Source organism: Actinomyces sp. oral taxon 181, from assembly GCF_018370895.1.
Classification (GTDB): Bacteria; Actinomycetota; Actinomycetes; order Actinomycetales; family Actinomycetaceae; genus Pauljensenia.
In genome coordinates this window covers 1-50,712 of the sequence record NZ_JAGYZL010000013.1, presented here as the reverse complement: position 1 = coordinate 50,712, position 50,712 = coordinate 1, and the positions used below count along the sequence as shown (strand labels likewise).

General features: G+C 54.1%; 50 protein-coding genes and 1 tRNA gene. 16 read left to right on the top strand and 35 right to left on the bottom strand.

Going from position 1 to position 50,712, the window contains the following annotated elements:
- The 3 genes from KHW85_RS06940 to KHW85_RS06930 form a co-directional block, all read right to left on the bottom strand.
- Window positions 1–779 (bottom strand): GNAT family N-acetyltransferase (locus tag KHW85_RS06940; RefSeq protein WP_291459328.1); only part of this gene is annotated, 779 nt, incomplete at its 3' end.
- Between the two features lie 15 nt (window positions 780–794).
- Complete coding sequence (locus KHW85_RS06935; protein WP_156335455.1) at window positions 795–1,814, bottom strand: GNAT family N-acetyltransferase; 1,020 nt, start codon at window positions 1,812–1,814, stop codon at window positions 795–797.
- 55 nt (window positions 1,815–1,869) lie between these two features.
- Window positions 1,870–3,978, bottom strand: a complete 2,109-nt coding sequence (locus tag KHW85_RS06930) for a DNA topoisomerase IV subunit B (RefSeq protein WP_291459327.1) — start codon at window positions 3,976–3,978, stop codon at window positions 1,870–1,872.
- A 150-nt stretch (window positions 3,979–4,128) separates the two neighbouring features.
- On the opposite strand from KHW85_RS06930, the gene KHW85_RS06925 reads away from it, so the two are divergent.
- Genes KHW85_RS06925 through KHW85_RS06915 form a run of 3 tightly spaced genes read left to right on the top strand, consistent with a single transcriptional unit; the run spans window position 4,129 to window position 5,350 of the window.
- Entirely contained in the window at window positions 4,129–4,350 is a 222-nt protein-coding gene (locus KHW85_RS06925) for a hypothetical protein (RefSeq protein ID WP_034251889.1), read from the top strand.
- Window positions 4,351–4,410: 60 nt separating this feature from the next.
- A complete protein-coding gene (locus KHW85_RS06920; RefSeq protein WP_009409333.1) occupies window positions 4,411–4,866 on the top strand; it encodes a YbjN domain-containing protein in 456 nt (151 codons plus the stop codon).
- 16 nt (window positions 4,867–4,882) lie between these two features.
- Window positions 4,883–5,350, top strand: coding sequence for a YbjN domain-containing protein (locus KHW85_RS06915; protein ID WP_009409332.1), 468 nt, complete (start codon window positions 4,883–4,885; stop codon window positions 5,348–5,350).
- A gap of 79 nt (window positions 5,351–5,429) precedes the next feature.
- Here KHW85_RS06915 and KHW85_RS06910 read toward each other — a convergent pair whose 3' ends face one another.
- A complete protein-coding gene (locus KHW85_RS06910; RefSeq protein WP_291459326.1) occupies window positions 5,430–7,058 on the bottom strand; it encodes an RNA polymerase sigma factor in 1,629 nt (542 codons plus the stop codon).
- A gap of 107 nt (window positions 7,059–7,165) precedes the next feature.
- On the bottom strand, window positions 7,166–7,567 hold the full coding sequence (locus KHW85_RS06905) for a universal stress protein (RefSeq protein ID WP_291459325.1): 402 nt from the start codon (window positions 7,565–7,567) through the stop codon (window positions 7,166–7,168).
- A 74-nt stretch (window positions 7,568–7,641) separates the two neighbouring features.
- On the opposite strand from KHW85_RS06905, the gene KHW85_RS06900 reads away from it, so the two are divergent.
- Entirely contained in the window at window positions 7,642–8,733 is a 1,092-nt protein-coding gene (locus tag KHW85_RS06900) for a polyprenyl synthetase family protein (RefSeq protein WP_291459324.1), read from the top strand.
- 52 nt (window positions 8,734–8,785) lie between these two features.
- Here the strand turns inward: KHW85_RS06900 and KHW85_RS06895 are convergent, their stop codons facing one another.
- Entirely contained in the window at window positions 8,786–9,136 is a 351-nt protein-coding gene (locus KHW85_RS06895) for an Rv2175c family DNA-binding protein (protein WP_026066551.1), read from the bottom strand.
- Between the two features lie 96 nt (window positions 9,137–9,232).
- Between KHW85_RS06895 and pknB the strand changes: the two genes are divergently transcribed.
- Complete coding sequence (gene pknB / locus KHW85_RS06890; RefSeq protein ID WP_009409327.1) at window positions 9,233–11,215, top strand: Stk1 family PASTA domain-containing Ser/Thr kinase; 1,983 nt, start codon at window positions 9,233–9,235, stop codon at window positions 11,213–11,215.
- Window positions 11,216–11,342: 127 nt separating this feature from the next.
- On the opposite strand, the gene KHW85_RS06885 is transcribed toward pknB, so the two are convergent.
- The 3 genes from KHW85_RS06885 to KHW85_RS06875 all read right to left on the bottom strand — a co-directional run bounded on the left by KHW85_RS06885 (window position 11,343) and on the right by KHW85_RS06875 (window position 14,922).
- Window positions 11,343–12,758, bottom strand: coding sequence for a class II 3-deoxy-7-phosphoheptulonate synthase (locus KHW85_RS06885; protein WP_291459323.1), 1,416 nt, complete (start codon window positions 12,756–12,758; stop codon window positions 11,343–11,345).
- 2 nt (window positions 12,759–12,760) lie between these two features.
- Window positions 12,761–13,975, bottom strand: a complete 1,215-nt coding sequence (locus KHW85_RS06880) for a pyrophosphate--fructose-6-phosphate 1-phosphotransferase (protein ID WP_156335449.1) — start codon at window positions 13,973–13,975, stop codon at window positions 12,761–12,763.
- 119 nt (window positions 13,976–14,094) lie between these two features.
- Entirely contained in the window at window positions 14,095–14,922 is an 828-nt protein-coding gene (locus KHW85_RS06875; RefSeq protein ID WP_291459322.1) for a lysophospholipid acyltransferase family protein, read from the bottom strand.
- 37 nt (window positions 14,923–14,959) lie between these two features.
- On the opposite strand from KHW85_RS06875, the gene KHW85_RS06870 reads away from it, so the two are divergent.
- Window positions 14,960–15,601 carry a 3'-5' exonuclease gene (locus tag KHW85_RS06870; RefSeq protein ID WP_291459321.1) on the top strand — a complete coding sequence of 214 codons (642 nt, stop codon included), beginning with the start codon at window positions 14,960–14,962 and terminating at the stop codon, window positions 15,599–15,601.
- 42 nt (window positions 15,602–15,643) lie between these two features.
- On the opposite strand, the gene KHW85_RS06865 is transcribed toward KHW85_RS06870, so the two are convergent.
- From KHW85_RS06865 to KHW85_RS06845, 5 genes are all read right to left on the bottom strand, one after another.
- Window positions 15,644–16,039, bottom strand: a complete 396-nt coding sequence (locus tag KHW85_RS06865) for a hypothetical protein (RefSeq protein WP_291459320.1) — start codon at window positions 16,037–16,039, stop codon at window positions 15,644–15,646.
- Between the two features lie 131 nt (window positions 16,040–16,170).
- Window positions 16,171–17,142 (bottom strand): FKBP-type peptidyl-prolyl cis-trans isomerase, encoded by a 972-nt coding sequence (locus KHW85_RS06860; protein WP_291459319.1) that lies wholly within the window; start codon window positions 17,140–17,142, stop codon window positions 16,171–16,173.
- A gap of 10 nt (window positions 17,143–17,152) precedes the next feature.
- Window positions 17,153–17,506: an iron-sulfur cluster insertion protein ErpA gene (erpA, locus tag KHW85_RS06855; RefSeq protein ID WP_291459318.1), complete on the bottom strand. Its 354-nt coding sequence runs from the start codon at window positions 17,504–17,506 to the stop codon at window positions 17,153–17,155.
- 90 nt (window positions 17,507–17,596) lie between these two features.
- Window positions 17,597–18,553: a glycerate kinase gene (locus KHW85_RS06850; RefSeq protein WP_291459317.1), complete on the bottom strand. Its 957-nt coding sequence runs from the start codon at window positions 18,551–18,553 to the stop codon at window positions 17,597–17,599.
- Window positions 18,554–19,906, bottom strand: a complete 1,353-nt coding sequence (locus KHW85_RS06845; RefSeq protein ID WP_291459316.1) for a M20/M25/M40 family metallo-hydrolase — start codon at window positions 19,904–19,906, stop codon at window positions 18,554–18,556. It abuts the gene before it with no gap.
- A gap of 100 nt (window positions 19,907–20,006) precedes the next feature.
- Between KHW85_RS06845 and KHW85_RS06840 the strand changes: the two genes are divergently transcribed.
- The 3 genes from KHW85_RS06840 to KHW85_RS06830 all read left to right on the top strand — a co-directional run bounded on the left by KHW85_RS06840 (window position 20,007) and on the right by KHW85_RS06830 (window position 22,198).
- Window positions 20,007–20,624, top strand: a complete 618-nt coding sequence (locus KHW85_RS06840; RefSeq protein WP_291459315.1) for a DUF3043 domain-containing protein — start codon at window positions 20,007–20,009, stop codon at window positions 20,622–20,624.
- A 169-nt stretch (window positions 20,625–20,793) separates the two neighbouring features.
- The gene (locus KHW85_RS06835; RefSeq protein WP_291459314.1) at window positions 20,794–21,306 is read left to right on the top strand and encodes a hypothetical protein; all 513 of its coding nucleotides are present in this window, start codon (window positions 20,794–20,796) and stop codon (window positions 21,304–21,306) included.
- Between the two features lie 31 nt (window positions 21,307–21,337).
- Entirely contained in the window at window positions 21,338–22,198 is an 861-nt protein-coding gene (locus KHW85_RS06830) for an RNA methyltransferase (protein WP_291459313.1), read from the top strand.
- Here the strand turns inward: KHW85_RS06830 and KHW85_RS06825 are convergent.
- The 9 genes from KHW85_RS06825 to KHW85_RS06785 all read right to left on the bottom strand — a co-directional run bounded on the left by KHW85_RS06825 (window position 22,184) and on the right by KHW85_RS06785 (window position 32,388).
- The gene (locus tag KHW85_RS06825) at window positions 22,184–22,942 is read right to left on the bottom strand and encodes an HAD-IIB family hydrolase (protein ID WP_291459312.1); all 759 of its coding nucleotides are present in this window, start codon (window positions 22,940–22,942) and stop codon (window positions 22,184–22,186) included. The genes KHW85_RS06830 and KHW85_RS06825 overlap by 15 nt on opposite strands.
- 8 nt (window positions 22,943–22,950) lie before the next feature.
- The gene (locus KHW85_RS06820; protein WP_291459311.1) at window positions 22,951–23,109 is read right to left on the bottom strand and encodes a methionine/alanine import family NSS transporter small subunit; all 159 of its coding nucleotides are present in this window, start codon (window positions 23,107–23,109) and stop codon (window positions 22,951–22,953) included.
- A complete protein-coding gene (locus KHW85_RS06815) occupies window positions 23,106–24,650 on the bottom strand; it encodes a sodium-dependent transporter (protein WP_291459310.1) in 1,545 nt (514 codons plus the stop codon). Before KHW85_RS06815 ends, KHW85_RS06820 begins: the two co-directional genes overlap by 4 nt.
- Window positions 24,651–24,717: 67 nt before the next feature.
- Entirely contained in the window at window positions 24,718–25,557 is an 840-nt protein-coding gene (locus tag KHW85_RS06810) for an anchored repeat-type ABC transporter permease subunit (RefSeq protein ID WP_291459309.1), read from the bottom strand.
- Window positions 25,558–26,313, bottom strand: coding sequence for an anchored repeat-type ABC transporter ATP-binding subunit (locus tag KHW85_RS06805; RefSeq protein WP_291459308.1), 756 nt, complete (start codon window positions 26,311–26,313; stop codon window positions 25,558–25,560). It abuts the gene before it with no gap.
- Complete coding sequence (locus tag KHW85_RS06800; protein ID WP_291459307.1) at window positions 26,313–27,281, bottom strand: choice-of-anchor M domain-containing protein; 969 nt, start codon at window positions 27,279–27,281, stop codon at window positions 26,313–26,315. Before KHW85_RS06800 ends, KHW85_RS06805 begins: the two co-directional genes overlap by 1 nt.
- Window positions 27,278–28,903, bottom strand: a complete 1,626-nt coding sequence (locus KHW85_RS06795; RefSeq protein ID WP_291459306.1) for an anchored repeat ABC transporter, substrate-binding protein — start codon at window positions 28,901–28,903, stop codon at window positions 27,278–27,280. The genes KHW85_RS06800 and KHW85_RS06795 overlap by 4 nt, the downstream gene beginning before the upstream one ends.
- Window positions 28,900–31,236, bottom strand: coding sequence for a TIGR03773 family transporter-associated surface protein (locus tag KHW85_RS06790; protein ID WP_291459305.1), 2,337 nt, complete (start codon window positions 31,234–31,236; stop codon window positions 28,900–28,902). The genes KHW85_RS06795 and KHW85_RS06790 overlap by 4 nt, the downstream gene beginning before the upstream one ends.
- Window positions 31,237–31,380: 144 nt before the next feature.
- Window positions 31,381–32,388, bottom strand: coding sequence for a glycosyltransferase family 2 protein (locus KHW85_RS06785; protein ID WP_291459330.1), 1,008 nt, complete (start codon window positions 32,386–32,388; stop codon window positions 31,381–31,383).
- Window positions 32,389–32,513: 125 nt separating this feature from the next.
- Between KHW85_RS06785 and KHW85_RS06780 the strand changes: the two genes are divergently transcribed.
- Both KHW85_RS06780 and KHW85_RS06775 read left to right on the top strand, forming a co-directional pair.
- Window positions 32,514–32,744, top strand: coding sequence for a PTS glucose/sucrose transporter subunit IIB (locus KHW85_RS06780; protein ID WP_291459304.1), 231 nt, complete (start codon window positions 32,514–32,516; stop codon window positions 32,742–32,744).
- Window positions 32,741–33,217, top strand: coding sequence for a PTS glucose transporter subunit IIA (locus KHW85_RS06775; protein ID WP_291459303.1), 477 nt, complete (start codon window positions 32,741–32,743; stop codon window positions 33,215–33,217). Before KHW85_RS06780 ends, KHW85_RS06775 begins: the two co-directional genes overlap by 4 nt.
- A 2-nt stretch (window positions 33,218–33,219) precedes the next feature.
- On the opposite strand, the gene malQ is transcribed toward KHW85_RS06775, so the two are convergent.
- Together malQ and KHW85_RS06765 are read right to left on the bottom strand one after the other, a co-directional pair.
- A complete protein-coding gene (gene malQ / locus KHW85_RS06770) occupies window positions 33,220–35,343 on the bottom strand; it encodes a 4-alpha-glucanotransferase (protein ID WP_291459302.1) in 2,124 nt (707 codons plus the stop codon).
- A gap of 43 nt (window positions 35,344–35,386) precedes the next feature.
- Window positions 35,387–35,671: a PTS transporter subunit EIIB gene (locus KHW85_RS06765; protein WP_291459301.1), complete on the bottom strand. Its 285-nt coding sequence runs from the start codon at window positions 35,669–35,671 to the stop codon at window positions 35,387–35,389.
- A gap of 141 nt (window positions 35,672–35,812) precedes the next feature.
- Between KHW85_RS06765 and KHW85_RS06760 the strand changes: the two genes are divergently transcribed.
- Window positions 35,813–36,769 carry an acyl-CoA thioesterase domain-containing protein gene (locus KHW85_RS06760; protein WP_291459300.1) on the top strand — a complete coding sequence of 319 codons (957 nt, stop codon included), beginning with the start codon at window positions 35,813–35,815 and terminating at the stop codon, window positions 36,767–36,769.
- 141 nt (window positions 36,770–36,910) lie between these two features.
- Here the strand turns inward: KHW85_RS06760 and ettA are convergent, their stop codons facing one another.
- From ettA to orn, 3 genes are all read right to left on the bottom strand, one after another.
- Window positions 36,911–38,593: an energy-dependent translational throttle protein EttA gene (ettA, locus tag KHW85_RS06755; protein WP_291459299.1), complete on the bottom strand. Its 1,683-nt coding sequence runs from the start codon at window positions 38,591–38,593 to the stop codon at window positions 36,911–36,913.
- Between the two features lie 94 nt (window positions 38,594–38,687).
- Complete coding sequence (locus KHW85_RS06750; RefSeq protein ID WP_291459298.1) at window positions 38,688–39,224, bottom strand: single-stranded DNA-binding protein; 537 nt, start codon at window positions 39,222–39,224, stop codon at window positions 38,688–38,690.
- 133 nt (window positions 39,225–39,357) lie between these two features.
- A complete protein-coding gene (gene orn, locus KHW85_RS06745; protein ID WP_291459297.1) occupies window positions 39,358–39,990 on the bottom strand; it encodes an oligoribonuclease in 633 nt (210 codons plus the stop codon).
- A 105-nt stretch (window positions 39,991–40,095) separates the two neighbouring features.
- On the opposite strand from orn, the gene ilvA reads away from it, so the two are divergent.
- Window positions 40,096–41,382 carry a threonine ammonia-lyase IlvA gene (ilvA, locus tag KHW85_RS06740; protein WP_291459296.1) on the top strand — a complete coding sequence of 429 codons (1,287 nt, stop codon included), beginning with the start codon at window positions 40,096–40,098 and terminating at the stop codon, window positions 41,380–41,382.
- A gap of 59 nt (window positions 41,383–41,441) precedes the next feature.
- Here the strand turns inward: ilvA and KHW85_RS06735 are convergent, their stop codons facing one another.
- From KHW85_RS06735 to KHW85_RS06725, 3 genes are all read right to left on the bottom strand, one after another.
- Window positions 41,442–41,861 (bottom strand): winged helix-turn-helix domain-containing protein, encoded by a 420-nt coding sequence (locus KHW85_RS06735; RefSeq protein WP_291459295.1) that lies wholly within the window; start codon window positions 41,859–41,861, stop codon window positions 41,442–41,444.
- Window positions 41,862–42,121: 260 nt separating this feature from the next.
- The gene (metE, locus tag KHW85_RS06730) at window positions 42,122–44,431 is read right to left on the bottom strand and encodes a 5-methyltetrahydropteroyltriglutamate--homocysteine S-methyltransferase (protein ID WP_291459294.1); all 2,310 of its coding nucleotides are present in this window, start codon (window positions 44,429–44,431) and stop codon (window positions 42,122–42,124) included.
- A gap of 33 nt (window positions 44,432–44,464) precedes the next feature.
- Window positions 44,465–45,397 carry a methylenetetrahydrofolate reductase gene (locus tag KHW85_RS06725; RefSeq protein WP_291459293.1) on the bottom strand — a complete coding sequence of 311 codons (933 nt, stop codon included), beginning with the start codon at window positions 45,395–45,397 and terminating at the stop codon, window positions 44,465–44,467.
- A 230-nt stretch (window positions 45,398–45,627) separates the two neighbouring features.
- Here KHW85_RS06725 and KHW85_RS06720 point away from each other — a divergent pair.
- Window positions 45,628–45,700 (top strand) — tRNA-Arg (locus tag KHW85_RS06720).
- Here the strand turns inward: KHW85_RS06720 and KHW85_RS06715 are convergent.
- The 4 genes from KHW85_RS06715 to KHW85_RS06700 all read right to left on the bottom strand — a co-directional run bounded on the left by KHW85_RS06715 (window position 45,662) and on the right by KHW85_RS06700 (window position 48,065).
- On the bottom strand, window positions 45,662–45,955 hold the full coding sequence (locus KHW85_RS06715; RefSeq protein WP_291459329.1) for a helix-turn-helix transcriptional regulator: 294 nt from the start codon (window positions 45,953–45,955) through the stop codon (window positions 45,662–45,664). The two genes, KHW85_RS06720 and KHW85_RS06715, sit on opposite strands and share 39 nt — an antisense overlap.
- Window positions 45,956–46,324: 369 nt before the next feature.
- A complete protein-coding gene (locus tag KHW85_RS06710; protein WP_291459292.1) occupies window positions 46,325–46,915 on the bottom strand; it encodes a hypothetical protein in 591 nt (196 codons plus the stop codon).
- Between the two features lie 218 nt (window positions 46,916–47,133).
- The gene (locus KHW85_RS06705; protein WP_291459291.1) at window positions 47,134–47,358 is read right to left on the bottom strand and encodes a MerR family DNA-binding transcriptional regulator; all 225 of its coding nucleotides are present in this window, start codon (window positions 47,356–47,358) and stop codon (window positions 47,134–47,136) included.
- Between the two features lie 473 nt (window positions 47,359–47,831).
- Window positions 47,832–48,065 (bottom strand): hypothetical protein, encoded by a 234-nt coding sequence (locus KHW85_RS06700; RefSeq protein ID WP_291459290.1) that lies wholly within the window; start codon window positions 48,063–48,065, stop codon window positions 47,832–47,834.
- 161 nt (window positions 48,066–48,226) lie between these two features.
- Here KHW85_RS06700 and KHW85_RS06695 point away from each other — a divergent pair, with 161 nt between their 5' ends.
- On the top strand, window positions 48,227–49,897 hold the full coding sequence (locus KHW85_RS06695) for an L-lactate permease (protein WP_291459289.1): 1,671 nt from the start codon (window positions 48,227–48,229) through the stop codon (window positions 49,895–49,897).
- The gene (locus KHW85_RS06690; protein ID WP_291459288.1) at window positions 49,890–50,513 is read left to right on the top strand and encodes a hypothetical protein; all 624 of its coding nucleotides are present in this window, start codon (window positions 49,890–49,892) and stop codon (window positions 50,511–50,513) included. The genes KHW85_RS06695 and KHW85_RS06690 overlap by 8 nt, the downstream gene beginning before the upstream one ends.
- The last annotated feature ends 199 nt before the right edge of the window (window positions 50,514–50,712 follow it).

The window sequence follows — 50,712 nt, the reverse complement described above, 5'->3', positions numbered from 1 at the left end:
CAATCTTGCTCGTACTTTGAAACAAGCGTAAAACCTGCAATCCGAGGGCGATCGGAACGTCGATCCACCGCGATATAGGACCAATCGGGAGCGAAAGAACTACGTCCCATCGTCCATTGTTCTTCGGTAAGAGCGGCTCGGCCTTGCTGTTGCGCAATAAGGTTTGCTGCGCGTCGCAGCTCATCATCCCATGAAGGGCTCCACTGCTCGATCGTCATATACGAACCGAGGGAAGGCGCTTGCGGAAGTGGGTCGAGTTTCGCACGTAGGTCGTAATAGGTGCGTTCCCAATGGAAGCCTCGAGCCTTAAGGGCGTTTTCAAGTTCGTCCTGCCAATTTTCGACGAAGCTCACAATCGCGCGCTGGCCATTATCTTTATTTCGCTCAAGCATTGAACGAGCAGCTGCAATTTGCCATTCAAGCAGCGAACTACCTAAACCGATCCTACGAAAATCGGGGTCAACTCCGCCTTGACAGACACATTCAATACGCTCTGAAAAGCGCAATCGCGTCTGAGCGAAAGCGACCATTCTCCCCTGCGCGATTCCTTTCGTCGCAAAAGCCGCAATCCCCCACCATAACGAGGCCGGGGAAAGCATTTCCTCTACTTCCGCAAAGGCTGTGCGATAGGGAGGATTATCCCTTGCCTCCATTCGCGCAAAAAGAGCGCTCAGGGCATGCAGGTCACGAGCGTCCAGCTGACGCCAGACGATTCCGTGGTGTTCCTGGGGGAAAGGAGGATATGCCTCGACTCCCCTATCTACTTGATATGAAGCCATTGACGAGTACGCGCCCTACTGATCGATACTGTAAAAGACACGTGTACGGTCATTGAGGAAGCCCAGATGTTCATATACGGCTTGCGCATGTGTTGGGCTCTTAATATCCGCATCAATCCCAATACGGCTCATCCCGTCTTGAGTAGCAGCGTGCGTCGCGGCAGAGACCATTGCCGAGGCGACGCCCTTTCCGCGATATGCCGGCGCAACACCAATGGTGTTGATATAAGCCTCAAGACGACCGTGGGCAATCCAGCTCTCTGCTGGGCGACCAGACATGCAGTAGCCAGCTATTTCACCATCATCACTCAGGGCAACAAAAGACCAGCGATCCTCGTAATCTTCGAGTGCACGCTCCCACCAAAAATCTCGAGCCTCGGTGAGAGGATGATCCGCAAAAACTTCGGAATGTACGTGATGAAGCTTAGAGAAAGAAACCTCACTCATAGGCACAACATGCAGTCCCTCAGGTACCGGTCCGCGGCTCTCTGAGCCCTCTAGATCGCGATACATCACTTGGAACATATGCTTAGCGTAAAAACCTGCAGCAATATACAGACGACGACGATCTGTCATATGACCGTCAACCCAGTTAGCAATAGAGGCTGGGAGTTCACAGTCGGCACCGAAATACTCAACGAGCATTTGGCGTGCACGCCCGTCCTGCCAGTGGAGCAGAGAACGGCCAACACCACGGCCTCGCCATGATGGGTGGATCACCGCGTTAACGATCGCTACCGCGGCCTCGGTTAGGCTGGCCAGAATCTTCACAGAACCAAGAGCGACAATACCTTGGTCCTGGGCAATCCCCACGATTACTTCGAGGGGTGCAGCACCGCACTGTCCTAATGCCAGGTCAGCGATTTCTTTCGACGATGTCCTGAAAATCGCGTCATCTTCTTTCTCAACCTGACGAATCAGCTCTGCGACAGCCCCAAGATCCGAAGGGATCAGAGAGCGCCAACGCAGACCAAGGTGAGAACCTGGAAAAGAGACGAGCGCGGGCGGTTTTAAACGCTCCGCAAGTCCAGTCATGCACATATTCTACGGGATTACGGGCCTTCAGTCCCACTTGAGCGGGAAGCCGCCCCTATGCGTCAATGCGCTCGCGATCAATTCCTGCTGCTTCCTCAACAATAAAGTCGCGTCGAGGACCAACGACTTGTCCCATGAGGAGCTCAAAAACATCTTCAGCCTGACGCAAAGCAGCCTCATCAGCCAAAGTGATTCGACGAAGTGCACGATGGGCTCGATCCATTGTTGTCTCAGCTAGCTGATCGGCATCCATTTCACCGAGGCCCTTGTAGCGCTGGATAGGTTCTTTCCAGGTTCGACCAGCCTTGCGAAGAGCGGCAAGCTGACGGTGAAGTTCCTCTTCTGAATACGTATAAATAAACTCGCGAGATTTGCGTCCTTTACCCGCTACCTCAATGCGGTGCAAAGGAGGGACCGCAGCATAGACCCGGCCGGCTTCAACCATCGGTCGCATATAGCGGAAGAACAAGGTGAGGAGCAGTGTGCGAATGTGCGCCCCATCGACGTCAGCATCAGTCATCAAGATCACCTTGCCGTACCGCGCCTGTTCAATATCGAAGGTCCGCCCAGAGCCCGCTCCAATCACCTGGATAATATTCGCGCATTCAGCGTTCGCCAACATATCCGCAGTTGAAGCCTTCTGGACATTCAAAATCTTTCCTCGAATGGGGAAAAGAGCCTGATATTGCGAGTTTCTGGCAGCTTTCGCGGTGCCAAGGGCAGAATCGCCCTCCACGATAAAGAGCTCGGTCTGTTCAACGTCCTCAGAACGGCAATCCGCGAGTTTTGCAGGAAGAGAAGACGTCTCAAGTGCATTCTTCCGCCGGGAAATTTCTTTGTGCATGCGCGCAGAGACGCGCGCCTTCATCTCACCGACAACCTTCTCGAGGAGTGCGCTGGTCTGCTGCTTATCGTCACGCTTGGACGAAGCAAACTTACTCTCGAGCCAATCCCCGACAACGCGTGCAACAACCGTACGAATCTGCGGTGTTCCCAAGATTTCCTTGGTTTGTCCTTCGAACTGTGGTTCTGGGAAACGAACTGTCACAACCGCTGTCATCCCAGCAAGAACATCGTCCTTTTCTGGGCGTCCATCTTTTGCGCTAACCTTGAGCTTTCGCGTGTTCTTATCAACTTGGCTTCTCAGAACCTTCAAAACGGCCTGTTCAAAGCCCGCGACATGCGTTCCACCCTTCGGGGTAGCGATGATATTAACGAAGGATTCCAGCTGCGCATCGTAGCCAATCCCCCAGCGAAGGGCACAATCAACTTCGCAGATACGCTCGGTTTCAACAGCACGAAGATGCCCGCTTTCAGGATCCAACGCTTGAACAGTCTCAGTGAATGATCCTTCACCCTGGATATGCCAGGTGTCAGTGACAGCACCGTCGTTAGAGAGCCAATCAACGAAGTCAACCACGCCACCATCAAAGCGGAAGGATTCGTGGACAACTTCTTCCCCGCGCTCATCGAAGCAATTAATCGTTAGGCCGGGCACCAAGAAGGCCGTCTGACGCGCACGTGCCAGCAAGGTTTCCCAGGTAAAACCCTCATCGGATGGGAAAATTTGGAAATCTGCCCAGAAACGTACGCGAGTACCCGTCTTCTTCTTGGCAACTTTTCCGACGGTCTTCAAACGAGATTCATCGGTAAAGGGAGTGAATGGGGAATTTGGAGTGCGCTGGCGAGAATCGTCGAATTCGCCTGGTTCACCACGCCTGAAACACATCTGCCAGGTCTTCCCACCACGATCAACCTCGACATCCATTCGGGCAGAAAGAGCGTTGACAACAGACGCGCCAACACCATGAAGGCCACCTGAAGCAGCATACGAGCCGCTACCGAATTTTCCACCAGCATGCAGCTTCGTGAAGACAACCTCGACACCCGACAGTCCAACCCCCGGCACCTCATCGACGGGAATGCCTCGACCATTATCGGCGACCGAAGCCGAATGATCCGGGTGTAGTCGAACATCAATTGTGTCGCAGAAACCCTCAAGGGCCTCATCAACGGCATTATCAATAATTTCCCACAGGCAGTGCATAAGACCACGGTGGTCCGTCGAACCGATGTACATGCCGGGGCGCTTGCGGACAGCTTCCAGACCTTCGAGGACTGAAAGGTGGCGCGCAGAATAGTCTGAGGCTGGGGTTTCACTCACCCCGATAGTGTACGAAGGACAATCAATTTATCGCGTATTTACGCACCGAAAGCGCAAAATTGTGACCCTTTCCAGAGAAATTTTCGGCCATTGGCGGAAAAGACGGAAAAGCTCGGCAAAATACAGCACCGGCATGGTCTTATAGATTCTATGAATACCGTAACTACTGAGAATTCACGCCAGACCCTTCCCCCTATCCTTACCGCTCAAGACCGTTGTGATCAATGCGGTGCTCGTGCGTGGGTTCGCGTGACCTTAGCTACGGGGACGCTCAACTTCTGCGCTCATCATGCGAACCAGCACCTCGAGGCAATTACCCCGAAGGCTCTGGACATCATCGATGAGCGAGAGTTCGCCAATCAGCAGAGCTGACTTTTAGATCACATTCGTCTACCATTGTGGTGATATTTCCCTTCCAAGGAGGACATACACATGGGTCTGTTTTCACGGCCAAAACCGGAAGAGAGCGCTCCGCTGACTCCGGCGATCTCTCAGGAAAGGCTCATCGCTCTTTTCAAAGAACGCGGATGGCACTACTTCGTCGATTCTGATAATGATCTCGGCGGCACCTGGGATGACGATACCTACTACTTCATGCTTCGTGGCAAGGACCAGGAGATTCTCCACATTCAGTCCATGTGGCACCTCTCGATTCCGATCGAGCGCCTTGAAGAGGTCCGCGCGTTCATTCGCGAATGGCACCGCCAAAAGCTCTGGCCGAAGGCTTACCATCGCATCAACGACGAGGGCGAGATTCGCATTTTCTGCGAGAACTCGGTCGATTGGGAACACGGCGCAACTGACGCACAGCTGAACCAACAGATCGCGTGCGCACTGGGAACTGGCCAAGAGTTCTATAACGAACTTGCCAAGGCACTGGGACTCTGAGAGGAAGGACGTCACTATGGGTTGGTTTGATTCCGCTGAAACGGGCGACTCAGTACGCCCCATCTCCAAGGAACGCATCGAAAAGATCTTTGACGGCCAGGGTTGGTACTACGGCCGCGATGATGATGACGACGTTTGCGGCCGCTGGGACGGCGCGCCTTTCTTCTTCCTCTTCATGGGGCAGGATCAGGAAATCTTGCAGGTCACCGCACGTATGGCCGAAGAGGTTCCCGCTGAACGTGAAGATGAACTCGCAAGCGTCATCGAAGATTGGCACCGTGACCGCATCTGGCCGAAGGCATTCTATGCCCCCAGCGAGGCAGGGCCTCTTCGTATCATGACCGAGGTCAATGTCGATTACGAGCACGGCGCAACCGATGCGCAGCTTCTCCAGCATGTCAATTGCGCAATCGCAACATCGCTGTCGCTCTTCGATCACATTCGTGAAACCCTTGGTATTCCGAAGGAAAGCGACGAAGACTGATATTTAACATCAGTTGATATACATGTGAGTGGGGCCGGAGACCTGAAGGTTTCCGGCCCCACTCACATGTATCTAGTTCTCAGTCGAGATAGTCACGCAGGACTTGCGAACGAGAGGGATGGCGAAGCTTCGACATTGTCTTAGATTCAATCTGACGGATACGCTCTCGCGTCACTCCGTAGACCTTGCCAATTTCATCAAGAGTCTTAGGCTGTCCATCTCCAAGACCGAAACGCATCGAAACGACGCCTGCTTCGCGTTCGGAGAGGGTGTCGAGAACTCGGTGCAACTGCTCTTGAAGCAGAGTGAAAGACACAGCATCTGCAGGAACAATAGCTTCAGAATCCTCGATCAGATCTCCGAACTCGCTATCGCCATCCTCACCAAGAGGAGTGTGCAGAGAAATCGGCTCACGTCCGTACTTTTGAACCTCGACAACCTTTTCAGGAGTCATATCCAGTTCTTTAGCGAGCTCTTCAGGAGTGGGTTCACGACCGAGATCTTGAAGCATTTGACGCTGAACACGCGCAAGCTTATTAATGACTTCGACCATGTGGACGGGGATACGGATAGTACGCGCTTGGTCTGCCATCGCACGCGTGATCGCCTGACGAATCCACCAGGTCGCGTAGGTCGAGAACTTATAGCCCTTCGTGTAGTCGAACTTTTCAACCGCACGAATAAGGCCAAGGTTGCCTTCCTGAATCAAATCCAGGAATTGCATTCCACGTCCGGTGTAGCGCTTTGCCAGCGAGACAACAAGACGGAGGTTCGCCTCGAGAAGGTGGTTCTTTGCCTGCTGACCATCCTGGGCAAGGATATGAAGCTCACGGCGCTGGCGAGAACTCAAATCGTTGGAAGTAGTCTTCAGCAATTCTTCGGCATACAGACCAGCTTCGATTCGACGGGCAAGGTCAACTTCTTGCTCTGCGTTAAGAAGCGAGACCTTACCGATCTGCTTGAGATAGTCCTTAACAGGGTCAGCTGTTGCACCCGCGACAGTAACCTGTTGAACAGGTTCATCGGTTTCATCAGAATCAGAAACGACAAAACCGCCCTTTGAACGGACAGCTGCTACCGCCTGAGGCTTTGAATCTTGGTCCTGCGACGAAGCCTCATCTTCGGAGTCCTTGTCCTCTGAGTCATCTTCATCCTCGTCATCGGCATCTACTTCAATGTCGTTGACATCGGCATCAATATCTTCAACATCTTCAAGTTGTGCTTCTTCGACGATGTCCTCTTCGAGATCCTCGACCTCTTCAGACTGAGAATCTTGAGGAACCTCTTCGACCTTTTCAGCCTTCTTCTTCCGCGTCCGCTTCGCAGGCTTTGCGGCAGCTTCCTGAGCGGAAGTACTTTCTTCAGCCTTCTTTGCCGTCTTACGTGTCCGCGGCTTCTTTTCAGGTTCTGCCTCTGCAGCGCCCTCATCCTTTGCGCTCTTTGAAGCAGTGGTCTTCTTGGCCGCGCGCTTTTTAGCAGGAGCCTTCTCTTCCGTTGCGGCGGCAGAATCGGTGGCGGTAGATGCGGTCTTCTTAGTCTTCTTCGCCTTCCCAGCCTTCTTTGGCGCTTCGGCCTCTTCCGCTTGGGCTTCTACCGATGTAGTCTTTGACGAGCGACGCGTACGCGTCGCCTTCTTGACCTCAGGGGCTTCATCTTCAGTATCGCGGGCGCTGGTAGCGCGAGATGGAGACACTCGAATCCCTTTCATGGGTTGGCAAATGAGCCGCCAATCCACTGGACGGCGACAGACTGCCTACAATTATAACTATCCCTTTGTCACTCGCGCAGCTTGAAGCTGCGCAAATAAGGGTGAAACTAGGCGTTCACATCCTCAAAACGCCACGAAGATGTCATCACCGGACAGGGCGCATCAAGCAAAATCTGAGTCGCTGTATTTCCGATCGTTGCGTTCTTCGAACCACCAGGTCGCAAACCGATCACGATCATATCCGCGTCGATCCTACGTGCCCAATCAAGCACGGTTTCCGCCATTGACATATCACGTCGGCAACGCATGACCTCAAAAGAGACTTCGCTTCCATCTAGACGGTCCCATAAATGCGCCTCAGCCGAATTCTCGTCAGCAAAGGTGCCCCCACACTCGTGAGATGCGACAACAATCATCAATGATGTCCGCATCCAGGACGCCACACGTATTGCCTGATCCAGCGCGGCATCAGACTCGCGATTCCCGTAGTAGCTCAAAACAATTGCCACGAAACCTCCTTGATTGCATTTTCATCATAAGAGCAGGGACTTAAAGACGTGTAATTGTTTTATAGACTGGTCACATGACTTCATTGAGCGAGCAGCTTCAGGCCTTAGCACCACGGATCGAGGAGCGTGCCCACACCGTTCTCCAAGACCTTGCTGACACAATCGCGCCAGCCGCTCAGATCTCCTCACTTCTTCAGGTAGCCCATTCAAGTCTTGAGGAAGGCAAACGTTTCCGGGCGTTCCTCGCTTTTGTCGGCGGCAGCATCGCGAATCATTCACCTCTGCAGAGCCTCAATCTAGACGATCTTGGCGCAGCATTGGAGCTCTACCAAGCCAGCGCTCTGGTCCATGACGACATCATTGATCACGCACCCACGCGTCGTGGTCGCCCCTCCGCGCATGCGGCGTTCACGGCGCATCACCGTTCTACTTTGTCCCGAGGCGATAGCGAAGATTTCGGGGTTAGTTCCGCAATCCTGGCTGGCGATTTCCTATTCTCCGCAGCTGAACTGGCAATGATTCGCCAATGCGAGGCAATCCCCCACTACCGCGATGGTGTTATGGAGCTCTATGCGCAGATGCACGCCGAAGTCGCAATTGGGCAATTCCTCGATATCGCCGCTGAACAACGACCACTGGATGTTAATGACCCGCAGGCAATTAACGCACAGACTGCACTGACAATCGTCTCTCACAAAGCCGCTAACTACTCGGTCGTCATCCCGGCAACCCTTGGGGCCCTCGCATTGGGCGCATCCCGATCAGATACCGATTCACTGCGAATGATCCTTAGCCCCTGGGGTCATGCCTTCCAGCTGCGTGATGATGACCTTGGAATCTTTGGAGATCCACGAGTTACGGGTAAGAGCGCAGGAGATGACTTACGCGAAGGAAAACGTACCTATCTCCTTGCCCTCACCTGGCAAGAAGCAAATGCGAGCGAGCGGGCAAAGCTTGCCCACGGCCTCGGCAATCCTGAGCTCGACGAGGAGGAACTCGAAGAACTTCGCGCGATTGTGAAGCGTCGGGGTCGTCGTCGCCACGAAGAAGTCATTTCGACTTTCGAGGCCGAGGGCTTCCTTGCGTTGGAATCCAGCAATTTCAATGCCGATCAGCGCCAGCTGTTGAGCGAGGTCGCGGCAATGCTCATCAAGCGCTCGAAGTAAGCACGAGTTCCAAGAGAAACTCAGCACCTCAAATCGAGATCACCCGTAAAGATCAGAATCCCAGAACAGAAGCAATGCGATTCACGCGGTGGTGGCGCCCGCCTAGAAGAGCAGACATTGGTGTCTCCCCTAGTTCTTCATGCTCGGTGTAGAGCCAGCGAGCAGCCTCTTCGGGGCTAAAACCACCGTCTGCAAGCAAAGTGAGCGTTCCGGGAAGATTGAAAAGGGGTTCGTATCCGTTATCAGTCTTGACCAGAATTTCTTCGGGAATCCCAGAGTTTCCTGCTCCATCGGTATAGGTAAAGAGGATATGGTCGCGGACCAACTGCTTAACTCGGCGAGGCTCGATACCAAGCCTGCGTGCAACCTCTTGAACGGACAGAAGGGAAACAGCTTCACTCATGGGACAATGATATAGCGTGGGAAGGGATTCGCGCCCCAGCACGGCTCGCGGGCTTTCCTGCGCGCATCACCTGAAATCTCCAGTAAAATCCTAACGATGACTTCTGAGACAGAATTTGACCCCGAGGACCGCAGCGACGCCGAAAATGGCACTGCCGGCCAGGGGTCATCTGCGCCTTCTGACCCATTGATCGGCCTGCTCGTCGATGAGCGATATCGGATCCAAGCCCGCCTTGCGCGCGGTGGTATGGCTACCGTCTACGTCGCGCACGATGAGCGCTTGGACCGTCCAGTTGCGCTCAAGGTCATGCACCCACACTTGGCAGAATCTGCTGATTTCGTTGCGCGTTTTAGGCGCGAGGCCCGCGCAGCCGCGCGAATCGTTTCACCGGGAGTCGTTTCGGTTTTTGATCAGGGAGTAATTCACGGCCAAGGCTTCCTGGTGATGGAACTTATCGACGGAACCAACCTCCGTGCGCTCTTGCAGGCACAGGGTGCCTTCACCCTCGCTCAGGCCCTTCAGTACACGCAAGATGTTCTTGAAGCACTTCGTTCTGCGCATCGAGTTGGCGTGATCCACCGCGATATCAAGCCCGAAAATGTTTTAGTGCCCAGTGAAGGCCCTGTTCGCGTTACCGATTTCGGTCTTGCACGTGCAGCCTCAGAAGTATCAATGTCAACGACCGGTTCGATGCTTGGAACGGTCGCATACATGGCGCCAGAGATCGCGACTACTGGAACCTGCGATGCGCGAAGTGACATCTACGCCGTTGGGATCATGCTCTATGAAATGCTCACGGGCTCAGTTCCCTGGCAGGGCGAAAATCCCATGCAAATGGCCTATCACCATGTGAACGACTCTGTCCCGCTTCCTTCTGAAGTTGAGCCGTGGATCCCACGCGAAATTGATGATCTTGTTGCATCGCTTGCCGCTAAGGACCCCGAGGATCGCCCCGTTGATGCTCAAGAGGCCCTTGATTTGGTGATGCGTGCACGCACCTCACTGCCAGCAGAGCTAATGAATCGGCGTGCAGCTATTGATGCCACTGAGGACAACGAACAGCGCACGACCGCGCTGGGGCTTGTCGAGTTGACTTCTCCCCTTCCGGCACAAAAGCTCCCAGCGACCTCGCAAGCTATCGTTCATGTCTCTGGCGGCATTGCCCACGCTGCGCCACAGGCACGCACCCGGAAGCGCTTTGGCAAAGTTCTCGCCCTGATTGTTTCCCTGCTCATTGTTGGTGTCATCGGAGGCTTTTGGTGGTGGCATGAATACGGGCCGGGTTCCTACCTGACCATGCCCGTCACCGATGGACGCGCTGTTTCTGATGTCGAGAATGATCTACGGTCGCTTCACCTGAATTTCCAAGAACGTGAAGATTTCTCAGATACCGTTTCTCAAGGAAATGTCATCTCATCGACACCGGGAAGCGGCGAAGCTGTCCACAAACGCGCTGAGGTTCTTTTGGTCGTCTCAAAGGGCGTTGACATGCGTAACGCACCAAACCTCAGTGGCATGGAAACAGACGCAGCGAAGAATGCGCTGACGACCGCGGGACTGGCAGTCGGCGATGTTCGCGAAGACTGGTCCGAAGATGTCGAGAAGGGCAAGGTCATCTCACAATCTGTCCCAGCGGGAGCATCGGTTCGCCACGATACAAAGGTTGATATTGTCGTCTCCAAGGGCCGTGAGCCCTTAACGGTTCCCGATATTAAAGGTAAGAGTGCCGGTGAAGTCCGCCAAACACTTGAATCGATGGGACTGAGCGCAGAGGAAACTGAGGCATTCTCATCGACAGTTGCTCAGGGAACCGTCATTTCCCAAGAAACTGCTGCGGGCACAACTCTTCATCGCGGAGATAAAGTCCAGTACACGGTCTCCAAGGGCCCTGAAACGGTAGAGATCCCCACTGTTCAAGGACTTCAAGAAAGTCAGGCTCGTGCGGCCCTCGAGCGCGTCGGCCTTCAGGTCCGTGTTGAACGCTTTATGGGTGGACTATTCGGAACTGTGCGTTCTTCCGATCCCGCCGCTGGAACTGTGGTTCCTCGAGGAACCACAGTGACACTGACGATTGTCTAGTCTGTTCACGGCCGGGAAGTTTTAAAGCCTAGTTTTGCCTATGGGTGAGGGGTGAAGAACATTCGTTCTTCACCCCTCACCCATAATCTCTTTGCAGAAACTCAAGCGAAATACCGATCGGATTCAGCTACTCTTTCTTTAAGTATTCCGCGACTTGGAATGCCATCTCCAAAGACTGCTGGTGGTTCAAGCGCGGATCTACTAGTGTCTCATAGCGATCACGCAAAGCCTCTTCATCAAGCTGCTCGGAGCCGCCAAGAACCTCTGTAACGTCATCCCCCGTGAGCTCGACATGAATCCCACCGGGAACCGTTCCAGCTTCGCGATGGGCCTCAAAGAAACCGGTGACCTCATCCATGATCGTCTCGAAGCGTCGAGTCTTGTAACCCGTCGATGAGGTGATCGTATTTCCATGCATCGGGTCGGTCACCCAGGTGACGGGGCGTCCGTCGCGCGCTTGTGCCTCCAAGAGAGGAGGTAATGCATGGCGAATTTTATCCGCCCCCATACGCGTGATGAAGGTCAAGCGCCCTTCTTCGCCCTCAGGATTCAAACGGTCAACCAGACGGCGCATATCATCAATCGATGTCGTCGGTCCAAGTTTGACGCCGATCGGATTACGCACATGCGCAAGCAATTCAACATGCGCATCGTCTACGCCACGAGTACGTTCACCAATCCACAAGAAGTGACCGGAAGTGTTGTAAGGATCCCCGGTGCGTGAATCGATTCGGGTCATCGCGGACTCATAATCCAGAAGCAAAGCTTCATGCGAGGAGAAGAGGTCAACGCTACGCATCTGGGCCACACTGGACACACCGGCTGCCTCAAGGAACTTCACCGCACGGTGAATCTCCTCAGCAAGAGACTCATAACGCGCATAAGCCGGATTAGCAGTAAAACCACGATTCCAGTGATGCACCAGCCGCAAGTCAGCATAGCCACCACGAGTGAAGGCACGAATCAAATTCAGCGTCGATGCGGCATGATGATACAGATCCAACAAGCGCGTGGGATCTGGAATGCGCGACTCGGGAGTGAATTCAAACGAATTGACAGCATCACCGCGGTATGAGGGAAGCGTGACGTCTCCACGGGTCTCCATATCTGAAGAGCGCGGCTTCGCATACTGGCCCGCAATGCGCCCAATCTTGATCACAGGCAAAGACGCACCATAGGTCAAGACGACGGCCATCTGAAGAAGAGTTTGGATCTTCAAACGCAGATGGTCAGCTGTTGCCTCGGAAAAAGTCTCAGCGCAATCGCCACCCGTGAGGACGAAGGCCTCACCGCGAGAGGCGGCAGCGAGATTCGTTCGCAGATCGTCTACCTCGCCGGCGAAAACCAAGGGGGGTTGACGACGCAACTCAGCCAATACGGAGTCGAGGGCCTCGGGATCTGGGTAGCTCGGCTGTTGAAGCGCGCGCTTGGAACGCCAAGATTCCCAGGGAGCAGATTCTTCAGTAGCGGCAGGGGCGAAGAGTTCAGGTGAGCCGGGGCGCAGCGAAAAATCGCCACGCCCCGGGAAAGAAGATGAAGCCATCGTCACTGCGCTGCAGACACAGGCTGGCCAATCTGCGAGAGCAGATCGGTGAACCACGGCTGCGTAATGTCGAAAGGCTTGCCACCGGCGATGCGCGGGAAGGCAATCGCAGAAAGCTGGTCGCCATTCTCTTCATCCTGACCGATGACACCGCTTTCACCGCGAAGTGCACACTCGACGGCAAGATCACACATCTGCTTGATCAGTGCAAGATCTTCCTCGTGTGCTGCTGCCGCGCGTGAGTAGTAACCGGACTTCTGAACCATCACCTTTTCGGCGCCAATAAGCGCTGCAAACTTGCGCGCAAACCACTGGCCGGGGTTGATGGTGTCAAGCTTGACGTGGCCGAAGGGATCACGCTGAACCTCTTCGCCATTGGCTTCCATCTCGGCGATAATTTCGGGAAGGCCTGCACCTTCTGACAGGAAGATGTTGACGTTACCCTGCTCGTCCATGATCGCCTTGAGGCGCTCAGCTTCACCGGCAATGTCAAGAGCGGCCTCGGGAACGTAAACGCCGTGGACATCCCAACGCTCACGGGTCAAGCCCAAGGAAGGCGCCCAGTTCTTGGTGTCGAGCAGCTCGTGGTAGCGGCGAGCGGTCTCTGCCGTCAGGTAGCCACAGTTACGTCCCATGCACTCATGAACAATGAGCATGCGGGGGTTCGAGCGGTGTTCGCCGATCACATTAAATGCGAAACGTGCACCCTCGTCCGCCGCGGTCCATGCGCCCAGAGACTGACGGATCGGAACAACGTCATTATCGATGGTCTTAGGAAGGCCAACCACGGTGAGTTCGTAGTTGTGCTCGTGCAGGTAAGCTGCAAGATCTGCTGCGGTCGTATTTGTGTCGTCACCGCCGATGGTGTGCAGAACATCAACGCCATCCTTGCGCAGCTGCTCGGCAGCAAATGCAAGCGGGTCGACGCCTTCTTCAACCAAGCCTCGGTCGACAAGGTTCTTTGCATTGGTCAGCTTGACGCGAGAGTTACCGATGGGCGAACCACCAAACTCGCGAAGAATACCTGCGTTACGGCGTCCTTCTTCGTCAACGACAACATAGTTGCCGGTCAGAAGGCCGTGGTAGCCGTACTGGTAAAGGATGATTTCTACCTCGGGAGCAACCTGGGTGTAGCGCTCGATGAGATCACCAACAGCAGCCGAAAGACAGGGGGCAAAGCCACCAGCGGTCAAGAGAGCAACACGACGAACCGTCATGAGTCAACCTTTCAGTTTTCTTCACGCGCAGCAAGAGAAGCGCGCCAGATACTTATCTTATCGAGAGTGTAGGTCCTTCGCCGCCCCGGACCTTGTTCTGGGACACGGCGGTGTCGCTATCAGTCTTGATCCCCAGAGTCGTCTGTTTCTTCTTCGGGGATCTGTTCAACGTCTTCCTCAGGTGCAGTCGGAACCTGAACCTCAGGGGCCTCACGCCCACCGGGCGCACTCTTCCCGTTCGAGGGAACCGGGCCGTCAAAAGCGCCTTCCTGGGCAAGCTGAGCTTTTACATCAGCAGCATAGAGATCGACGTACTCCTGACCAGAAAGGAGCATCAGGTTGTACATAATCTCATCGGTGATCGCACGAAGAACGTAGCGATCTTTATCCAGCCCCTTATAGCGGCTGAAATCCAAAGGCTCTCCGATGACCATTCCGATATTGGTTCTCGAAGGAATTTTCTGCCCGATTGGCTGAGCCGCATGAGTGCCGATCATCGCCACAGGAATGACAGGAGCGCCCGATAAGAGCGCTAAGCGTGCAACACCCGTCTTCCCACGATATAAGCGCCCATCGGGACTACGCGTGCCCTCGGGGTAGATTCCAAAAAGTTCACCTTCACTGAGGCGCTTGAGTCCAGCCTTCAATGCGGCTTCAGATGCGCGGCCGCCACTGCGATCAACGGGAATAGTGCCAACAGCACGCATGAATTCCTTCGTTGCCCACCCCTTAAGGCCGGTACCCGTGAAGTAATCGGCTTTACCCATGAACACAACCTCACGGTCAATCATCATGGGTAGAAAAACAGAGTCCCAGACAGCGTTGTGGTTAGAAGCGAGGATCGCCGGACCGCTCTTAGGGATGTTTTCTTTCCCGCGGATCCACGGACGATACGCAGCCTTAAGAATCGGAGTGCCCGTCAGCTTCAGTGCTTGATACAGACCCATGTTTCCTCCACCCGGATCAACCGCTAGCATCGTGGTTATGACCAATGGTTCTACTGTACAGCCCGATCGGCGAAAAACCGCAATGATCCCAGCTTGGGACCACGCTCAATGGCTGGTAGTAGATCTAGAAACAACTGGACTTAGCTCCAACGATACCATCATTGAAATCGGGGCAGCAGTCTACGAAAACCGCGAGCTTGTCGATAGCTTTTCAGCACTCATCAACCCCGGAAGCCCGTTGCCTTCATTCATTACTGCTTTGACGGGACTTAACGATGAAACACTTGCCCACGCCCCGGATCTTCACACTGTTTTTTCGCATTTTTGCCAGTGGGCAGAGCATCTATGCGATCAGAAAAAAATTTCAGGCCTTATCGCACACAATGTCACCTTCGATTGGGGGTTCCTTGAGCGAGCTCAACGGACCAGCGGTATCCGACTCCCCCATTTTCAGCCTATTGACACACTGTCAATGGCTCGTGCCTTGCTCCCATCCGAGGTCGCCAATCACAAGCTCACGACGCTGCGTGAACACTTTAAATTAGGTGGCGGCCAGCATCGCGCACTGGACGATGCCCTGGCCACGGGCATGTTGTTCTATAAGTTGTGTGAATGCGCAGAAAGTCTTGGAAAAGATCCCCTTGCTTACTGCTCGCCTGCGTACCCTTTGTCCTCATAATTTCCCGAGGCCGCGCGTACTTTACGTTGAAAAGGACGAGTTTCAGCGACGCTGACGCAGAAGCTCCGCGAGGGCTTCTTGAAGCTCCTGTGAGTCAAATGGTGCGCTGACAATACGGCTTGCACCTGCCCATGTTGCCAGCCAGTCATCTTGGGGACGAGCGGTGAGCATCAGGACTGGAGGAACATCCTGGCGGGTACCGGCGAGCTCCTTCGCGACCGACATGCCACCTTCCTTTTGAGTTTCTCCGTCAAGAACAAGGGCTGCAATATCCGAGTTATTGTCCACAAGCTCGAGGACACCGAACTTCGTGGCGGCTTGAAGCCATTCAATAGGAGCCGTATCTTTCGATGCTTTGAAACCGACACCTGTGATCACTGCCTGGCGAGTGGACGAGTTATCACTGAAGACCAGAACTTTCACGGGTGTTTCACTCACGATGCGCTCCTCAACGTTAAGAGATCGTTACTCTGGGTATTCTAACCGCTTTTTCATACACGTGTGGGGAGCTGGAACTCCAGCTCCCCACACGTGTTGTTTGCTCTACCGCAGTAGTTCAGATGAACAAACTACTTTTCAGGGATAACAGCAAGAATGTCAACGACAATCGCTTGCGGAGACTGCCCTTGAGCCCCATTGCTAGCAGATACGAGGAGTACCCGCGAGCCCGCGGTGAAGCCGATAAGCTGATTACCGTCCTTCACGCTGACAACCTGGGCACCTTGTTGTCCCCATGTCGACTGTGTTTGAGCATCGTTACCAAAAACGGTTCCGACACCCTGATAAATAATTGTCGAGCCAACAGCAACCTTGTCACCGTGTCCCTCAGCGATGACGACCTTAGAGGCCTGTGTGGGCGCGCTCTGTCCCCAAGTGACCGTGGGCTGGCTACCGAGATCACCACTAACAGTAATGCCCGCTGGAAGTTCATTTCCGGTCGGCGTTGCGCTTGTCAGCTGAGAGGTATCGTTCGGGTTAACAGTTCCCAAAATATCGACGACGAAGACGAGGTCAGCATTTGCGGGAATTGAAGAACCCGAACCTTGAGCGCCGTAACCCCACTTTGATGGGATGACGAGTTCAACACGATCGCCAACATGAGCGTCCGCCAGACCGTACTTCCATCCCTTAATCACCTGGTTGAGGCTGAAAGCGATAGGGGTGCGACCATCTTGGAAAGAAGAATCAAAAACCTTGGCATCGCTGAAGAGCGCACCTGCGTAGTTGACCTGAACAATATCATCGAGGCCGACGGTTGCGCCATCACCCTTGTGGAGGGTTTTTACCAAAATCGCGTCACCCACACTGCCCGATCCGGCTTTAATTTCGGGCTTCTGCCCGAAATCACCGCTTACCTCCGGGAAATTACCCTGGCCGCTTCGATCAACCTGAGGTGACCCCTCAGAGCTTGAAGCCGACCGGGTTGCACTTGCCGAGGCCGAAGGTGATGCCGATTGAGAGTCCTTTGACTGGCCTGAGCAGGCACCAAGGGCAAGAGAGCAGGTCAGTAGGATGGCACCAATAGCAGGTAGCTTCTTCACAATTCTCCGATCAGGCGAAAGACTCACCGCATGCACAAGTGTTCTGCGCATTGGGGTTATCGATCGTGAATCCCTGGCGCTCAATGGTGTCAGAGAAGTCGATGGTTGCGCCTGCAAGATAGGGAACACTCATACGGTCAACAACAACCTCAACACCATCGAAATCACGGACAGCGTCGCCATCGAGCAAACGATCGTCGAAGAAGAGCTGGTAAATCAGGCCAGAGCAGCCTCCGGGCTGAACGGCGACACGCAGACGGAGATCGTCGCGGCCTTCCTGCTCAAGAAGGCTCTTGACCTTCTGTGCTGCGACATCAGTCAGGATGACGTCGTGGGTTGCAGTCTCAGTCGTGTTCTCAGACATGCTGCTCCTTTAATTCTTTTCTTATAGGAATAACCTCTAGCCTAAGGCTACTCAGGCACGAGCGCCATCTTCAAAGCTGAGAGCGAATTGTCACTGCCTAGCCCACGTACGAGCAGCGCGGTATCCCAGAGCATCAAGGTTTCCAGTTTCATCAACGAGAATCCCATGAATCCCCCACTGGGCCCGCTCATGTGCCGATAGAGTGGAATGCGCGCCAATAGCAAGAACGGGTATAGCTGATCTCGACGCGATTTCAGTTAATAGATCAAGGCTAGATTCAGCCAAAGCCGGTGAATGTAGCTCTGGTTCACAAATGATCACAAGGTCAGATGCCTCAATTGAGCTTTCGCAGTCGGTGTGGTGGAGTAAGAAGTCACCATCGGAGACCAAACGGCCACCGAGAAGCCCAACAATCGCTGCAGCACCCCCACTAGCCCCCGAACCGGGAAGCCTTCCGGGTTCCACTACCGAGGCCGATTGCCCACTGACTGCAAGTTGCGGGCGCATAGTTTTGTGAAGCAGCTCCGCCCATCGTCGATCGAAGGCTGTATCTCCGCTGACTCGAAGACTAAGGTCTGGTTCGAGAGCCAATGTCGAGGATGGGCCAAAGAGCGGGCGTGACGTCGAGTAGGCGGCATAAAACTCCTGACCCGATACAGCGTTTTGTGCGTGCTCAATTGCGCGCGCAAACCATGCCTCGAGCGATTCCTTCGCCCTTCGCTTCGCTCCGGAAATACTTTCAAGAAAGCTCACCCCACCATCAGTTGCTGTGAGGTGACCACCCTCAAGGACGGGGACTTTCCCTTCTGCAAGCACCTCACGAAAGCGCTGCCCGGCCTCGTGAAGGCAGTCCCCATCCCCCACGCTAAGGACACAAAAACGTTGATCGTCCTCCATGGCCTCGGCAAAGGCCTGACCGGGTCCAAAGGGTAAAAAGGAAACTTCCCACGAAGGCGCACCTGCCGAGAAGCTCTGAGCAAGTGCACGAAGCACGGGGGCAGGATCATTTTCCTGCCCCCAATGCCCCGTAATAAACGCGCGTCCCACTTACTTCTCAGCCAGGCGAGACAAGACCAGCGCCTCTGCGAGGACAGCGTTCTTCAGATCGGGAAGTGACTGAGACTCGTCCTCAGAGTGAGCATTCGTCAGCGGATCTTCAACGCCGGTGACGACGACCTGTGCGTGAGGGAAGGTCTCTTGGAACTCGGAAATGAACGGAATAGAACCGCCGACACCGATATTGACTGCTTGAACACCCCATGCGTCAGTAAGCGCCTGCTTGACCACGTGTGAGACTGGGGAATCGACATCAGCAAGGTATCCGGGCCCTAGGTCGACATCAGAAAACTCGATACGTGCACCGAAGGGCACGTGCTCACGAAGATGCTTCTCAATCGCATCCATTGCTTGACGCGGGTCAACACCGGGAACCGTGCGCATCGACAGACGGAAACGAACGTGGGGAATGATCGTATTCGATGAATTCGCAACGCTGGTCGTATCAAAGCCAATCAGTGATACGGAGGGCTTCGTCCAGGTACGGGCCGCAAGATCTCCGCTGCCAGCAAGTCGAACCTCATCAAGCATTCCGCTTGCCGCGCGGAACTCGTCTTCGGGCCAATCAACCTCTGCGCGGTCATCTCCACCCAAACCTTCAACGACGATGTTGCCATCTTGATCGTAAAGCGAGGCAATCAAAAGAGCAGCGCAGCTGGGAGCGTCAATCATCGGGCCGCCAAACATTCCTGAGTGAACAGCGTGGTCGGCGACGGTGAGATCAACTGTGAAAGCGCAGTTGCCGCGCAAGCTTGTCGTAAGCGCAGGCTCCCCCGGCTTCCAGTTATCCGAGTCAGTCACGATAATGACATCGGCTTCGAGCTGGTCACGGTAGGTCTCAAGGAAGTGAGTAAAAGAGGGCGAGCCGATTTCTTCTTCGCCTTCGATGTAGACAACAACGTTCGCACCTAGATCCTTACCAAGGAGGCTCAAAGACCCGAGGTGAACAATGACACCCGCACCATCGTCAGAAGTTCCGCGTCCATAGATGCGATCAGCCTTAACAACGGTTGTCCAGGGGTCTGAGTGCCAACGTGCGACATCTCCAGTTGGCTGGACATCGTGGTGAGCATAAAGAAGGACCGTCGGCGCACCCTCAATATGAGGGGAACGAGCAAGGATTGCCGGCTTACCTTGAACTCCTTCAGGAGTCGTCACTGAGTGAATCTGAGCGTCTAGGCCAAGGGCCTCAAAACGCGAACGAATATGCTCAGCGGAACGGTCAACATCCGCAGCGTGAGCCGGATCCGAAGAGACGGAGGGAATGGCCACAAGCTGAGAAAGCTCATCAACCAATTGCGGGAAAAGAGCGTCAAGGCGCTCACGAAGTTCATCGATATTCATAAGGCAAGAGTATCTCTTCTACAAGTTTCTGCTCGCATGATTCCATTCTTAGCGGACAAGAATGTGCCGATCGCACTATCGATCTATTACCCTTAGAGACGTGTTGAGCTCAAAGAAGTCAGAATCCGAAGAAACTCTTCAGCCTCAGACTGCGAACGATCGTTCGAAGAGCGGTCCGACGCCTTCGCGTAAGCAAGCCCAAGCACGCAATGATCATTCCTTGATTGTTGCGGATCGTAAGGCTGCCAAGAAAGCCGCACGTGAGCGCGCTCGCGCGATGCGTCTTGAACAAGACCGCCTCCAGCAAGAAGCGCTGATCACCGGAGACGAGCGCCATATGCCGCTACGCGACAAGGGCAAGGTGAAGCGCTTTACTCGCGACTGGCTCGATGCTCGCTGGTCCCTCTCAGAGTTCGTCTTCCCAGTGATGATTCTGTTTTTCGTCGTTTTCTTCAGCGTGTCTTTCTTCGCCTCCACCTCAGCTGCCGGTCAGCGCGCGCTCTTCATTGTCATGCTGATTATGTACGGCCTGTTCTTCGTTGCGATAGTCGAAACCAGCATTGTATGGCGGCGCATCAAGCGTCAGGTCCGCGAGGTTTACCCGCGCGAGTCCATGCCTCGCCGCATGTGGTTCTACGCATTTTCGCGCGCAATCATGCTGCGTCCGTGGCGTTCACCTCGTCCGCAGGTCGAGCGCGGACAGTTCCCAAAGAGATAGTCCCGCGATCTCATTTTGGAGGGGTAAAGGTTATTCGCCTGCACCCCTCTTTTTTTATCCACAGGGTAGCCATCTATTCGGCGTTTTCCACAGATTTCTTGAGGGGCCCCACTACAACTTCAGCGCAGAGGGAGACTCGTGATGCAAAAAGCTTATGAAAGGAACAATCATGGCGCATCACTCTTCGGCCCTTGAAAGTATTCCTCCGCTCTACGGAGAAACTGGATGGGTTGAAAACTGCGGACTAGTTAAAATTCTCCGGTCGCTCACAGATACTCAGGTCACTTCTGATTTCTTCAGATTCTCTGGTTTAGACAGCTCGCGAATCGAAAAGATCCGTCCCCTTCTTCCTCCGGATAACCTGCAGGATCGGCAGAATAACGCACCCCCGCTGGACCTCTTTTTTACCGCGGCGCTTCGTAATCCGCGCGTTTCTTTGGGTGGTTACCTCGTTCTTGCACCGCGATGGGATGAGAGGATGAGCATCGATTCACTCTTCATTGAAGACGCATCAGCACTGAACTACCGCGAAAGCCCGTGGGCGCTCATCCATGAAGACGGTGTGTGGGAACGCCTTCAGGAGCAACTGGGATTCGACGGCTATTGCAGGCCGGACGAATGCGAACCGATTGCGTGTATGGATGAGACTCACGGCCCCGGCTGGTGGCTTTGGTGGGACTGAGCGCACAACGCGTCAGTGGCACAATAAAGGAATGCTCATTCATCTGACATCCGCCTCGCTCGACGAGGATCCACGCCTAGCCGACTACACCTCAATGACCGATGTTCATCTTCGTAAGAGTCTGGAAGTCGAACGCGGCCTATACATGGCAGAGTCAACGAATGTCATCATCCGTGCTCTCGAGGCCGGACATCACCCACGCTCGCTCATCATGGCTCCGCGGTGGCTCCCTGACCTCGAACCACTCCTCGAGCGCTTCCTAGGAGCCACGGACGGCGGCGAGGTACCTGTCTTCATTGCTCCTGAACCGATTCTGGAGAGCATCACCGGCTTCCATCTTCACCGTGGCGCACTCGCTTCCATGCAACGCCCTGTTCTACCTTCGGTGGCAGATCTTCTCTCCTCTTTAGGAGAAGGACCAAAGCGTATTCTGATCCTTGAAAATCTGGTCGACCATACGAATGTGGGTGCCGCCTTTAGAAGCGCTGCCGCACTCGGTGCGGATGCAGTTCTTGTCACTCCAGAATGTGCAGACCCTCTCTATCGGCGCTCCGTTCGTGTTTCAATGGGAACGGTCTTCCAAGTCCCGTGGACCAGATTGGACGACTGGCCGGCAAACGATGACCTGCACGCTGCAGGATTTTCTCTGGCAGCTCTGGCTCTCAGTCATGATTCCGTTAGCCTTGATGAGTTCGTAACGATGCCCGTGATGACAGATAAAGATTCACGCATTGCCTTGGTCATGGGAACGGAGGGCGATGGCCTGAGGAAGAGCACCCTGTCACGCACCGATTACGTCGTTCGTATCCCGATGATGGGCGGTGTTGATTCGCTCAATGTTGCTGCAGCAAGTGCGGTTGCCCTGTGGGCAACGCGACTACCTCGCGCGTAATTCCTTCACAATATCCGCGATCACACCAACGCATTCTTCCCAACCACTCACAGCGAGGGTCGGGTATCCTGCAACCTTCACTGGATAATCGTTGCCGGCCTCGTCTAGCCGATCCCCAATGAAGAGCATGTCTTCTGGTGCGATTCCAGTGATTTCAACAAGCTTGCCCATCCCGTAGGCCTTATCGATTCCGTGACGCGTGATATCAACTGAAGTTGATCCTCCCCCACGGACCTCAAGGTCTGGAAGATCCCCTGCAACCGCATCGCGAAGAGCCCGCTTCTTGTCACCTGTCGGGTCCCACGCGCGCTTTGCCTCTAGAGGAGCTTTCTGCCCCAGCGCTGAGAAGGTAATCTGCGAACCTCGGTCCTCAATGATTTCTCCCCAAGGATGGGATTCCCATACCCCTTGCTCACGCGCATGGCGTTCGAGCGACGCGATTGCGCGCTCACGCTGCTCTGTAGTCAGGTCATTGGCATAGACCTGTTCCCACTGAGCATCCCGCTCATCCCAACGGTAGTAGCGCGTCCCGCAGGTGGGCATGAGATGCAAGTTCTTTAATTGAGAAGAAGAAGCGCCGAGGTTGTCCAGTAGCTGGGTGCGAAACTGTCCAAACTCTCCGCCAGAGATCACGCACACTGGGACACAGTCGAGCAGTGCACGAAGTTGATTGGCCATCGGCTCCGGAAGTGCAGACTTCGACGGTGCCAGGGTGTCATCAAGATCAAAGGCGACGAGGCGCACATCTTCCCCTATCGTGTCGGAACTTCGGCCTTTTGCGAAGCAAGAGTTTCATGCTCCTCATCGCCATCCGGAGTTGGCAGGATTCTGAGCATAACCATGGATGCAACAAGCCCTCCCCATACCAGAAGGATCGTCACAATCATCATGATGATAGCAGCGGGGTTCATGCGATCTCCTTAGATGTTGACGAGGTGCTTGAGCGCTGAGGATGCGACCAGGGCATCAGAGTAACGATTGCGGATGCGAGGAGAGCGAAACCGACAGATCCCCACCCGAAGATGTTCACAAGATACCCGGCATAGCCGCCGTATCCTTCACTGATGCTTGAAATCACTGAGGTCACCATCATGAATGCCAGTACCAGGGGAATGACGATACCAACGAGGTAGTCCCATACGGGAGGAATCGACGGCGCTGAAACAGAGTTAAGGTGCGTACGCAGACCCCGAAGCCTGGGGCGTACGAGTGCGCTGTAGAGCGCCATGGCAATCGCGCACCCAACAACTCCCACATTGTTGATGAAGTTATCAACGATATCCAAGGTATTCAGACCAGAACGTGTCGCAAAAAGCGCCAAAGAAATAATCGTTGTTGGAATCCCCATGACGAGCGAAGCCTTCGCGGGGGTCAAGGCAAACTTATCTTGAATTGCACCAGAAACCACTTGCAAGAGCGAGAGCAAAGAGGTCACGCCTGCGAGGACAAGCGAAGAGAAGAACAGGACTCCGAAAAGCGGACCGCCCGGCATCATCGAAATAATCTTCGGGAAGGTCACGAAGGAAAGAATCGGACCGGTCAGTCCCTTCAACTCAGAAACAGCGATTCCTTGCGAATGCGCCATGAACCCCAGCGCTGAGAACACACCAATACCAGCAAGAATTTCGAAGGACGAGTTAGCAAAGCCAGCGACCAAAGCAGTTCCGGTAACGTTCGATTTCTTGTGGAGGTACGAGGCGTAGGTCAGCATGATTCCAAAGCCAACAGAGAGCGAGAAGAAGATCTGAGCGAACGCGGCGAGCCACACCTTGGGTTGAGCGAGGGAACTCCAATTAGGTGTGAAGAAAGCGCTCAGGCCTTCCAACGCACCGGGCAGAAAGAGCGCACGCACAACAAGAGCGAGGAAGAGGACAACCAGAAGAGGAAGAAAAATCTTATTGGCCTTTTCGACCCCTCGTGAGATGCCAAAAGAGGCAATGAGCAAAATGCAGGCCCATACCAAGACAAGCGGGATAGCAACTGCCGCTACCGGAGTCCACGAGAATTCATCAGAACCGACGGTTCCCAGGAAAGAAGAAAGGAAGAATGTCTTTGAATCCTCACCCCAGGCCTCGGTAATCGAATAGACGACGTAGCTTCCCGACCACGCAACAACTGCGGCGTAGTAGGTAATAATCACGAAGCAAATGAAGACGCACAACCAACCAAGGAACTCTCCCTTGGCGTTCATACGGCGGAAGGCCCAGGGAGGGGTTCCACGGAACTTATGGCCGACGGCGTACTCGAGCCAAAGGATCGGGATACCGGCGAAAAGCAGAGCAACGAGATAGGGAACAAGGAACGCTCCCCCGCCATTGGTGTATGCAACACCTGGGAATCGCCAGATATTACCCAATCCGATCGCGGAACCGATAGCCGCCACTAAAAAGCCAGTTTGGCTGGTCCATGTGTCGCGCGTGCGACGTTTCGCAGGAGATGCTGCCGTGCTCATGTAAACGTTCCTTCCTAATACAGGCCCAAACCTAGTAACGTCTCAGGAGACGAGCAATACTTTTCCACTATGCGAAACGGACTCGCCAGGATCGATACACCCACGCACCAATAAAAACGAGCGTAACAACGCAGACAATTGATGCCCCTGCCGGAAGATCCAAAGACCAGGAGAGGTAAATACCACACAGCGAACTCAGCACACCGATGACGAGCGCACTTGCGATCATCGCTCCCAGCGAATTTGTCAGAAGCCGAGCACTTGCGGCGGGGGTAATAAGCAGGGCAAGAACCAAGATGTTGCCAATGATCTGGACGGAGATCACGACAGCACCGGCAACACTGATATAGACCAAAAGATCCAGAGCCATCACCGGCAATCCAGCGACTCGAGCGCTTTCTCGATCAAGACTCACCGCAACGACCTCTTTGTGAAAGAAGGCAAAAACCCCAACGATCACTGCAGATGCAAGCAACACGAAAGGCACTTCAGAAGCAGGGATGCCTGTCAGCGAGCCAAAGAGGAAGTCTTGAAGAGAACCCGCATATCCCGGCGCCCAAGAGATGATGACCAATCCCAAACCAAAGGCCCCAACGAAAAGAACACCAATGATTGAGTCTTCCTTCAAACGCCTATTTTGGGAAAGAAGTGCAACGAGCACGGCAGTACCCACACCGGCAAGCGTTCCTCCCAATACCAGGGAACCTGAACATACAAAAGCGATTGCAAGACCGGGGAAAACCGAATGAGCGACAGCATCTCCAATGAAAGACATCCCGCGCAGGACAACATGACAGCCAACAACCGCGCATACGCAGGCTGCAACGCAGGTGACAAGAATCGCACGGGGTAAGAATGCCAATGCTGGATTCATCAGATCATGAAGAAGATCAATGATACTCAGCACTTAGATCACCCCAAGGACCTTGAGCAGCGGATTCGACGGGCGAATATCAAAGGTGCGCATCCACACCTGAGGATCGCGAAGTTCTTCCGGCTTCCCCGAGGCGACAACAGTCGAGTTCAGCAAGAACAGTTGATCACAGGCATCAATGGCCCCAAGAATGTCGTGGGTTGTCATGAGGATGGCACAACCACTGAGAGCGAGCCTTCGGAAGACGTCCATCAGGCTTTCTTGAGTCGGCATATCCAGTCCGGTAAAGGGTTCATCCAATAGAAGCAATCGTGGACGTAAAGCAAGAGCCCTTGCCACCAGCACACGCTGACGTTGGCCACCCGAGAGCTCCCCGATCACTCGATCTCCTAGCTGGGCTAGGCCAACCTGATGCAGTGCCTCTTCGACGGCGCGATGGTCGTCGATCTTAGCCCGACGCCCCCATCCGATCCGGCGAGCTCGCGCGCTAAGGACTGCTTGACGGATGCTGATAGGAAAATCCCAGGCGAACTCATGACGCTGCGGAACATAACCGACTGATCGAGGCTGAAGCGGGAGGCCCATTGACGTAATGTGAGTCGAGCGAGAGGGAATCACGCCGAGTATTGCGCTCAAGAGAGTCGTCTTTCCAGCACCATTGGGGCCAATGAGCGCACAGAACTCACCGGGAGCAACAGAGAGCGAGACCGATTTAAGTACCTCACGCCCAGGGTAGGACACGTCCAAGCCACTGATATCGAGTGCTGAAACCGAATTCTCAGTATCCATCAGACATCACTTTCCGCGCCGAAGTCACGAAGAACATCCTCGCGTGCTTGCTCAATCTGCTTTTTTGACTTCTTTGTTCGATGGGAAACGACGATAAAGGCAAGCACACTCAAAGCCAGACAGATCACTCCATAGATCAAATACTCACTATTTCCGCCTTGTTCACGCGGTGCCTGCGGCTTGGCAGTGTCCGTCTCCTCTTTCAACGAGGCAGCGAGCGCGTTTGGCGTGAGCGCGCGGGCTTCTTCAACCTTTGCCCCATCGCCAACAACGAATCGGAGAGTATCCGAAACACATTGCGGTGTCTCTTTGTCCCCAAAGCACCAGCGCACGCTCAGTGCGTAAGCTCCAGGAGCAGAAAATGCCCAATTTGCGTGAACGTGTGTATTAGCTTCGACCCAGATATCTGATTGGGAGGAAGTGGATGAGTCATACAAGACTGTCGGCGCACCGAAAGCCCCGTCTTGCAGGAAAAGCCAGGCTTTACCGGGTCCCTGAAGGTTCCCCAGAGTCATCGTTGCGCCACTGCCCATGACCTTAATGAGTTCCGGGTCTTGAGTGTTCCATCCCAGCCAAACAACACGAGGGTTTTGAGTCTGGGGAATAACCCAGTATGGCTCTCCCTCGTGTGCGTGCAGGAATGAATAGCTGGGGTCTGAGGGAACCTGAAGCTTGCCAGAATCGCTCACACGAAAGACAAGAGTGTGCAAAGGGCGCCAGATCGGTGTCTCTCCTGAGTCATCACGTGCCAGAATTTCCGGTTTCGAATCAACAATCTTTGGACCCAAGTCAACGTGACCGCGTTCAATTGTGGTTTCTTCGCGCACCACCTGTTCTGAGGAGTCTACGTGCTGAGTGAGAGGATCATCCGCGAATGCTGGCAGTAGAACAGCGACACTCACAGCAATACCGACAAAAAGCGCTGAGAGAGCCCGCGCCATATTGAACGCACTCATCCTCTTCATCATGTGTGATCCTTTCCCAAACACTGCGACAGTGAGCGAGCATTCGCTTTCATCATGTCGACATACGTCGACGCGTCATCATCCAAAGTGTCGCCATACAACCCGCAGACTCGAACACCGTTTTCTTCTGCAACCTGTGCGATCACAGGGTGACGGTTACGCTTTTGCGGTTCCAAGAAAACCGCGGAAATTTTCATATTCTTCAGGGTTTCAGCGATGCGTTTACGATCTGCAATCGAAGCCTCGCTTCCGTCCTGAGCACTCAGGTAACCAGCGATTTCAAAGTCATAGGCGCGCGCAAGATAGGCATAGGCATCGTGCGTAGTGACTAGCTTCCGGTCAAGTGGATTAATTTCCGCGATCGTCTGCGAAACCTCGCGATCAGTCTCATCGAGTTTCGCGATATAGGCCGAGGCATTGGCCGCGTATTGGGCACTATGCTCGGGATCGCGTGTTGATAACGCGTTCTCAATAACTCGCACATAGGCCTGCGCATTATGAATGTCATGCCATGCATGTGGATCAATATCACCGTGGACATGTTTACCAAGCACAGCCTGGGGCAGAACATAGGCCTGCCCGTCACCTGAGCCTATAAACTCCCATCCCCGGCCTTTAGGAATCTCACGCAAAGTACGTGATGGAACATCAATGAGCACTCGCTCAATATTCAAAGAGGCAAGAGTCGAAGGTAGGCCGTTGCTCTCCTCCACACCTTCGCGTAGTGGTGCCCCCTCAGGTACTCCACCGTCTTTTTCGCGGTCAACCATCAGGGTTAATGCATTAGACTTCAAGTCCACGGTGATGTCGCTGTGGCCTCGGCGCAAAAGAAAGAGACCACGTTCCCCGGCAGCTTTCTCTGAATCAATTCCGACTGCAAAAGTTACCTGCGAGGGAGGAAGTTCTATAGGTTCAGATTCGGGAGCGATACGCAGGCGGGCACGTAGATGCAGCGTGTAGACACCGGGCTGAGTAAAGACCCAGCTCATATGTTGGTGCACTCCAACAGGCAGAATCGAAGTATCTGTCTGCCAATTATTACCGGCGTTAAAACCATCTCGAGAGGCAAAAGCAATCTCGGGACTTCCGAAACTTGTTGTGATGTAGGCACATGCGTACCCTGGCCCCTCAACATCAGTGACAGAGACTTCTACTTGGGACGACCGCTTTGCTCCACTCTGGCCACCATCGCCGTAGACTCGCATTCCAAGCCAGGGCGTGTCCAGGGAGCGATCTTCGACAAGAGGAATCAAGCTGCCGCCAAACTTTGCACTTTCTTCCGCCAGTGACAGTGAAATCGCATCCTTGGGAAGATTCGCATCGAGCGCGCGAATCACCGAGTGGTCTTCGAGCATCAGGTAGTTTGTAACAGCGATATCCGCATAGGCAATATCGCGAATTCCCCTGAGGCTCAGCTCCCAAGAATGCGGATCTGCACCGTTGGGAATCAGCTGGTGAACATCAACATATTCACCACCGACATTTCGTGCTAAATCAGCCAAGATCCCCGTTGTCGCGACAATACTCAGGCGCTGTGATGCGGCATCGAGATGTGGTGCGCAGCCTCCAGATACTGCAGCAAGTAGGCATGTAAGGGCTACTCCTGCAATTCGTGCAATCTTCACTGCCTCACCCGCATGCGAGTCGAGGCAAGGATGCACCCACATCCCATGAGGAGGGCCGCAAGGATTATGGGAGCAAGCTCTGTTGTGCCCGCACCCGTTGATGCCAGGTTGCACGGTTGTCCCGAGGCCGTGCGGCCGACGATTGCGTATACCAGAGGACGGCCGTGTTCCCCTGTGCCACCGGCCGCGATCAAGGATCCAGCCGTTCCACTCCCACTTCCACGCAAGTCCTCGCCACGAGGCGAGACATTCATAGCGATCGTCAGTTGGTAGGAGCCTGGCTCAGTAAAGACCCAGTTTTGGTGGGCATGAGTGTTGGCAGACAGGGTATAGCTCGTTCCTGCGCCGTCAAAAACGTGAGTGCCGATTCCCGCACCTAGGCTTCCCGACTCAAATACTGCGACATTTCCGGGGCCTTGAACATCAAGGAGAGAAAAACGGACCTGCCCGCTGGTTTCAGTGACGATTTCTTCGCGTTGCGAATTCATTCCAAGCCACGGGACACCTCGAATCTGGGTAGCGGGAATCATCCACACATCTTGCCCGGTAGCCGCTGCATAGCTCAGAGCTTCGGGAGCCTTGATCTTTGCCTTATCTCCCAGCGCAAAGGTCATTGATGCGGGATCTTTCCACACCGCGGGCACAGATCGGTCATCTTTAATTCGAGCAACTAACTGGCCGTTTTCGATCGCGGGTCCCAGATCAAAGTGACCGTCAGTAATTCCATCTTCGCTACCAACTTGAACGTTCAGGGTCGTGATTGCCTGATTTGGAGTTTCGCTATCGCTGCGGATACGTGAGACTTCATCCTCGTTTGCTTCGCGAGTAATCCGGGTGGGGATACAGCGCTCAGCACCTACGCGCTGGGGCGCATCACGCGTGAGCGATTCTTCTTCGTCACCTGCTGGGCTTTCTTCAACCGCTGGGGGAAGCACCCCGCCGCTTAGGACAGCTGAGTTTTGCGTCCCCGACACCCCTTGGGAGCCTCCTACCTCAATGAGGTACGTGGCTTTACGTGTTGTTTCAAAAGAACCGTCATTTCGATACGCACGCGCTTGAACGCTCAACTCGTAGCTTCCTGCTTGAGAAAACACCCAATTCGCATGCGTGTGCGAAAGATAATCTTGAGTAATTGTTGAGCCATGCGGATCTAGCTCAAATCCCCCCGAACGCAGTCGCGAACTACGACCCGAAAGGAAGTCTTCGGTCCACAGTGAAATACGTCCTCCGTTGGGATGGGTATAGGTGACATCAAATTCAACGCGTTCAAATCCTGCTGGTGCTAGAGAGAGAACATCCCATCCGGGCCACGGCAAAGTTGGATCTTGAGTTTGCGGAAGGAAATACCCGCTGCCACCGGCAACAATGTCTCGAGGAAGCGAGTGCGTAAGAGCCGAGGAAGGAATGACCAGGCGAAGTTCCTCAGCTTCGTGTTGGACTCCCGATCCGGTGACATCTTCCATCACCTTCAATACGGGGAGTCCAGAATCATCAAGCGTCATGTAGAAGAGGTCAATGTGCCCGTGGTCAAGAACAAGACGGCGCTCGCCAAAGTTCGCGCGCGGAGCCGCTTGAGTGTGCGCACCCATCGACGAGGCCACTGAAGCTTCGTGAGCTTCTTTGGCGTCTGGGAGCAACGCTGACCCCTCACTTTGTGCGGATTCTCGATTGTGGTCGTTCTTTTGGGGCGAGAGATCAGCGCTCTGCGTGGACTCGTGCATCTGGGTCTGGGGAGCTTCAATGCTCGCGCTAAACTCAGCCTCGGCAACAAGACGAGGCTCCTGCCCCGGGATTACTTCCTGAAGGCGAAGGCGCAGTGAGCGAATACCTAGCTCAGCGAAACGCGCATGCAGGGGGTGAGCTGCAAAGTCCTCTCCCCTGGCCTCGAGGACAAATCCCCGGAAGAAATCCTCGGTTCCGTCGACCTCTTCTTCAAATGCAGTTCCACGGACGAGATGTTCATGAGATTTAAAGCCAAGTGAGTGCGGAGCAATTTTTTCCAGATCTGCAGCGCTTGCTCGTGCGCTTAATTCAACGGAATACCGCGAATCCTGCGTAAACACAGAAGGGCTGAGATTAATATCGAGCTCATATCCCCCATCAATATCGCGATCAGTGTCACGAGCGACCGGGGTCGTTCGAAGTCGAAGCGCGCCATCATGAAGGGGAAATTCTTCCCCATTTTCTCCAGTAGTACACAAAGACTTCAGCGTCTCGCCCTTATCCCCAAGGCACGTCGAGACTTGAAGACTATCGCTTAACAGGTGCTTGTCTTGGGAGGAGGAAAGAGCCTCCGCTTGAGTCGGGGCTGGAAGAAGAATCCACGCACTCATCACTGCAATAGTGATCAATAGCGAAAACAGGGCACGTGTAGTCCTGCGGCACAAAAATGACATGACCATCTCTCTAGAATGATAATCGTTCTCATTCCCATTAAAGAGGGTGGTCATACCTCAAGTCAAATGGACCGCCTGGCTCTAGTTAAATCCCAACACCCACTGAGAAATGCGATAACCAGCCATAATCACCCCACGTCCTGCCTTTGAGTGCATCGCAATCAGGCGCCCAAGCAGATCCTTACGCACTGCGTCGTAGGCTTCCGGCTTCTTCGTTTGAAGCTGTGCCCAGAGCTCATCCTTACGGGCGACATTCTCCTCAGTTCCCGAGCGCAAAAGCATCACTGTGCAGATGACACAGTTGATACGCAGATAGTGGACGAGATAGCGGTACAGATGAGGAGGAACCTCATCAGGAGCCGGAATGGCATCAACCATCGCCGCGTTCACCCGCAGCAATTGATCAACACGCGAAATCATGACCTGCTCGTTGACCGACTGATCATCACGCCCAATGAAATAGCGGTAAAGATCAACATCGAGATACTCAAAAGTACGGACATCAATAACCGGAACAAAAGAGTAAATAAAATCAACATAGAAGGTGTGCTCAGGAAGCACCAGACCAGAGCGACGCACCAAATCTGTTCGCAAGATTAAGGCATGCATCATCAGATACTGGTCGTAGCGACAACGACGAATCTCATCCCAAGAGACCACGCGATCCCTAGGCATCACATTCCCGTAGCGGATGACTGCTTTACGACTCTTCCCCTGCTTCTCATACACATAATTGGCAACCAAAAGATCCAAGGGTTCACCCTGAGCTTCGCGAAGCTCCAAGCGCTCAAGGGCACGCTTAAGTGCTAAGCGATCCAACCAGTCATCTGCATCGAGAATTTTGAGGTAGCGCCCACGAGCACCCGAAATACCTGCATTAACAGCACCACCGTGGCCAGCATTCTCCTGATGAATGACACGGATATGATCTGGATCGGACTGGGCCATTCCATCAGCAATCGCAGCCGTGGCGTCGGTTGATCCATCATCAACGATGAGCACCTCAACCTGGTCAAATCCACGCACTGAAGAAACAGCACGATCCAGGTATTCCTGAGCGTTATACGAAGGAATAACAACGGTGAGCACAAAACTTGGTTCCACCTGTTGAATGATAGTGCATGAAGCACTCTTTCTTAGCGAAAGAGCATGAAAACATGGTCATTTTCGGGCTATCCTTGACGCAAGGGCTAATTCGCAATGGGGAGGCAATTATGAGCCAAGCACAAGAAATCCTGAATGCACTGGGTGGCTGGGATAACCTGACCGACCTTGAGCATTGCATCACCCGAATCCGCGTTGATTTTAAAGATGATTCGAAGATCGACGAGGCCGCGTTGCGCAAGGCCGGCGCCTTCGGTGTCGTGGTCGTCGGCTCGCACGCACAGATCGTCATGGGTCCGCAGGCAGAGGAAATCGCAGAGGAAATCAACACGCTGAAGTGAGTCTTCAGCTCCTCTCCCCCGTCCCTGGAATCCTGCGAAACCTAGTCGAGCTCCCAGATCCAGTTTTTGCCCAAGAGATAATGGGGCCGGGTTTTGCGATTTCCCCCGATGAGGTTAACACTCTTAACATACTCGCGCCCATAGATGGGACGCTCACCCATCAGCTTCCTCATGCCTGCGCTTTGACGGCGCCTGATGGCCTGAGCATTTTGATACATGCGGGGATCGACACAGTGCTGCTCAAAGGCGAAGGCTTCTCAGCCCCCCATCAACTAGGGCAGCACCTTCATGCTGGAGACCCGCTCATTACATGGGATCTTCGTCCAGCACGCCAAGCAGGATACGACCTTGACGTTGTTGTGATAGCTATGCAACCGCCACAAACACTTTGCGAGCTCTTAACCGCGCCCGGTTCACGCCTAGATGCTTTGGTGCCCTGCGCAGTTGTACGCAGGGCACCAAAAAGTAGCTAATTCTAGCGAATATAGCGATCCACACTGGTCAAGAATCGCTTGACGCGCTCACAATGCGCCATGTCATCAATCAAAACTTCTTTGCCATTAAACGCATGAAGTGGCACGCACCAATTCGGATACTCAGCGTTCGTACCCGGTAGGTTCTGCGGCAATTTTTCACCAACAACGTCCACCAAAGAAACAGCCAAAAGAAGTGCAGGAGATGCAGCAAGGTAGGCATGCATCGCAAGAAGTAGTTCTTCATCACTGGGGTGATCTTCGTGAATGAAGCCGCCTTCTTTCAGGCGTGAGACCATTCGTTCACGCTCGATGCGATCCGCATCGCGAACCTGATCGAGATCTTCGACCAAGAGTCCCAACTTATGGCGCAGTTCAGTGTGAGCACCTTCTAAATAGCCCAATGTCGGGGGCAAATCATGCGTTGTTACTGCCGCAAGGCACGATCGACGGTAGTGATCTGGCCAGAGGGGCCATCCACTGCCTTCTTTCTCAAACCACAGAACGGAAGTACCCAAGATTCCACGATCATTGAGATAACCGCGAACCCAAGGCTCAACGGTTCCCAAATCTTCGCCAATGACAACCGCACCGGCCCGCTGGGCCTCGAGCAGCACAATGCCCACCATGGCCTCGTGATCATAGGAGACGTAGGCACCGGCCTGCGCACCCATCCCTTCGGGGATCCACCACAAGCGGAAGAGACCAAGGATATGGTCAATACGAACTGCACCCGCGTACGAGAGCACAGAGCGCAACATATCCCGAAGTGGTGCATACCCCATTTGAGCAAGGGAGCGAGGTGACCACGGAGGCTGCGCCCAATTTTGTCCCTGCTGAGAGTACATATCCGGAGGCGCGCCAACACTCATACCCGGAGCAAAGGCATCCGGCATCGACCAAATTTCCGAGCCTTTTGAGTGCACTCCCACCGCCAGGTCAGACATGATCCCCATATCCATTCCCAAACGACGAGCACCATCTTGAGCGCGGATCAGCTGGTCGAAAACGATCCACTGGCACCACTGCCAAAACTCGATTTCAGAAGCGAGACGCTGACGCGCTTGCTCGACCCCAGGAGCATCAATCGAGGAGTAGCGCTGTGGAAGGTCAATATCGCCATTTTCAAAGACCAAAGCGGACCACAGGGCAAAATCCTCTAAAGACTCCCCGCCTTGAGCACAAAAGCGTTCAAACTGCGCCTGACGACTAATCGATCGAGGGAGTTCAAAGATCTTACGCAGCGCTTTGAGCTTTGATTTCCATGAGAGGTCACGGTCGACAATATCCTCATGACTACGGGACGCATGCGCGTAGCGTGTAATTACCCCTCGCTCCTTGCTATCCATGTGCACATACTCATCGATGGCTTCAGGACGAATGTAGAGAGGACTGGCCCAGCGACGCGACACGGGAAGGTAAGGTGAATTCTCCTGCGGGAATCCCGGTTGCGGGGCATGCAGAGGATTGATTTGCAGGAAGTTTGCACCATTACGCGCAACAATCGCGGCTAGATCCGCCAAGTCCTGCGTATCCCCCATTCCCCACGAGCCGCTTGAGCGGGTCGAATACAGTTGAGCCGCAACTCCCCAGCGCTTGTGACCATCATCGAGGCGACTGGAAAGTCGCTGAGGGACAACAACCAAGGTTGACGAGCATTCACTTCCATCTTCATGGCGTGCAACAATGCGATGCCATCCAAGAGGCAACCAATTCGGAATTTTAAACGTGGCGCGCCCAATCAGATTCCCGTCGACCATCCGCGGTGGAATCCAACGGTCAAGCTGCCCAAGCTCATGATGCTGCCCATCTTCGGTCTCAACGTGGCACCAGACGCCCATCCCGTGAGGAACGTGGACAGGAATCTCCGCCTCGTTTCCCTGACGACAGACCGTAGTAGGGGGAAGGGGGGCCAACCAGACAAGATCTTCATTGTGACGAAAAGCTTCATCAATTTCGCTTAGTGAAGGTTCCGAAGAGAGCGAGAAACCCAGTGAATTCAACACCGCAACAAGGGAGACATCTTCAACGTGCTTCCAGTTTCCATACCAATCCCAGAAACCGGTAGAGACCCCCACAGTCTCAGCGAGTTCACGCAGGCGCTCTGTTACCGTCTGACTTGCCATAAGGTCCCCTCTGAAATACAGCAATGCTCTTCTATTTTATGGGCTAGAGAAGAGCAGGTGAGACCGATCTTTGTGTGCCAGCAGACACATCCTGTGGTAGACACAGGTGAAGCATCTGCAGGGCAATCTTTCCAGCCCCTGCTCCGAGAACAATTTGGATCACATGTCCCGAACGCACCACTGCGAGCACTTCAGGAAGACGAAGACCCATGTCATCAACCTTTTCAGGCGACTTCACTTCAATCCGAATACGCAGCATGCACGGTTCAATATCTTGGATATTTGATGCTCCCCCCAGAGACTGGAGAAGAAGCGCTGCCGTTTCCACGCCTAATCGCCTTTCAGAAACAAGTGACCTATCCCTCACAATATATACGAACGAAGCAATTTGGTGCAATACGTCACTTTCTGCAACTTGTGATACAGAAATGCACTGCTATTTAGATGCAAAATTAGAGACAATATAGCCATGACTACGCCGCTGCCCATTCCGACAATTTCGACTGAACCGGTTGCTTCAGTCTTAAGAATTCTCAGCCTGAAGGAAAACGGCGATGATTCGTTTATTGCGCGTTCACTCCCCCAGGTACGCAGGGTTTACGGCGGTCAGGTTTTAGCCCAAGGACTGCTGGCAGCAAGTGCAACTGTGCCCATTGAGAGGCTCCCCCATTCTCTCCACGCTTATTTTGTCCGAGGTGGAGATCCTGAAAACACCTTCAGCCTAGACGTCACACGCGTTCTTGATGGTCGTTCATTTTCTAACCGTTCTGTATCTTGTTTCCAAGACACTCGCGAAATTCTCACAATGAGTGTCTCATTCCAAGGCCCCGAAGCTGCACCCTCCTATTCCCCCGATGCACCTGAGGTACCTGCCGCGAGTGAGTGTCGATCAGCGTTGGAGATTTTCCGTCTAATGGATCATCCCGTTGGAAAATTCCTTGGGAAAACTGCTGCCTTCGACGTCCGTCATATCGGCCAGAGCCTCTACACAAAAGCGGACCCACAGAAACTACCAACGCAGAGACTGTGGATGAAGCCTCGAGCCGAGGTTCCCTCTGAAACAACTCAGCACGTTCATCGCGCACTTCTTACCTATGTCGTCGACCAAGTGATGCTAGAGCCTGCGCTACGCGTTCTGGGAATGTCATGGATGACCCCTGGACTGGTTGCAGCATCTTTAGACCATGCGATGTGGTTCCATCACGATGTTGACATCAATGACTGGCTTCTCTTCGACCAGCGCTGCACCCAAGTCGTGAACGGTCGAGTACTGGTCGAATGCTCAATCTTTACCGAGGCGGGCATCCTTGTCGCCCACGCTACTCAAGAGGCGATGCTCCGCGTTCCTAGTGAAGGGCACACTTCAAGCCACTGGGGATTTGGCGTTGATCCCAAGACTGGCAAACCAATGAGTGGAATGGCATAGGGCTAATCCGTACGCAGCCACAGGCACCGGCACAAGCACAGCCAACGGCAGAAACTACACGGATTTGTTTATTGACTGACTTTAAAAACCGTGGGAGGGGGCGGCTAAGCCGTCCCCTCCCACTGAGTTTTAATCCTAGGATCAGTCGCGAGTGAGCTTACGGTGCGTCACGCGGTGAGGCGCTGCTGCATCCAAGCCCAAACGTTCGATCTTGTTCTTCTCATAGGACTCGAAGTTACCTTCAAACCAGTACCACGAGGCAGGGTTCTCTTCGGTTCCCTCCCACGCAAGGATGTGGGTTGCCACGCGGTCAAGGAACCAGCGATCGTGGGTGATGACCACCGCACAACCGGGGAATTCCAGAAGCGCGTTTTCCAAAGAGGACAGAGTTTCAACATCGAGGTCGTTGGTCGGTTCGTCCAGCAGCAAGAGGTTTCCCCCCTGCTTCAAAGTGAGCGCGAGATTCAGTCGGTTACGCTCACCACCGGAAAGAACGCCCGCAGGCTTCTGCTGGTCTGCGCCCTTGAAACCAAAGGCAGAGACGTAAGCACGCGAGGGCATTTCGACATTGCCCACCTGAATGTAGTCCAAGCCGTCAGAGACAACTTCCCACAGAGTCTTGTTGGGATCAATACCCGCGCGGTTCTGGTCGACATAGCTGAGCTTGACGGTTTCACCGATGGTGAGCTCTCCCCCGTCGAGAGATTCAAGACCAACAATGGTCTTGAACAGAGTGGTCTTACCCACGCCGTTAGGACCAATCACACCGACAATACCGTTTCTCGGCAGCGAGAACGACAGGCCATCGATCAAGACACGATCCCCAAAACCCTTCTTAAGGTTTGTTGCCTCGATGACGATGTTACCCAAGCGGGGCCCCGGCGGAATCTGGATCTCTTCAAAGTCAAGCTTTCGACTGCGTTCGGCCTCGGCAGCCATTTCTTCGTAGCGCTCCAAACGCGCCTTCGACTTTGCCTGGCGTCCCTTAGGGCTGGTTCGAACCCATTCAAGTTCTTCCTTCAGACGCTTAGCGAGCTTGGCATCCTTCTGGCCCTGAATCTGGAGACGCTTTTCCTTCGTCTCCAAGTAAGTCGAGTAGTTACCTTCGTAGGGGTACAGGTGACCGCGGTCAACTTCAGCAATCCACTGTGCGACGTGGTCGAGGAAGTAGCGATCGTGGGTCACAGCGATCACTGCGCCCGGGTAGGTCGACAGATGCTTTTCCAACCAGAGCACTGACTCGGCATCGAGGTGGTTTGTCGGTTCGTCAAGAAGCAGAAGATCGGGAGCCTCGATAAGCAAACGACACAGAGCTACTCGGCGTCGTTCACCACCGGAAAGGACACTAACAGGCTGATCCGGCGGCGGGCATCGCAATGCATCCATCGCTTGCTCGAGCTGCGAATCGATATCCCATGCATTGAGAGCATCAATTTCTGTTTGAAGCTTGCCCATCTCTTCCATGAGGGCATCGAAATCGGCGTCGGGATTGGCCATTTCTTCAGAGATTTCATTGAAACGGGCAAGCTTGGCAAAGGTATCAGCCGCACCCATACGCACGTTCTCAAGAACAGTCTTGGAATCATCCAATTCGGGCTCCTGCATGAGGATTCCGACGGTGTAACCGGGGCTCAGGCGCGCCTCGCCATTACTGGGCTCATCCAAGCCAGCCATAATTTTGAGGATCGAGGATTTACCGGCACCGTTAGGTCCGACCATACCGATCTTCGCACCCGGGTAGAAAGCCATGGTGACATCGTCAAGGATGACTTTGTCACCAATGGCTTTACGAGCCTTAATCATTTGGTAGATGAACTCCGCCATGGATTCTCCGTTCAGGATCACGTGACATAACGCCGGCTATGCGGCAGACCCCTTAATGCTAAGGCACGGCGGGTGTTTTTGACATCTACGAGGACTATGCTGCGTCGCTTTCATCGGCTGATTGTAAGTTCTCCCAGCGATCATGAGTCAGATCATCGTCTTGTGCCAGAATATGTTGACTTTCAGGAGAAACCTGCTCTGATTGACCGGAATCCGCCGCAAACTCTTCTGCTGGAGCAGTTGAAGACTCGGTGACATTGTTACTTGGATGTTGAGGTTTGAGGGCGACAGCCGGACCGAACACCAAATCGATCCCCATAAAACTGGCGTTAATGACCAGTTCGCTCCGGACCTGCTGATCTGGGCCTAACCACCCGCGAGCACTGGGTCGCCCACACACAATCACGGGAGTCCCCTTCTGGACACTTCGCGCAATATTTTGCGCTAAACGATCCCATACACACACTGTGTACCACTTCGGCTCACGCTCTTCGTATTGGCCCGCATCCGTGATGCGCCACTGCGGAGCAGCCATTCGAAAGCGCAACCCTTTAGTTCCATTTTGCGCACTCATACTGCTCAGATCCGAGCCGATCCGACCTCGAAGAACAACGCTTCCTTGGTTATCCATAATTTGTCCTTTCCTTATAGCCCCCAACATGGGGATGCATCCACTGTGCAGGGGAAGAGGACCTAAAGAAAGACCGGTAGCAGCGTCTGTGGAAAACGCCGATACCGGTACATTCTGTGGATAACTTTGGTGATTAGTTCTCTTTTTCGCCAACCTTTGGAATCCCAAGTTCAACCACTTCATGCGCAACCTCACGTGCGTGTTCGCGAGTAATTGGCTCATGCGGGAAAAGAACTCGGCGATAGTATTCAAGTTCTTGGATTGACTCAAGGATGTCTGCCAAGGCGCGGTGTCCGCCGTGCTTGACGGGAGCTTCCTCAAAAGCCTTGCGGTACCAGCGCTTAGCCAATTCCTTAATCGAAGAAACGTCAACCAGACGGTAGTGGAGGTGATCAATCACCAAGGGCATATTGGCTTCAAGGAACATCTTGTCTGTCCCCACTGAGTTTCCAGCAAGCAGCGCCTTTTTCGGGATGGGAACAAAACGTCGGATATAGTCAAGAACCTGCTGCTGAGCATCTTCCATAGTCGTTCCGGAAGGCAGCTCATCCAAGAGGCCGGATGACGTGTGCATCTGGCGAACAAAATCATTCATTCCCTCCAAGGCTTCAGCCGGAGGGGTAATCAAGACGTCAATACCGGGATCGACAATATTGAGATCCGCATCGGTAATCACAACTGCTACTTCGATCAAAGCATCACGAGTGACATCCAATCCAGTCATCTCGCAATCGATCCATACCAATGGTTCTTTCAAATCACTCACAGCTTTAAGTGTAAGCGCATGAATAGGATTTCACTGTCCGGCTTCTCAAAGTCCACGCCACTTCACTGAGCTACGATAAACCTGACTACGACACTAGGAGTACGCATGACAACGGACCAGTTTCCTCTTTCTCCTGATCTCATCGCTCAGGCTTCAGACATTCTGAGTGAGGTCGTAGAGAAAACACCGGTCATGCTTTCAGAGCGACTCAGCGACCTTATCGGCGTACCGGTCTACCTCAAGCGCGAGGATATGCAAAAGTGCCGTTCTTTTAAGGTACGCGGCGCCTATTTCCGAATGAGTACCCTGAGCGAAGAAGAACGCCGCAGAGGTGTTGTCTGCGCATCCGCAGGTAACCACGCACAAGGCCTGGCCTATGCGTGCGCGCAGCTCAAGGTGCGAGGAACCATCTACCTTCCCTCGAACACACCCAAGCAGAAGCGCCAGCGCATTGAAACCATTGGTGGCGACTGGGTGGAACAAGTCATTGTCGATGGAACATTCGACCGTGCCAATGCACAGGCTCAAGAGGCCGCGCGTCATTCGGGACGCACCTACGTGCATCCCTACGATGACCCCTGCACCATTGCCGGTCAGGGCACAATCGCTGTTGAATTGGAAGAGCAGGTGCTTTCCGAGGCAGCGGCAGTTTTGGTCCCAGTCGGTGGCGGCGGCTTGCTCTCGGGTATCGCAACATGGATCCGTTCGCGTTTCCCCGATATCAAGATCTACGGCGTTGAGCCTACAGGAGCCGCCTCTATGGCCGCAGCAATGGAAGCGGATCAGATTGTTTCCTTGCCCACTGTTGATCCATTCGTTGACGGAACCGCCGTTGGGCGTGCTGGCGAGCTTCCGTACTCGATTGTTAAGGAGCTGGTCGACGATATTTTGGTTGTTCCCGAAGGGGCTGTCTGTACGGAGATGCTTGATCTGTACCATTCCGACGGCGTGATCGCGGAACCGGCAGGCGCATTGGCCTCTGCTGCGGCACGCATGTATTTCTCCGATGCAGAGCAACGCAATGAACTTTTGGGAGGAAAAGAAGGAGCGATTGTCGCAATTGTTTCCGGTGGAAATAACGATATGACGCGCTACGCGGAAATCATGGAACGCTCACTGCGACATGAGGGCCTGCGTCACTACTTCCTCGTCACCTTCCCCCAACAGCCCGGTGCGCTTCGCAGCTTCCTCGAAGATGTTTTGGGGCCTGGAGACGACATTGTTCACTTCGAGTACACGAAGAAAAACAACCGTGATTCGGGACCGGCATTGGTCGGGATCGACTTGGCTGATCGAGAAGATATTACAGGTTTGCGTGCACGCATGGAGGCTTCTCCCCTCCACGTTGAAGAACTGCGTCCCGACTCTGAAATTTATCGTTTGGTGATCTAAGCACTTCACCCTCAACACCCGGCAGGATCTCAGGGAAACACCCTCCTCGCCGGGTGTTTTTATGCTGCAAGGGTATGGACTCGGGTATTGCTGACGCGGACGCTAGGAGTCGAGTTGAAACGGTAGCCCTGGCCGCGCAGTGTCGAGATGAGATCAGCTTCGGGAAGCTTAGTACGAAGGCGACGGATGTGCGCATCGATAGTGCGAGTTTGGGATTCAAGACCTTCGCCGTACCAAACGGATTCCAGCAGTTCTTCTCGGGAAACGATCTCATCGGCATGTGCTGCAAGGTAGGCCAAGAGTTCATATTCCCTGTTGGAGAGCTTGACCGAATTCCCGTAAACCTCAAGGCGACGGTGATCAAGATCGATATGCGTCGATGCCGGTGAGAGCTTCAGTCCTGCCAAAATATCGAGGAATTCTTCGAAGGAAGTGGAAGCAGAAGAAGTGACGGTTTCAGGGGTGTAAACAAGAGCCATGATGTATCCAAACTATTTTGGTACCGCACATACCACAGTCAGCGTGGTTCCTTAATCGGTAGCGATTGACGGGTTGAAAGGTCAATCACATACACATTCGCGAGCACATGGAGCCGCACATGGGGCGGCAGATCATGGTCGCGTGAAAAGTCATGACTCCAGTCTATCGAATGATACGGATGTGTCAAAACGAAAGAATATGAGGGTGGAAACACGGGAACCACACCCGCATTTCCACCCTCACACAAAGAGCGGACTACTCAGTTCGCAAGCTGTTCACGAACGATCCGAGTCGCCTCAACAAGGTTCTTCAAGGACTCTTCGGTCTCCGCATAGCCTCGGGTCTTCAAGCCACAGTCGGGGTTTGACCACAAGTTACGCAGCTCAATCGAGTCAGCAGCCAAAGTCAGAAGCTCGGTGAGTTCCTCAACCGAAGGCACACGTGGCGAGTGGATATCCCAGACCCCGGGTCCAACGCCGTGGCTGAAGCCTTGCTCTGCAAGCTCAGGAAGGACTTCCATGCGCGAACGTGCAGCCTCGATCGAGGTCACATCCGCATCCAGTCCCAAGATCGCATCAAGAATCTGACCGAACTCCGAGTAGCACAGGTGGGTGTGAATCTGAGTATCAGGACGCACTCCGGCAGTTGCTAGACGGAAGGAGTCAACAGCCCACTTGAGGTAATCAGCATGACGGGCCTGATCCAAAGGAAGCAGCTCACGCAGTGCTGGCTCATCGACCTGAACAACAGCAATTCCGGCGTCCTGAAGATCGGTGACCTCGTCGCGCAGAGCCAGACCGATCTGATCAGCAACTTCAGCCAAAGGCAAATCATTGCGCGGGAAGGACCAAGCGATGATCGTGACGGGGCCAGTCAGCATGCCCTTAACCGGGTGATCGGTCAGCGACTGCGCGTAACGCGCCCATTCAACAGTCATTGCGTGAGGACGGACAACATCCCCCCACAGGATCGACGGACGGGTGCATCGCGAACCATAAGACTGCACCCAACCGTTCTTCGTTGCGGCGAAACCTTCAAGCTGTTCAGCAAAGTACTGAACCATATCGTTACGCTCTGCTTCACCGTGGACCAGAACATCCAACCCAAGGTTTTCCTGAAGACGAATCACTGATTCAATCTCTTCACGCATACGCTGCGCGTAGTCTTCGTCAGAGAGCTCGCCCTTGGCCCAAGCGGCACGGGCGCGACGAATTTCCTTCGTCTGAGGGAAGGAACCAATGGTAGTGGTCGGAATGAGGGGCAAGCCAAGACGCTCACGCTGAAGCTCATCGCGGACTGCAAAGTCTTCACGCTCACGATCGGCCTCGGTCAAGCGCGCGACGCGCTCACGCAACTCGGGGCGAACCACGCCGGGTGCGGCGGCTCGCTGAGCCAGAACCTCTCGGGTTGCTTCAACGGCCTCAGAAATAGAATCCCAGCCATTGTTCACACCGCGAGCGAGGGTGACAACCTCCCCGACCTTCTGGTCTGCAAAGGCAAGCCATGCGTGAAGGTTCGCATCGAGTACGGGGTCATCCCACTTCTCAAGTGCGGTGTCATGGGGCACGTGCTGCAAAGAGGTCGAGGTCGAAACGGCGAGCGATGCGGGATTCAAGGCTTTAGCTGCATCAAGGCGAGCAATCGCGCTCTCCAAATCGGTTCGCCAGATGTTACGGCCGTCAACAACACCAGCAACCAGAGCAACCTTGGACAGGTCAACTGAGCCGGCCTCGGGAAGAGAACCACGGCACAGATCCAGTCCCAGGGCTTCGATACCGGTGGAGGCAAGAGCGGCTGCAGCCTGTGCGCCATCGCCATAACCAATTGCCGCGAAGATCGCGGGACGCTTCTCCAGCTTGGCAAGAGCAGCAAAAACGCGAGTCGAGTACTCAATGAGGGTCGTGCGCTCGACGTGGAGGTTGTCGGAGGCAAGCGCGTGCTCATCGATCTGGACCCAAGGTGCTCCTGCCTCGGCAAGCTGGGCAAGAACCTCAGCGTAGGCTGCAACGACGTCATCGAGGCGTTCGAAGGGGTTGTAATCCCGAGTTGCCTCATCAGCCTTCGCGACAGCAAGGAAGGTTACGGGGCCAACGAGAACCGGGCGAACGATAGTGCCCTCTTCCTTTGCAGAAAGGAAGCGATCGACGATGGTGTGATCAGCGAAAGAAATCGGCGTATCGGGGCCAATTTCAGGAACCAAGTGGTGGTAGTTCGTATCGAACCACTTGGTCATTTCCAGCGGTGCAACCTGCGCATTGCCGCGAGCCAGGGCAAAGTGCAGATCCAGTCCTTCGAAGGAGCGGTAGCGCTCGGGAACCGCGCCCAGAAGCGTGATCGCATCCAGAACCTGGTCGTAGAGCGCGAAAGTTTCAGGGATCGACGCATCATCTTTGCCGAGGCCGAGCTGGGCGAGGCGGTCATGAGTCGTCTTGCGGAGCTGGGCTTCCGTCGCGCGAAGCTCATCGGCGGAGATACGGCCCGCCCAGTAGGCTTCGAGCGCCTTCTTCAGCTCGCGGCCACGACCGATGCGCGGGTAACCCAGGATGGTCGCCGTAGGGAATTGAGTCATTTACTTATCCTTTGTCATCGTGAAATGGACGGGTCAACACTGGCTTGCAGAAACAAGGCCTGCAGCATCAAGCACATCGAGTGCAGGAGCCGCTTTATTGAAGGTATACATGTGAATTCCAGGAGCACCAGAATCATGCAGGTCGCGAGCAAGACGACCTCCGATTTCGACTCCCATGGAATACATTTCTTGTGGTGAGGATGCTGACTCGAGCTTGCGACGAAGGTATTCGGGGAATACAACTCCGGTCAGTTCGGTCATGCGGTTTACTCGCCGAATATCGGTTGGCGGCAAAATTCCCGGCACGATGGGAATCGTCACGCAATTGGAACGTGCCTTCTCAAGGAAGTTCACATAGGTGTCGACTTCCCAGAAAAGCTGAGTGATCGCAAAGGAGGCACCCGCAGATTGCTTCACAAGAAGGCGCTCAACCTCTTGGGTCGGCGAAGTTCCTGCCGCGGGATTACCCGCGGGAAAAGTGGCAACCGCGATCGTCAAAGGCTTGAAGGCGGCGCGCAAGGCGGCACCGGGATACTGCGCACAACGAGCAGCCTCAATCGAACGAATCAAGGTCACAAGTTCGGTTGCCGAAGACACTCCCCCGGGAGAGGGCTGCCAATCTGGACGCCCCACCGGTGGATCACCGCGCAGTGCAAGGAAAGTTCGAACACCAGCATCGAGATAATCGGTCACAACTTCACTGACTTCACTGGGAGTCGTTCCCACACAGGTGAGGTGAGCAATTGGTTGAACCGGGCTGTCCTTCACAAGCTTGCGAACAACCCCTCGCGCACTGTGACGATCCTGACCGGCGGCTCCGTAGGTGACCGAAAGAAAGTCGGGAGAAACGGACAGCAAGCGCTCGACGGTTTGCCAAAACGGCTTAACGAGGCTCTCTTTGCGAGGCGGCATAACCTCGAAAGACAGGGTGGTCAGATCAGAAGAACAGTCAGAAGGCTGAGACATACATTTCCTTGAAAGATTGGCGCCATACGCGCCCCGGCAGCTGATTACGGTTCAGCTGCACATTCGTGAGCGAATTGACCCCACGGGGCCTCCAAGGCCAGACATTCTTTCAAGCATGAAGCCATTATCTAGTGTTTCCCACGTTTGCGCACACGCGGCCCACAACTTGGGAAAGTGTGACGGGCGACGACATGTACACTATGAAGGTCTGATCGCACTGCGGCAGGCGTGCCTCCGTAGCTCAATGGATAGAGCAAGGGCCTTCTAATCCCGAGGTTGCAGGTTCGAGTCCTGTCGGGGGCGCAATTCACTGGCTGCCGCTACCGGTGCATTATCGGTAACTAGATAGGCGACACTGACCCCAAATAGGCGCGCCAAAGAATCAAGCTCATCAAGCTGCCAGCGCGTCATTCCACGCCAGCGCTGGTTAATAGCTGGCTGTGACATTTCAATCGCACGCGCCAGGGCGGATTGACTGTACCCACGCCGCGCCGATTCTATCCGAATATTTTCGGCAACAATTTGTTCAAGTGGACGATCAAGAATTGTTGTAGCCATGCGCAAAGCGTATTAGGAAATCTGAAGTCTTGCAACGAGATTCAAGACACTATCAGTAAATCTGATTACCGCCTATGAGCTTTATCGATATGCTTCCAGCATATTTGATTCTCAGACTTCCGTTAACCGCCTAATCAGGCGATTCATGCACGATCAGCACGTATCACAAGCGCCCCTGGCCGCAGACCTAGGCATCTCTCAATCAGCCATTTCCCATCGCCTATCAGGCATCACCCGCTGAGACCTTGACGATTTGGATCATCTTATTCAAATCTGCGTGCCCACGGGCTTCCAAACACTGGCCGCCGCCGCGCTCACCGAAGAAGGTGAAGAAGCATGCACCGTAACCATTTTCTGTTTTGCGAGTGCTTAGACCGCACCTACCATGACGCTCTTGCCCGTGGAATTGACGTACCCAGTCGTCCGTATCGTCCCACTATTACCCTTTGCAATCATTTCGAGTGCGTCCATGGTGCGCGTGACACCGATGCATCCGATAAAGTGCGTGCCGTCGACACTGACGAGGACACGCCCAAGCGGCGGCGCGTAGTGGAGATAGACTTCACCCCTTCTAATCCCCGAGTCCCAATACGTGAACTCCCGTTTTGCACATTCAACATCGACACTACCGCCGTCGATGAAGGGCATGACTTTGAATCCTTGCCCGCTCCAAATGACAGACGAGACATTACCCGCGTGCACCTGCGCAAGGAACCCGCTCATGATCTGCGAAACGTGACGTGGACGCTTGATGATCTCTTCGCTTCCTACACCGACGGCGTTTTGTTCACTTTCATCGAAAGCTCCCAAGAACGAGGCGTTTATACGTTCCAACACAGTGATAGCGTTCACCGTTTCTTCGACGAGTTCAGCCACCAAATCCCCGTCATACTCGCCGTTCTCAAAGCGTTTCAAAGCGAATTCCCACATCCCTTTGACCCGCTCGCTTGTAGTGACCACTGTGTTCGCCTTTCCCCAGATACTCGCTCTGATTGTATTGTGGACCACAAATGAAGATCAATAAGCCCTTGTTCGCGTCGTTCATCGTCCTAGCTCTCTTGCTGATCTCAATGCCCCTTGCGACGATCACGCACACGATTCACACCGTGAGATTTATCAGCTGCTAAGCAAACTCGAAAAGTAGTGTGAGGGGACCTTTCCGGGGTCCCCTCACACGTTTACTTCTTCAAATCGCTACGATAACCCCGCCCAAGACGGTGATTCATCCAATGATCGACGGTCTCAGCAGTCCACCCAGGGATCGGACGGCCGTTCACATCATCGAGGCCAATAACCGCATCAGGCGGCGGAATGAGCCCGCGCTGCATATAGCGTCGAATCGTCTCGACAGCTAGCCCGGCCCGCCGAGCAAAATCTGGCACCGATAGGTAATAAACGGTCATCGGGACCGCCCGCGCAAAATCTGAGCGGCCGCAAGCCCAAATGAGACTCCCCATAGGCCCCATAGGATCGATGCAGAAGCAACCGTAAACGATCCCCGCGCAGCGCGAATGCAGAGAACTACAGCGATAGCGCAGACAAGTGCAAAAACTGTCACACCGCGTTTGTTCATCTTGTCACCATCCACCCCTTGTGAGAGATTGGGCGGTAGGGGTTGCAGCAACCGCCCCTACCAAGACAACACCTCTGACTACCTTGCCTTATCTGATAGATCATCAGAGCGATCACGACAACCGTCAGTACTGTTTGGACCCAGTCACCGATTGTCAAGGTGTCGTCTCCTTTCTTTAGTTGCTCGTCAGGTTTGTCCTAACATGATTAACTATAGCCTACTAACCTGCTTTAAGCAGGTTAGTAGGCTATAGTTAATCACAATTACGTAACAAACGTTACGCCGCAGCCTCGATCACTCGCCTCAGCGAATCGTCTTTGAAACGCATCCTGAAGCTAGAAGGAACTGGGAATGCTCTATGATGACCACACCCAGCCAGCCGGTAACATCTTGATCTTCATACTCGGATGTTTGCGCAGCAACGTTCGGGATGCGTCCAGGATCACTATCAACGTAACCATCGATCAGTTCCCGACCCCGAGGTTGCAGGTTCGAGTCCTGTCGGGGGCGCTTTTCCGCACAGAATATACGCGGCATGCTTCTCTTTCGCTTTAGCAGGCTTTTCTTCCGGAAAACAGCCTAAAGTTTGCCTTTATTCTGTACTTTCACCCGAATTTTTCCTTAAAATCGCACCGAGATAGGATCTTAGGCCTAGAATCTGGCTAGGACCACCCACTCGCACTGTTGCAGGAGTAGCCATGTTCTCTTTGGTGAGCACAAGCTTTACGCCGTCAACGACGGCTATCGGTGCAAATGTATTTTTAACGGCACTTGCGGGAATTCTCCCGCTCCTGCTGTTCTTCGTCCTTCTAGGCGCTTTTAAAGTCAAGACACACTGGTGCGCATTGATTTCACTGGTTGCTGCACTACTTATCGCCGTCCTCGGCTACAAGATGCCACTGAGCATGAGTCTCTTGGCAGCAGGCCAAGGCATCGTCTTCGCTCTGATCCCAATTATCTACATCATCATCGCCGCCGTGTGGCTTTATAACCTCACCGAGGTTTCCGGCCGCAGTAAAGACATGCGAGCTGTCTTCAACACGATCGGCAAGGGTGACATTCGAGTCCAGGCATTGATCATTGCTTTCTCTTTCTGTGGTCTACTCGAGGGCCTCGCAGGTTTCGGTGCGCCCGTGGCAATCGTTGCCGCGATGCTTGTCTCACTTGGCCTTCCCCCGGTAAAGGCTGCTGTTGTGACTATCGTTGGCAACGCGATCAATGTTGGTTTTGGCGCAATGGCAATCCCAACAACGACTGCTGGCCGTTTGGGCGGCCAAAACCCCCTTGTGGTTGCAGCCAATATGGGTCACCTGTCCTGGATTTTCGCCTGCTTCATTCCTCTCCTTCTCTTGTGGATCCTTGATGGGGGCCGAGGCGTTGCCCAGTTGTGGCCGATCGCTCTGATTTCCGGCGTTGCGACCGCTGCCGGACATTTCTTCACCTCAGAGTTCTCCTATGAGCTGACCGCTGTCCTTGCTTCACTTCTGGGATTGGCCGCTTCTTACATCTTCCTCTTGGTGTGGACCCCGAAGACGCCCGATGACTACCGTTCTGAGAGCACTCAAGAGGATCGCCCCAATGCCTCGCGAATCACCTTGGCACTTCTCCCCTATGTTTTGGTTGTTGTCGTCATTGCTATCACCAAGTTGTGGAAGATCGGCGTCGATATTGATGCCATCTTCAAGTCGACAGACATCAAGATCCCAGTCCCTGGATTACACGGAGAATTGGTAGATTCTGCAGGCAAGGCAGTTTCTTCGACGATCTACACCTTCCAGTTCCTTTCCAACCCTGGAACGTGGATCTTCGTCACTGCTCTCATTGTTGCTTTCGTTTACGGTCGCACCAGTTCGGGCGGTCGCTACCCCATGACCTTCACAAAGGGAATTGCAACTCTCTTCAAGACAATTTCCACCTTGAAGATTTCTATCCTGACGATCTGCTTGGTCATGGGCTTGGCCTACGTCATGAACCTCTCTGGACAAACTGGGGCGATTGGTACCGCTCTTGCAACAACCGGCGTGTTCTTCGCCTTCCTCTCCCCCATCCTTGGTTGGTTGGGAACAGCTGTCGCAGGATCTGCAACCAGCGCGGGCGCGCTTTTCGCCAATCTTCAGTCCACAGCAGCGCAGATCGCCGGACTCGACCCATCGACTTTGCTTGCAGGCAACACGATTGGTGGCGGTATCGGCAAGATTGTGTCGCCGCAAAATCTCACCATTGCAGCGACCGCAATCAACGAACCCGGAAGCGAAGCAGAGATTCTCAAGAAGGCGGCTCCCTATTCAATCGGATTGCTGCTCATCTTGTGCGTCTTGATCTTCCTCGCCTCGCAAGGCTATTTGGGTTCCTATATGCCCGTTGCTTAAGATCGTTGGGCTCGCAGTCTCGTGGCTGCGAGCCCAACGTCTGCTTCAAAAGGAGTGTCTTATGTCGAAGCCATTGCGATCCTTGGCACTTCTTTGTGCAGCGATCACGCTTCTCACGGGATGCATTCCCTTCGGTTCAAACGCAGCACGCTCACGCTTACCCCAGGACCCACGCTTTGCCGAGTTCACTTACGAAACTGACAGCGAAATCAAGGTCCAGGAACGCACCGATTCCTTCAATGAACGGATGCCCGGGCTTGGTGCAACTCAGGGACACGTCGTGGCGGCCAACTTCCCAGAGGGGTGGCTCTTACCCTCACCCGACCATCACTTATGGGTAACAGGTGTCGCAAGTGTCCCTCCTGAGACAATCCAGATGCTTGCCAATGGAAGCGACGGGAATAACGCACTTCTTCCCGGTATCTATCCAGGCCTCTACGAGTACGTTCCCCAGAACTGCCACTTTTTCACTGTTCCCTCCGATCATGCGAACACGGTGCTCCAAACTGATAAGAACAACATTTACTCGAACTGGGGGTCATTCGATATAACAAGCTTCGCGGCGTCCTCAGACTGTAACCTCATCATCGTCACTGGCGAGGGAATCAAGGGCTAAGAAAACGCGTTTCCCCCCTGCTGAGCACCCTCGCGAAGTAATCGAGAAGCCGAACGGACTTCCTTTCGCAGATACGGAAACTACTACCCGGCCTCGTCAATGAACTGCGCCCCGAAACTTGGACGCGTTTAATGGTAGCCGTTATGCGGCTTCCCGTAGGGCCTGATCCCGGTATTCTGCCGGGGTCAGGCCCTTGAGC

Coding starts and splice junctions, on each gene's coding strand:
- KHW85_RS06935 (WP_156335455.1), bottom strand. CDS start 1,814: ATGACTGGACTTGCGGAGCGTTTAAAACCGCCCGCGCTCGTCTCTTTT.
- KHW85_RS06925 (WP_034251889.1), top strand. CDS start 4,129: ATGAATACCGTAACTACTGAGAATTCACGCCAGACCCTTCCCCCTATC.
- KHW85_RS06920 (WP_009409333.1), top strand. CDS start 4,411: ATGGGTCTGTTTTCACGGCCAAAACCGGAAGAGAGCGCTCCGCTGACT.
- KHW85_RS06915 (WP_009409332.1), top strand. CDS start 4,883: ATGGGTTGGTTTGATTCCGCTGAAACGGGCGACTCAGTACGCCCCATC.
- KHW85_RS06910 (WP_291459326.1), bottom strand. CDS start 7,058: ATGAAAGGGATTCGAGTGTCTCCATCTCGCGCTACCAGCGCCCGCGAT.
- KHW85_RS06900 (WP_291459324.1), top strand. CDS start 7,642: ATGACTTCATTGAGCGAGCAGCTTCAGGCCTTAGCACCACGGATCGAG.
- KHW85_RS06895 (WP_026066551.1), bottom strand. CDS start 9,136: ATGAGTGAAGCTGTTTCCCTTCTGTCCGTTCAAGAGGTTGCACGCAGG.
- pknB (WP_009409327.1), top strand. CDS start 9,233: ATGACTTCTGAGACAGAATTTGACCCCGAGGACCGCAGCGACGCCGAA.
- KHW85_RS06885 (WP_291459323.1), bottom strand. CDS start 12,758: ATGGCTTCATCTTCTTTCCCGGGGCGTGGCGATTTTTCGCTGCGCCCC.
- KHW85_RS06880 (WP_156335449.1), bottom strand. CDS start 13,975: ATGACGGTTCGTCGTGTTGCTCTCTTGACCGCTGGTGGCTTTGCCCCC.
- KHW85_RS06875 (WP_291459322.1), bottom strand. CDS start 14,922: ATGGGTCTGTATCAAGCACTGAAGCTGACGGGCACTCCGATTCTTAAG.
- KHW85_RS06870 (WP_291459321.1), top strand. CDS start 14,960: ATGACCAATGGTTCTACTGTACAGCCCGATCGGCGAAAAACCGCAATG.
- erpA (WP_291459318.1), bottom strand. CDS start 17,506: ATGTCTGAGAACACGACTGAGACTGCAACCCACGACGTCATCCTGACT.
- KHW85_RS06845 (WP_291459316.1), bottom strand. CDS start 19,906: ATGAATATCGATGAACTTCGTGAGCGCCTTGACGCTCTTTTCCCGCAA.
- KHW85_RS06835 (WP_291459314.1), top strand. CDS start 20,794: ATGGCGCATCACTCTTCGGCCCTTGAAAGTATTCCTCCGCTCTACGGA.
- KHW85_RS06830 (WP_291459313.1), top strand. CDS start 21,338: ATGCTCATTCATCTGACATCCGCCTCGCTCGACGAGGATCCACGCCTA.
- KHW85_RS06820 (WP_291459311.1), bottom strand. CDS start 23,109: ATGAACCCCGCTGCTATCATCATGATGATTGTGACGATCCTTCTGGTA.
- KHW85_RS06815 (WP_291459310.1), bottom strand. CDS start 24,650: ATGAGCACGGCAGCATCTCCTGCGAAACGTCGCACGCGCGACACATGG.
- KHW85_RS06805 (WP_291459308.1), bottom strand. CDS start 26,313: ATGGATACTGAGAATTCGGTTTCAGCACTCGATATCAGTGGCTTGGAC.
- KHW85_RS06800 (WP_291459307.1), bottom strand. CDS start 27,281: ATGATGAAGAGGATGAGTGCGTTCAATATGGCGCGGGCTCTCTCAGCG.
- KHW85_RS06790 (WP_291459305.1), bottom strand. CDS start 31,236: ATGAGTGCGTGGATTCTTCTTCCAGCCCCGACTCAAGCGGAGGCTCTT.
- KHW85_RS06780 (WP_291459304.1), top strand. CDS start 32,514: ATGAGCCAAGCACAAGAAATCCTGAATGCACTGGGTGGCTGGGATAAC.
- malQ (WP_291459302.1), bottom strand. CDS start 35,343: ATGGCAAGTCAGACGGTAACAGAGCGCCTGCGTGAACTCGCTGAGACT.
- KHW85_RS06760 (WP_291459300.1), top strand. CDS start 35,813: ATGACTACGCCGCTGCCCATTCCGACAATTTCGACTGAACCGGTTGCT.
- ettA (WP_291459299.1), bottom strand. CDS start 38,593: ATGGCGGAGTTCATCTACCAAATGATTAAGGCTCGTAAAGCCATTGGT.
- KHW85_RS06750 (WP_291459298.1), bottom strand. CDS start 39,224: ATGGATAACCAAGGAAGCGTTGTTCTTCGAGGTCGGATCGGCTCGGAT.
- ilvA (WP_291459296.1), top strand. CDS start 40,096: ATGACAACGGACCAGTTTCCTCTTTCTCCTGATCTCATCGCTCAGGCT.
- KHW85_RS06735 (WP_291459295.1), bottom strand. CDS start 41,861: ATGGCTCTTGTTTACACCCCTGAAACCGTCACTTCTTCTGCTTCCACT.
- metE (WP_291459294.1), bottom strand. CDS start 44,431: ATGACTCAATTCCCTACGGCGACCATCCTGGGTTACCCGCGCATCGGT.
- KHW85_RS06725 (WP_291459293.1), bottom strand. CDS start 45,397: ATGTCTCAGCCTTCTGACTGTTCTTCTGATCTGACCACCCTGTCTTTC.
- KHW85_RS06715 (WP_291459329.1), bottom strand. CDS start 45,955: ATGGCTACAACAATTCTTGATCGTCCACTTGAACAAATTGTTGCCGAA.
- KHW85_RS06705 (WP_291459291.1), bottom strand. CDS start 47,358: ATGACCGTTTATTACCTATCGGTGCCAGATTTTGCTCGGCGGGCCGGG.
- KHW85_RS06700 (WP_291459290.1), bottom strand. CDS start 48,065: ATGCCGCGTATATTCTGTGCGGAAAAGCGCCCCCGACAGGACTCGAAC.
- KHW85_RS06695 (WP_291459289.1), top strand. CDS start 48,227: ATGTTCTCTTTGGTGAGCACAAGCTTTACGCCGTCAACGACGGCTATC.